The sequence below is a fragment of the Rhodomicrobium sp. R_RK_3 genome (assembly GCF_002198715.1).
In the GTDB taxonomy this organism is placed as follows: Bacteria; Pseudomonadota; Alphaproteobacteria; order Rhizobiales; family Rhodomicrobiaceae; genus R-RK-3.
This window is the reverse complement of record NZ_MWLK01000027.1, coordinates 1-55,581: the sequence shown is the minus strand read 5'-3', so window position 1 is coordinate 55,581 and position 55,581 is coordinate 1. Positions and strand designations below refer to the sequence as shown.

The window sequence follows — 55,581 nt, the reverse complement described above, 5'->3', positions numbered from 1 at the left end:
GGCGTTCGGCCGGGCCGGTGTCGAAACCGTCGCTGATGATGATCGCGAGGGTGTTGGGCGTTGCGAAGCTGGTGGCGTAATGCGTATTGAACTCGGCCAGCGCGGCGCCGATGCGCGTGCCGCCGGACCAGCCCTGGCTGATCAGCGCGAGTTTCTCCATCATCCTTTGCGGGTTGATCTTGCCGAGCGCGCCGGTGATGTGGACGAGGCGCGTGTGGAAGATGAAGGCCTCGGCCTTGGCGAAATTGGCGGTCAGCGCATAGACGAAGCGGGTGAAGAACAAGGAGTAATTGTCCATCGAGCCGGAGACGTCGACGAAAACCAGGATGCGCACGGGCTTCAACTTGCGGCGGCTGCGGAACCATTTGATCGGCAGGCCGCCGGTCGAGACCGAGCGCTGAAAGATCCGCCGCAGCAGCAGCTTCTCGCCCCGGCGCCCAGCGCGCCGCCTGCGCGAGAGGCGGTAGCGGATGCGCTCGGCCCAGTCGCGGGCGAGGTGGTGAAGCTGGCGGATTTCCTCGGGGTCGGTGATCTGGCCGAAATCCGCCTTGGCGAGGCTTTCGCCGCGCGATGCGCCTGCCGCCCGGCCCTCGCCGCCGATGGTCCCGGCGGCGTCGCCTTCGCAGCCCCAGTCGAAATAATCCGCGAGCGTGCCGCGCCCGCCGCTTCCCTGCCTGTCAGCGCCCGAAACGGTGGCCGCCCCGCCCGCCGATGAGCGCACCACCGTCCGCCGGTAGCGGGCCTCGCCGAGCCAGAAGGCGTCGAATAGCTCGTCGAAGCGCCGCCATTCGCGTTCGCGCGAGGTGAACAGCGGGCGCAGCGTCCGGCGGACCTGATCGGCATCCAGCGCATCGACCACGCCGAGCGCGCGAAAGGCATCGGCGACTTCGGTCACGCCGACGGGCAGGTCGTTGTCGCGGAGCAGGCGCGCGAAGCGGACCATCCGTGTCTGCAAAGCCGGGATCGTGCCGATGTCTTCCATCCCGGACACCTTACACCGCCCGTCCCGCCAGCCGGTTGAAGACCTCGATCGGCACCGCCTCGCGATCCTCCCGCGTCTTCAGCAGGCATAAAAGCGTTCGGTGCACGGCCTCCGGATCGTCCTGCAGGCCGGAAATGTTCACCCCCTGCAAAGCCGCCACCCAATCCAGCGTCTCGGCAATGCCGGGCTTCTTGCGCAGATCCTCCGCGCGCAGTTTTTGCACGAAGCGTACGATCTGCCCGGCCAGCAATAAGGGCGTCTCCGGATAGCGCGTCTGCACGATGCGCAACTCGGCGGCCTCATCGGGGTAATCCACATAGGTGTAAAGGCAGCGCCGCCGCAGCGCGTTGGACAGCTCCCGCGTCGCATTCGAGGTCAGGATGACATGCGGAATGCTGCTCGCCCGGATCGTGCCGAGCTCCGGGATGGTGATCTGGTAGTCCGACAGCACTTCCAGCAGGAACGCCTCGAATTCCTCATCCGCGCGGTCGATCTCGTCGATCAGCAGCACCGGCGGCGATCCTTGCGTGATCGCCTCCAGCAGCGGGCGCTTCAGCAAGAACTCTTCAGAAAATATCCGGCTTTCCTTGTCGCGCGTCGTGGCCTGCTCGCACTCCAGCACGCGGATTTCCAAAATTTGGCGCTGGTAATTCCATTCATAGAGCGCGCTCGAGGCGTCCAGCCCCTCATAGCATTGCAGCCGGATCAGCCGCTGGCCCATGGCGGCCGCCAGCGCCTTGGCCAGCTCCGTCTTGCCGACCCCCGCCTCGCCCTCGACCAGCAGCGGGCGGCCGAGCTGGCGCATCATGGCGAGCGCCGTCGCCAGCGACAGGTCGGCGATGTAGCCGGCGCGCTCCAGATCGGCCCGGATCTCGGCGGGCGTGCTCATCAGGCGACGAGACCCAGCCCTTTGGCGTAGCTCCAGATGCGCGGCGGCGTATGCGGCATCTGCGTATGGACGCCGCCGAGCTGGGCGAAGGCATCGTTCACCGCGTTGGAGAAGGCCGGCACGCCGCCGACATTCGGGCTCTCGCCGACGCCTTTCGCGCCGATCGGATGATGCGGGCTCGGCGTCTCGGTGTAGTCGGTCTCCCAGACCGGCGTTTCGACGGCGGTCGGCAAAAAATAGTCCATGAAGGTGACGTTCTGGACGTTGCCGGCCTCGTCATAGTCGATGCTCTGTCCCATGGCGATGGCGAAGGCTTCGGTCAGGCCGCCATGCACCTGCCCCTCGATGATCATCGGGTTGATGCGGGTGCCGCAATCGTCGAGCGCGTAGAAGCGGCGGATCGCGGTCTCGCCCGTATCGACGTCGATATCGGCGACGCAGACATAGGCGCCGAACGGATAGGTGAAGTTCGGCGGGTCGTAATAGTCGACCGCCTCGAGGCCCATCTCCATGCCCGGCGGCACGTTGTTGTACGCCGCCCAAGCCAGCTCCTTCATCGATTTGCGCCGCTCGGGCAGGCCCTTCACCTGAAAACCGTCGACATCCCATTCGAGGTCGTCGTGGTGGACCTCCAGCAAATGGGCCGCGATCATCTGCGCCTTGTGGCGGATTTTTCGCCCGGCCCGCGAACAGGCCGCCCCCGCGACCGGCGTCGAGCGCGAGCCGTAGGTGCCGAGGCCATAAGGCGCGGTGTCGGTGTCGCCCTCCTCGATGGCGATCATGCTGGCGGGGATGCCGGTCTCGGTCGCCAGGATCTGCGCGTAGGTCGTCTCATGCGCCTGCCCCGTGCTCTTGGTGCCGAGCCGGGCGATCGCCGAGCCGGTCGGATGCACCCGGATCTCGCAGCTATCGAACATGCCGATGCCGAGGATGTCGCAATTCTTCGACGGCCCCGCCCCAACGATCTCGGTGAAGAACGCGACGCCGATGCCCATCAGCTCGCGCGTCTTGCCGGCCTTGAAATCGGCGAGGCGCTGAATCTGCTCGGCGCGCAAACCCCGGTAGTTCACCGCCTGCAACGCCTTGTGCATGGCGTTGGGGTAATTGCCGCTGTCATACTCCCAGCCGAGCGCGGAATGATAGGGGAATTGCTGCGGCTGGATGAAATTGCGCAGCCTGACCTCCGCTGGGTCGAGGTTCAGCTTCTGCGCCAGAATATCCACCAGCCGCTCGATCATGTACGCCGCTTCCGTCACCCGGAACGAGCAGCGATAGGCAACGCCCCCCGGCGCCTTGTTGGTATAGACGCCGTCCACTTCGACATGCGCGGCGGGGATGTCGTAGGAGCCGGTGCAAATGTGGAACAGGCCCGCCGGGAACTTCGTCGGGTCCGCGCAGGCATCGAAGGCGCCGTGATCGGCGAGCACATGCGCGCGAAGGCCGATGATCTTGCCGTCGCGGGTGGCGGCCAGTTCGCCGGTCATGTGGTAGTCGCGGGCAAAGGCCGTCGCGGACAGGTTCTCGATGCGGTCCTCGACCCATTTCACGGGCACGCCGAGCACGATCGATCCGACCACGCTCATCACATAGCCCGGATAGACGCCGACCTTATTGCCGAAACCGCCGCCGATGTCGGGCGCGATAACGCGGATCTTGTGCTCGGGAATGCCCGCGATCAGCGAGGCGACGGTGCGCACCACATGCGGCGCCTGGAAGGTGCCGTAGAGCGTCAGCTCGCCCTTGATCTTGTCCATCGAGGCGACCGAAGCGCAGGTCTCCAGCGGCGCCGGATGCACGCGCTGATAGGATAGCAGCTCCTTCACCGTCACTTCGGCGCGGGCGAAGGCCCGGGCGGTCTCGTCCCGGTCGCCGGCTTCCCAGGTGAAGATGTGGTTCGGATGCTTGCGCGGCCCATGCGCGCCGGTCAGCTTTTCGGCGATGTCCTCGCGCAGGACAGGTTCCCCCTCGGCCATCGCCCTGAACGGATCGACCAGCGGCGGCAATTCCTCATACTCGACCTCGACCAGCTCCGTCGCGTCGGAGGCGATATAGCGGTTCTCGGCGATGACGAAGGCGACTTCCTGGTTCTGGAACAGCACCTTTTGATGCGCCAGCACGGCCTGTACATCGCCCGCCAGCGTCGGCATGTAATGCAGGTTGAGCGGGATGAGGGCTTCCGCCGTCAGCACCGCGATGACGCCGGGCAGCGCCAGCGCCTTGTCCTTATTGATGTGCTTGATGCGGGCATGGGCGAAGGGCGAGCGGACGAAATCGCCGAACACCATGCCGGGCATGGCGATGTCGTCGATATAGCTGCCGCGCCCCTGCACGAAGCGGATGTCCTCGACGCGCTTCCGCTTGCAGCCGATGCCTTCGAGCTTGGCCTCGCGATCGACGATGGTCACATGCTCATTCATTCCGCCGCCTCCTTGATCTGCATTTTCTCCGCGGCGTGGCGGACGGCCTTGACGATGTTCTGATAGCCGGTGCAGCGGCAGAGGTTGCCCGATAGCCCCATGCGGATCTGCTCGTCGGTCGGGTCGGGGTTCTCCTGCAGAAGGCGGTAGCCGCGCATGATCATGCCGGGCGTGCAGAAGCCGCATTGCAGACCGTGCTCCTGGCGAAAGCTTTCCTGCAACGGGTGCAGCGTGCCGTCCGCCTGGGCCATGCCCTCAATGGTGCGGATCTGCGCGCCCTCGGCCTGCACGGCGAACATCGTGCAGGATTTCACCGACTTGCCGTTCATATCGACGGTGCAGGCGCCGCAATGGGTGGTGTCGCAGCCGATATGCGCGCCGGTGAGCCGCAGATCCTCGCGCAGGAAATGGATCAGCAGCGTGCGGTCGGCGACCTCGCGCTGTACCGCCTTGCCGTTGACCGTCAGCGAGATCAGCCTTTTAGCCATCCGAAAATGCCTCCCGTCTTGCCATCCTTGGGTGCGTCCTTGCCGTCCGCGGTCTCCGTTGCCCGCCCGGCGGCCTCGATCAGCGCGCGGCGGACCATAACGCCCGCCATCCGCCGTCGATATTCGGCCGAGCCGCGCCCGTCCGAGGCCGGACGGGTGATGGCTTCGGCGGCGGCGACGGCGGCATCGATGTCAGGCGGCAGCAGCGCGGTGCTGGTGATGCGGTCGACGGCGTCGGCGGCGTAGAGCGGGGTATCGCCGACATTGGTCAGCGCAATCGAGGCGCGCCGCACCACGCCGCCCGCCATCTCCAGCGTGACGGCGGCGGCGGCGGTCGCGTAATCGCCAATCTTGCGCTTCAGTTTCTTATAGGCGTAGCCCTGGCCCTTCGGCGGCAGCGCGAAGCGGATTTTGGTGATCATCTCGCCATCCGCGATGGCGGTGACATAAGCGCCCTGGTAATAGGCGCGGGCCTTGACGCTGCGCTGGCCTTTGGCGCTCTCGAGCAGATAGTCGGCGTCGAGGCATTGCATCAGACCGGGCATGTCGTTGCCGGGATCGCCATTGCCGACATTGCCGCCGATGGTGCCGAGATAGCGGATCTGGGGGTCGGCGATTTGCAGCGCGGTCTCGCGGATGATCGGGCAGGCGGCGGCGAGCTGTTCGTTCTCGATCAGCTCATGCTGGGTTGTGGCCGCGCCGATCTCAACCTCGCGGCCGCCGATGGCGACGCCTTTCAATTCGCCGATGCGGGAGATGTCGATGAGTTGCGCCGGCGCCGCCATGCGCAGTTTCATCATCGGGATGAGCGAGTGACCGCCGGCCAGGATGCGCCCGTCCGGTCCGGCGCGGCGCAGCATGTCGAGCGCCTGTGCCTTGCTGTCTGGCCGGTGATAGCTGAAATCACCTGGGATCATGCGTCCTCCCTGTCGGCTTTTGTGGCTCGCGGCATCGAGGCCGCGAATGCACGTCCTGCAAGGAAGTTTGTGCCCGAAACGCTTTGCCGGCGGCTCTGCGCGCACGAATGGCGGCTATTTTGCACGAGGCGCGGCGCCTCGCGGCGGCGCGGGCGCGGATGGGGTCGCTTCACTCAACCTAGGCTGGCTTGCGGAGCGCCTAAGCACTCGCCGCGGGGGAACAGTTGCGCTGTGGCGGGGTTGTCAAAGATCCAAACAGAGGAGACTCATCATGGATAAGGATCGCATCAAAGGCACCGCCCAGCAGGTCAAGGGCTCGGTCAAGGACGGCGTCGGCAAGATGACCGGCGACCCCAAGCTCCAAGCCGAAGGCAAGGCCGACAAGGCAGCCGGCAAGGTGAAGAGCACCGTCGGCGGCGTCAAGGATGCCGTTCGCGGCAAATAGTTTTGCGTTGAACTGATCGGGTCTCCCCGCTACCGGCTGCGCCGGACCGGAGGAGACCCGTCGCGCGCCACACGCAGGACGCGCAGACCCCCCAGCAGGCAACGCCGCGCGCTGCTTGGACGCGGCCCGCTCAAGCCGCAGCGAAGCCCTACGCCCTCGCCCGGCTCGCGATCACCAGCCCCGCCAGCACCAGCGCCGCCCCCGCCGCTTCCACCGGGCCCATCGTCTCGTCGAAGAACACCCAGGCGCTGATGGTGGCCACGACCGGCTGCGTCAGCAGCAGGATCGAGGCGAGGCCGACCGGCGCGCCACGCATGCCATAGGCGACGAGGCCCTGGCCGAAGACATGCGAGACGAGGCCCAGTCCGATCAGCACCAGCCAGCCGTTCGCGCTGGCCGGCAGCAGGCGCTCGCCCATCAAGGCCGCCACGCCGAACATCAGCACGCAGGTGACGATCGACGACCAGACCATGATCGAAAACGTGTCATGGTCGCGGCAGGCCCGCTTCACGGCGACGAGATAGAACGCATAGCCGAGCATGCCGAGCGCGGCGAGGCCGTTGCCCGCCAGTGTGCCGCTGCCATCGGCGCGCATCAGCGTCATGATCGCCGCCCCGCCGAGCGCCGCGACGAGGCCGGTCGCCTTGGCCGGGCCGAACCGTTCGCCGAACATCAGAAAGCCGGCCGCCAGCGCCACCACCGGCGCCAGATTGACGATCAGCGTCGCATGGGCGACGGAGGTCAGTTGCAGCGACCAGTTGTAGAAGGCCATGTCGATGGCGAAGAACAGGCCCGCCAGCGCCAGGATCGGCGTCAGGCGCAGGCGCGAATGCGAGCCGGCGCTTCCCGCCGCCAGCCGGAAGAAGGGCAGGAAGGCGATGATGGCGATCGCCATGCGCCAGCCGCCCGTCGCCAACGGGTCGACCTCGCTCAGCCGCACGAGGATGCCGGAAAATCCCGTCAGCGAGCCGCCAAAGGCGACGATCGCCAAGGGGAGCCCGGCCTGGACACGCGGCGGCGCCGGATAATCGACTGCGATGGTCATGACGGCTCGGCCCTTCATTGCTGCTGTGCGGAGTGGGGAGCGCAATGCCGGCTTCGCCTGGGCGCTGCTCACGCCTGGCAAAATGCTGAATTTCGTGGCATCATGGAAACGAATAATGCTTATTGCCACGATGAGAAATCTTGATGATCGATCTCGATCCCTCCTGCCTCCGCGCCTTCATCTCGGTGATCGACAGTGGCGGCTTCACCCGCGCCGGGGCGAGGCTCAACCGCACCCAGTCCGCGATCAGCATGCAGGTGCGCCGGCTGGAGGAAATGCTGGGCACAAAACTGTTCGAGGACCGCAAGAAGGCGACGCTGACGCCCGCCGGTGAGCGCATTCTCGAACATGCGCGGCGGATGCTGGCGCTGAACGACGAACTGGTCGGCCGGGCCAAGGGCGCCGATATTGCGGGCCGCGTGCGTCTCGGCACGCCGGACGATTACGTCTCCTTTTTCCTGCCGACGATTTTGCGGCGGCTGTCGATCACCCATCCGCAAGTCGAAGTCGAGGTGCGTTGCAACATGACCGCCGACCTGATGCCGGCGGTCGATCGCGGGGTGATCGATCTGGCCCTGATCACGCGGGCGAGCGGCGCCGACGAGGGCACGCCCTTGCGGCGCGAGCCGCTGATCTGGGCCGCCGCCGACGAGACCATCGCCAAGCGCCGCCCGCTGCCGCTGGCGCTGTTCTCGCCCGGCTGCCGCTTCCGCGAGGCGACGCTCGCGCAGCTCGACGCAGCGCATATTCCCTACCGGATCGCCTACGAAAGCCCGAGCGTCGCCAGCATCAGCGCGGCGGTGTGCGAGGGGCTGGCGATTTCGGCCCTGGCGCGGCTGTCGCTGCTGCCTTCGATGAAGGTGCTCGACGCCAGCCACGGCCTGCCGATCCTGCCGGATATCGAGATCGCGCTCTATGGGCCGAGGGGCATCGCCTCGCCCGCCGCGATGGCGGTCCGGGCGTCGCTGCTGGAGACGCTGTCCAGCAATCGGCCGGAGCGGGCGGCGGCTTAGGGCGCAGCGCTCACCCCAAAACACACGAAATCCCCGCGAAGGCGGGGATCCAGTACGCCGCAGCGCAAGTGGTTGGGCAGAAATCCAATTTCGAGTTTGTGAATACTGGATCCCCGCCTTCGCGGGGATTTCGATGGGGCTAAGCCTCCAGCCCGTTCTCCTGCACTTCCAGCACATGGCCGGACAGATACAGCGAGCCGGTGATCAGAATCCGCACCGGCTCCTTCGCTTCGCGGAAGCATAGCTCCAGCGCCTGGCGCAGATTGCCGGCGGGCTCGGCGAAGAAGCCCTTGTAACGCGCCATCGCGCAGAGCTCCTGCGCCGTATACGCATTCGGCTGGCCGGGAATGTCGACCGTGACGATGAAGCTGGCGAGGTTCTCGAAATGGTCAATGAAGCCGGACGCATCCTTGGTCGACATCATGCCGACGATGAGATGCAGCGGACGCGACACGCGCTCTTCGAGATCGGCGAGCGCCCGGGCCAACACCTCGCCCGCCGCGCTGTTGTGGCCGCCATCGAGCCATATCTCCGAGCCGGGCGGCACGAGCTGATGCAGCGGGCCATGCGCCAGCCGCTCCATCCGCGCGGGCCAGACGGCCGAAGACAGGCCCTTGGCGAGATCGTCTTCGGTGATCTGGAAGCCGTCGAGCGCGCGGGCCGCCGCAATCGCCGTCCCGGCATTGCCGATCTGATGCCCGCCCGCGAGGCGCGGCAGCGGCAGGTCGAGCAGCTCCCGCCCGTCCTGGAAGACCAGGCGGCCATGCTGCTCATAGGCGTCCCATTGCTCGCCGGCGATGATGAGCGGCGCGCCGATCTGCCGGGCGCGCATCTTGACGACGCCGAGAGCGAGGTCCGGCTGGCGGGAGACGATGCAGGGCGATCCGGCTTTCAGGATGCCGGCCTTCTCGCCCGCGATGGCCTCGATGGTCTCGCCGAGGAAGGTGGTGTGATCGATCGAGATCGGCGTGATGACGGTCAGCTTGGGGCGCTCGATGACGTTGGTGGCGTCGAGACGGCCGCCGAGGCCGGTTTCCAGCAGCACGATGTCGGCCGGGTGCTCGGCGAAGGCGAGAAAGGCGGCGGCGGTGGTGATCTCGAAGAAGGTGATCGGCTTGCCGGCATTGGCGGCTTCGGCGCGGCTCAGCACATCATGCAGCGCGCGCTCGCTGATCGGCTTGGCGCCGCCTTTCGCGGCCAGCGCGATGCGCTCGTGGAAATGGCGCAGATGCGGCGAGGTGAAGACGTGCACGCCGAGCCCGGCCGCCTCCAATATGGCGCGCAGGAAAGCGACGACCGAGCCCTTGCCGTTGGTGCCCGCGACATGGATCACCGCCGGCAGCGATTTATGCGGATCGCCCAGGGCCGCAAGCAGCCGGTTGATGCGGTCGAGCGAGAGATCGATGGATTTCGGGTGAAGATGCTCGAAGCGCGCAAGCAGTTCGGCGGTCCCGGTGGTGGAGGCGGTCATTGGGGCGCCCTCTCCTTGTGCCTGGGCAGGATGTTACGGTTCAGCGCCGGCGCGGCGCCCAGCGGAAGGATGATCGCATGAAGCGCCCTGAAAAAGAAATAAGCGGCCCCGCGGCAAAGCCACCCGGCCGCTCATCCTAGCTCTTGTGTGTCGCGGGATGACGAGCGGAAAACCGGTTCCCTCTCATCCCGCTCCGGGCATCATGCTTATTCGGCGGCGGCCTTCTCCGGCGACGGCAAGGCGATCGTGCCCGGATCGTTGGCGGCCTGCTGCGGCAGGTCGCGGGCCGGATTGTCGACCACGATGCGCGGCGTCTCGCTGGCGGAAAATGCCTCGGCGGGCACGTCCGGCTCGACCCGGCGTTTCAATTCGCGGCGCTCCATGAACAGGCTGCACAGCCGGCTCAGCGTCTCGCGCAGTTGATGGCGATGCACGACGATGTCGACCATGCCGTGCTCAAGCAGATATTCCGCGCGCTGAAAACCGTCGGGCAGCTTTTCGCGGATGGTCTGCTCGATGACGCGCGGGCCGGCAAAGCCGATCAGCGCGCCCGGCTCGGCGATATGCACGTCGCCCAGCATGGCGTAGGAGGCGGTGACGCCGCCCGTCGTCGGATGGGTCAGCACGACCAGATAGGGCAGGCGCGCTTCGCGCAGCTTCTGCACGGCGACGGTGGTGCGCGGCATCTGCATCAGCGACAGCATGCCCTCCTGCATGCGCGCCCCGCCCGAGGCCGCGAACAGGATATAGGGCGTCTCTTTTTCCACAGCTTTCAGCATGGAGGTGACGATCGCCTCCCCTGCCGCCATGCCGAGCGAGCCGCCCATGAAGGCGAAATCCTGAACCGCGGCGACCACGTCCTGGCCGTCCAGCGTGCCGAGCCCGGCCAGAACGGCGTCCTCCAGGCCGGTCTTGGCCTTGGCATCCTTCAGCCGGTCGACATAACGCTTCTCGTCGCGGAATTTCAGCGGGTCGAGCGGCACTTCGGGCAGTCCGATCTTCTCGAACTTGCCTTCGTCGAACACGGATTTCAGCCGCGCCTCCGCGCCCATGCGCAGATGATAGTTCGACCCCGGAATGACGAGCTGGTTGGCTTCGACATCCTTGTAGAAGACCATCTGCCCGGTTTCGGGGCATTTCACCCACAAATTTTCGGGGACTTCCCGCTTATGCCAGAAGTCACGGATCTTTGGGCGGACGACGTTGTTGATCCAGTTCACTGTTTTAAAACGCCTCTCACGCTGAGACAGTCTGATCAGGATGCTCGGCGGTCATCGGCGCCGGGCGCCGGACCAACCCCTTCGAAAGCAATGATACCAGAGAAATCACGCTTTCAACGGTAGATGGGGTTGCTCCGCCATCTTTGTCCAGACTTGTTGCAACCGCGTTCACAAGGGCCGAGCCGACCACGACTCCGTCGGCATAAGCCCCGATGGCCTCGACCTGTTCGGCCGACTTGACGCCAAACCCCACACAAACCGGCAAGGCCGTCTGGCGCTTGATCCTGTCTACGCTGTCCTTGACGGCGGTGACATCGGGCGCCCGCGTGCCGGTAATGCCCGCAATGGAAACATAATAAACGAAGCCGCTGGTATTGGCGAGCACCGCGGGCAGACGCTTGTCGTCGGTCGTCGGCGTCGCGAGGCGGATGAAATTCAGGCCGCCCTCGATGGCGGGCAGGCAGATTTCGGCATCTTCCTCCGGCGGCACGTCGACGACGATCAGCCCGTCGACCCCGGCGGCGAAGGCGTCGCGCACGAACGCGTCGGGGCCGTAGATGTAGATCGGGTTGTAATAGCCCATCAGCACGATCGGCGTCGTCGTGTCGGTCTCGCGGAAGCTGCGCACCATGGCGAGCGTCTTGCGCACGGTCATGCCCGATTTCAGCGCCCGCAGCGACGACGCCTGAATGGAGGGGCCGTCCGCCATCGGATCGGTGAAGGGCATGCCGAGTTCGATAACGTCGGCGCCGGCGGCCGGGAGGGCCTGCAGCAACCCGTAGGAGGTCTCGTAATCCGGATCGCCGGCGGTGATGAAGGTCACCAGGGCGGGCCGTCCGTCGGCGCCCTTGAGCCTTGCAAATGTCTCGTCGATCCTGGTCCGCGCCACGTCCGTCTCCTCGATGCCGGGTTTGCCAGCTCTACATTTCCATTCCGAGATGATCGGCGACCGCGAAAATATCCTTATCGCCACGGCCGCAGAGGTTCATCACCAGAAGATTGTCCTTGGTTAATGTCGGCGCCAGCTTGGTCACGAAGGCCAGTGCGTGCGCAGGCTCCAGCGCCGGAATAATGCCTTCGAGCTTCGTGCAGAGCTGAAAGGCCGTCAGCGCCTCCTTGTCCGTCGCCGAGACATAGGTCACCCGGCCGCTATCGCGCAGCCAGGCATGTTCGGGGCCGACGCCGGGATAGTCGAGGCCGGCGGAAATCGAATGGCCTTCGAGGATCTGGCCGTCATCATCCTGCAAGAGATAGGTGCGATTGCCGTGCAGAACGCCCGGCCTGCCGCCGTTCATCGAAGCGGCATGACCGTTGTTCACCTCGAGGCCGTGGCCGCCGGCTTCGACGCCGTAAATGGCGACCTGGCGGTCATCGAGGAAATCGTGGAAGAGGCCAATGGCGTTCGAGCCGCCGCCGATGCAGGCGACCAGCGTGTCGGGCAGGCGGCCTTCGCGCTCCATCATCTGCTGGCGGGTTTCGCGGCCGATGATCGACTGGAAATCGCGCACCATGGCCGGGTAGGGATGCGGGCCCGCCGCTGTGCCGATGATGTAGAAGGTGTTCTCGACATTCGCCACCCAGTCGCGCAGCGCGTCGTTCATGGCGTCTTTCAGCGTCCCGGTGCCGGAGGTGACCGGCACGATCTCGGCGCCGAGCAGCTTCATGCGGAAGACGTTCGGCTTCTGCCGCTCGATGTCGGTCGCGCCCATATAGACGACGCAGGGCAGGCCGAAGCGGGCCGCGACGGTGGCGACGGCGACGCCGTGCTGACCAGCGCCGGTCTCGGCGATGATGCGGGTCTTGCCCATGCGGCGGGCGAGCTGGATCTGGCCGAGGCAGTTGTTGATCTTGTGCGAGCCGGTGTGATTGAGCTCGTCGCGCTTGAAATAGATTTTTGCGCCGCCGAAATGCTCGGTCAGCCGCTCGGCGAAATAGAGAGGGCTCGGGCGGCCGGAATAATGCGCGTTGAGCTGGTCGAGTTCGGCCTTGAAGCCAGGGTCGCGCTTGGCGGCCTCATAGGCTTCCTCAAGCTCCAGGATCAGCGGCATGAGCGTTTCTGCGACGAAGCGGCCGCCATAGATGCCGAAATGTCCGGTCTCGTCGGGGCCGGTGCGGTAGCTGTTCGGCAGGGCGTCGGTCGTTTTATCCATGTGCGATCTCTTCCAGCGCGGCGGCGCGTACGGCCTCGGCGAAACGGCGGATCAGGGCGGCATCCTTGATGCCGGGGGCGGTCTCGACACCCGAGGAGACGTCGACGACGGCGGGGCCGGTCAGGGCGATGGCCGCGCCGACATTGCCGGGCGTCAGGCCGCCGGAGAGCATGAAGCGCAGCTTGCCGCGAAGGGGCGAGAGCAGGCGCCAGTCGAAGGCGAAGCCATTGCCGCCGGGATGCAGGGCATCGCGGGGGGCCTTGGCGTCGAAGAGGATGAGGTCGGCGGCCTCGCGATAGGCATCGGCGCGGGCGGTGTCGCCCTCGGCCTCGATGCTGATCGCCTTGATGACGGGCCGGCCGGCCAGCGTGCGGATCTGCGCCGAGCGGGCGGGCGATTCGCTGCCGTGAAGCTGGATCATGTCCGGGTCGGCGGCGGCCACGATGGCGGCGATCTCGGAATCGGTGGCGTCTACCACCAGCGCGACGCTGGTGATGCGGCCCCGGGCGGCTTTGGCCAGGGTGGCGGCGTCATCGAGAGCGATATGGCGCGGGCTGCGCGGAAAGAACACCATGCCGAAATGGCTGGCGCCGGCCGCGAGCGCCGCTTCGAGAGCGTCGTGCGTCCGAATTCCGCAGATTTTTACGCCGGTGCCCACTGACACATACCTTCTCTAGCCGCGCGACGCGAAGCAAAGCCTATATCAAGTGCGCTGCAGCAATTGCAAGCGTGACAACAGCTTGATGGCGGCTCTGTGGCGGTGCGGCGGCGATTCTCACGTCCCCGGCGCGGTGCTGAGCCGGGCCGTGACTTCGATCTCGATGCGCATGCGCGGATCGGAAAGGCCCGCCTCGAGCATGGTCGCGGCCGGACGAATCTCGCCGAATCGGCTCTTCAGCACGGGCCAGCAGGCGGGGAAATCGTCGCGGTCGGGGAGGATGTAGGTGACGCGGACGACATCGCTCAGCGTGGCGCCGGCTTCGGCCAGCGCGGCTTCGATATTCTTCAGCGCCTGATCGCATTGCGCGACGGTGTCGTCGCTGATGCTCATGGTGGCGTAGTCGAAGCCGGTGGTGCCGGAGACGAAGACCCAGCCGTCGATGACCACAGCGCGGGAATAGCCGATTTCGCCTTCGAAGGAGGAGCCGGAGGAAATGAGGCGTCGCATGAGAATTGGTGCTCGCGAATTGCGGGCGCCGATATTCGGCGGCCATTGATCTGCCACACCGTCGCCCCGGCCGTCAGAGCCGGGGCCTGCTCGCCTCGCGGCGGGGCATGGGGGTGCTGATGGGCCATTGGATCCCCGCTCGGCCTGAAGGCCGTCCGGGACGACGATAAGGGAAAACCCTAGTGAATCCGGGGCCGTTCCTGGATGTCCGTCTGCGAGGTGAAGGCGCGGAGCTGCTGCGGCGCGCGTTCCATGACGCGCAGATGCCGGGTCAGCCGCTCATTCTCCTTCTTCAGCTCGAACAGCTCATGGGCGCGGCGGCGGGCGGCGGTGCGCCATCGGGCCTGTCCGAGCCAGGCGGCGGCGGCGCCGATCAGGAAGCCGACGAGCAGCGCGCCGAACAGGAAGACGAAGAGCGGCGCGTCGAAGGCGAAGACACTGTTGGGTCCAGCGATCGGGTCGAAGACGAATCGCACCAGATGGCGGTTGGCCACGGCGAAGGCCAGCGCGACGATGGCGACGAGGAAAAGAATAAGATAACGCAGCGATCGCATTGGCAGCTCCGGCTTTTGCTGGCAGATCAGGCTTTCTTTTTCTTGCTCTTCGCTTTCGGCGCCGACTTTACCTTGGATTTGGTTTCTGAATCATTATTCATCCGGGAGCGCAATTCCTTACCCGTTTTAAAATACGGTACGTATTTTTCCTCGACGAAGACCTGCTCCCCGGTGCGGGGATTGCGGCCGGCGCGCGCCGGCCTGCGCTTGACCGAGAATGCGCCGAACCCGCGCAACTCGACGCGCTCGCCCCTCGAGAGCGAATCGATAATCTCATCGAAAATTACGTTCACAATAAGCTCGACGTCGCGTTGGAAGAGATGCGGATTTTCGCCCGCGATCTTTTCGATAAGCTCCGATTTTATCATTGATGCCCGTTCCGGCTTTGGCGATCTACTTCAATTTATTGTTGATTTTGAGGGTGCCAAACAGAAATGAGGCCGTCAAGATGGTTAAACCGGGTCGCGTCCCCAATTAATTCAGCGGCCTGTTCAAAAACGCCGCCGAACAGCGAAGCCGCCCCCTGCATCATGCTCCGCATAAAGAAAGAACTAGAGGTACTTTCAGGCTTTTTCTCGATCACTTCGAGGTCTTTTGGGACGCCGCGCTTTTCCTGCAGCCATTTCAGCGCGCTCTCTTCATCGCCGATCTCGTCGATCAGGCCGATTTCGAGCGCCTGGCGGCCGGTATAGATGCGGCCGGTGCGGACCTGCTCGAGCGATCCTTCGGCCAGCTTGCGCCGGTCGGTGACGATGTTGACGAACCAGTTGCGCGATTCGTTCACAAGTTCTTCCACCAGGGCGCGGCCGGCCGGGTCCGGCACGGTGAAGGGCGAGGGCACGGCTTTCAGCGGGCCGCTGCGGACTTCCTCGACCTTGATGCCGACATTCTTCAAAAGTTCGGAGAACTCGGCATATTGCAGGATGACGCCGACCGAGCCGGTGATGGTGTTGCCGCGCGCCACGATATGGTCGGCGGAGATGCCGGCGAGATAGGCGGCCGAAGTGGCGGCGGTGCCGAAGACGGCGACGACGGGCTTCTTCTCGGCGAGGCGGCGCAGGGAGTTGTAGAGCGCTTCGGCGCCCGCCGTGGTGCCGCCGGGGCTGTCGACATAGAGGATGACGCCGCGCACCTGATCGCTGTCGCCGACGGCCTTGATGAGCTTGCGCTGCTCTCGATTGTCGGAGATGAAGCCCTCGACGGTGACGCGCGCTACATGCGGCGAGAAGCTGAGATCGGCGAGCATATCTTTGTCGCGGCTGATGATGAAGCCGACCACGGCCGCGACGGCGAGCACTATGGCGCCGATCCGCCAAAAGCTGAGGCGTCGTTTGAGACGGCGGCGTTCGGCGAGGCTGTCGGCATCAAGCGTCATGACTGGACCAATTCCTTCAACGGAAACATGGACCTTAATCATTTTCCATTAAGCGATCGCGGTCCAGCGTGTTTCGTCTACGCAGCAAATTTTGGGAAAAACTTCGAGAAGCCCGTCTCCGTTCCGGCCGAACGGCGGGCCTTACGCAATACGCAGTCGGCGGAAATCGGGAAGGCTCCGATGGAGCCCGGAGCCTTCCCGGACGCGTTACTTTACTCTTTGTCGCCCTTGTCGGCTTCGCCCTTTTCCTGGGCGCGCGACAGGGCCGCACCGAGAATGTCGCCGAGCGAGGCGCCGCTGTCGGTCGAGCCGAACTGCGCCACGGCTTCCTTCTCCTCGGCGATTTCCAGCGCCTTGATGGAGACGGCGATCTTGCGGCTGTTCTTGTCGATCGACTGGATCACCGCATCGACCATGTCGCCGGGCGAGAAACGCTCGGGGCGCTGCTCGGACCGGTCGCGCGAGAGGTCGGCGCGGCGGATGAAAGCGGTCATATCGGTGCCGGAAATTTTCACTTCCAGCCCGCCTTCCTTGACTTCGATGACTTCGCAGGTGACCACGGAGCCCTTCTTCAGCGCGCCGGCCGACTGGAACGGATCGGTGCCGAGCTGCTTGATGCCCAGGCTGATACGCTCCTTGTCCGGGTCGGTGTCGAGCACCACGGCGCGGACTTCGTCGCCTTTGTTATATTCCTTGAGCGCTTCCTCGCCTGGCTTGTTCCAGTCGAGGTCGGACAGGTGCACCATGCCGTCGATGCCGCCGTCGAGGCCGATGAACAGGCCGAACTCGGTGACGTTGCGGACCTGCCCCGAGAGCTCGGTGCCCTTGGGATATTTTTCCGCGAAAGCCGACCACGGATTTTCCTGGGTCTGCTTCAGGCCGAGCGAGATGCGGCGCTTGTTCGGGTCGACTTCCAGCACCTGGACTTCGACTTCCTGGCTGGTCGAGACGATCTTGCCGGGGTGAATGTTCTTTTTCACCCAGCTCATTTCGGAGACGTGGATCAGGCCCTCGACACCCGGCTCCAATTCGACGAAAGCGCCGTAATCGGTGATGTTGGTGACCTTGCCGGTGAACTTGGCGCCGAGCGGATATTTCGCCTCGATGCCTTCCCACGGGTCGGATTCGAGCTGCTTCATGCCGAGGCTGATGCGGTGCGTATCGGGATTGATGCGGACGATCTGCACCTTCACCGTGTCGCCGACATTCAGGATCTCGCTCGGATGGTTGACGCGGCGCCATGCCATGTCGGTGACATGGAGGAGACCGTCAATGCCGCCCAGATCGATGAACGCGCCGTAATCGGTGATGTTCTTGACGACGCCGTCGACGCTCTGGCCCTCTTCGAGCTTGGCGACGATTTCCGAGCGCTGTTCGGCGCGCGTCTCTTCGAGGACGGAGCGACGCGAGACCACGATATTGCCGCGGCGGCGGTCCATCTTCAGGATCTGGAAAGGCTGCGGCACGTTCATCAGCGGGCCGATGTCGCGCACCGGGCGGATGTCGACCTGGGAGCCCGGAAGGAAGGCCACGGCGCCGTCGAGATCGACAGTGAAGCCGCCCTTGACCTTATTGAAGATGACGCCCTCGACCTTTTCATTGGCCGTGAATTTCTCTTCGAGGCGGTTCCAGCTCTCCTCGCGGCGCGCCTTTTCGCGCGACAGGACAGCCTCGCCCATGGCATTTTCGACGCGCTCGAGATAGACCTCGACCTCGTCGCCCACGGCGACGGTCGATGCGCGGCCATTGATGCCGAATTCTTTCAGCGCCACCCGGCCTTCGGTCTTCAGGCCCACGTCGATGACGGCGAGATCATTTTCGATCGCGACGATGCGGCCTTTGACAACGGCGCCTTCGTCGATGTCGGATTTTTGGAAGGATTCCTCGAGGAGAGCGGCAAAATCCTCCTGAGACGGATTATACTCCCTGGCTCCCTGTTCGGTTGCTTGCGGTAAGCTCATTAAAGTCCCTGCCGGTCGTTGGTGCGGCGCCAATTGCGCCAAATGGAATAGGCGGCCAGCCTCTCCTTACCGGCGAGGAGGGGACCGATCCGTCAATTCATGTGCTCTTTGTTGCCGGAAAGACAGGGCAGCACCCGCTGACAACTCTGGATAGTGTCGCACTCAGAGGACAAAAATCCGTCTAGAGCGGCGAAGAGCGGCCAATCGCGGCGTCGATCAATCTCACGGCGGCGAAGAATGCTGCTTCTATATCCAATTTCGTCGTATCGAGCAAGTACGCGTCCTCCGCCATGCGCAGCGGAGAGGCGGTCCGATATTGGTCGCGGTGGTCGCGTTTCTCAAGATCGGCAAAGACATCCTGCTCGGATATGCTCTCCCCCAGCGTGGTCAGCTCAAGATGGCGACGGCGGGCGCGTTCGGCAAGATCGGCGGTGATGAAGAGCTTGACGTCGGCATTGGGGAAAATCACCGTGCCGATATCGCGCCCCTCGACCACCGCGCCGGATCGTCGTTCGGCGAACGCCTTCTGCGCTTCGAGCAGGGCAGCGCGCACGGCCGGGAATTGCGCGATGACGGAGGCCGCTTCGCCCATATGGCGGGCGCGCAGCTCGGCATCTTCGAGCGTCGTCGGATCGAGCGAACGAGCGGCGTGCTCGGCCGCCGTCTGGTCTTCGAGCGGGATGCCGGCCGCCAGCATATCCCGCGCGACGCCGCGATAGAGCATGCCGGTGTCGAGATGGGCGAGGCCGTAATGCTGGGCGATGCGCTTGGCCAGCGTGCCCTTGCCGGATGCGGCCGGTCCGTCGATGGCGATGATCATACGCCGGCGTCTCCGTGCGGCTCCAGGCGGGCGCCGAGGCTGGTCATCAGGGCGACGAAATTGGGAAAGCTGGTCTCGATCATCGTAATATCATCGACCGCGACGGGCGATTGCGCGCCGAGTCCGAGCGTCAGAAAGGCCATGGCGATGCGGTGATCCATGTCGGTGACGACGGTCGCGCCGCCGGGAACGCCCTTGCCGCCGCGCACCGCCATCCAGTCCGGGCCGGTGGTGACATCGACGCCGCAAGCCTTCAGCCCGGCCTCGGTGGCGGACAGCCGGTCGCTCTCCTTCACCCGCAGCTCGGCGAGGCCCAGCATCCGCGTCTCGCCCTCGGCATAGGCGGCGAGCGCCGCCAGCACCGGATATTCGTCGATCATCGATGGCGCGCGCTCGGGCGGCACGGTGACGCCTTTCAGCTTGCTATGGCGAACGCGGATGTCGGCGACCGGTTCGCCGCCCTGCTCGCGGCGGTTCTCGAAGCTGACATCGGCGCCCATTTCGAGCAGCGTCTCGTAGAAGCCTATGCGCGTCGGGTTAATGAGAACGTTCTCGATGACGATATCGGAGCCGGGGCAGATCAGCGCGGCGGCGGCCGGGAAGGCCGAGGAGCTGGGATCGGCCGGCACCTCGATCGGGCGGCCCTTCAGCACCGGCTGGCCGGTCAGCGTGATGATGCGGCCGTCATCGGTATCCTCGATGCGGATTCGCGCGCCGAGATAGGTGAGCATCTTTTCGGTGTGGTCGCGCGTCGCCTCGGCCTCGATGACCGTGGTCTCGCCCGGCGCGCTGAGCCCCGCGATCAGCACCGCCGATTTCACCTGCGCCGACGGCACCGGCAGCTTGTACGTAATCGGGATGACGTCGCCGGTGCCGCGCAGGGTGAGCGGCAGCGTGTCCCGGTCGCCCTCGGCGATGGAGAGGCCCATCTGGCGCAGCGGCTTCAGTACGCGGCCCATCGGACGGCGGCAAAGCGAGGCGTCGCCGGTAAACACGGCTTCGATGGGATGGCCGGTGACGACGCCCGCCATCAGCCGCGCGCCGGTGCCGGAATTGCCGAAATCGAGCGCTTCCTCCGGCGAGACCAGCCCGCCGATGCCCCGTCCGGTGACGGTCCAGACGCCGTCCGCGCCGGTCACGCCCGCGCCGAGCTGTCCGACGATCCGGGCCGTGGCGAGCACATCGCCCGCCTCCAGAAGCCCGGTGATCCGGGTTTCCCCGATGGCGAGAGCGCCGAACATCAGCGCCCGATGCGATATGGATTTGTCCCCAGGCACCTTGGCGCGGCCGGAGAGCGGCCCCGATTGAGCGGCGGCGAGCATTGGCATGACGAAAGGCCCGTGCGTTGAGCAAAGAATGGGCGTTCTGCAAGAAGCCTCAGTGGCGCCATAGAGCCGTCAGACGGGCGGTCTGTCAATTCTCAATCGCTGCGGCGCACAGGCGCGATCATTTGCCTTTGACAGGATGCGCCGTCCATGCCTATGCAATTGGTTCATTCCCCCCAAAAAGTCCGAGCGACGTTTTACGAGGCGATTTGATGTCCATAAAAGCTGCCCGAGGGACGAAGCGGGTCTGCCAAAACTGCGGAAGCAAATTCTATGACCTCAATCGGGACCCGATAACCTGCCCGATCTGCCAGGCAATCTTCCAGCAGCAGGAGGGCAAGCATAAGGCTGCTCCCGCCGGCAATACGGTCGATGATGACGATGATGATGTGATCGGCAAGGCCGCGCCGGTCGATATCGTCTCTCTCGACGAGGTCGCGGCCGAGGAAGAAGTGCCCGATCTTGAGGATAGCGAGCTGGTCGTGCTCGAAGACGACGACACCGACCTCAAGGATGACGAAGCCTTCATCGAAGTCGAGGAAGACGACGACGGCGGCGACGTGACCGGGATCGTCGGCGGCCCGCGCGAAGATGACGAAGAGGTCTAAGCGGCCTTCCGTGGCGATGACGGCCCGCCGGGCGGCGCGATGATCTACGATCTTTGCGTCATCGGCGGCGGCATCGTCGGGCTGGCCAGCGCCCTCAAATTCGGCGAGGTGCATCCCGGCGCCAGCATCCTCCTCCTCGAAAAGGAGGAGGGCGTCGGGCGCCACCAGACCGGCCATAATAGCGGCGTCATCCATTCCGGCATCTATTACGCGCCCGGCAGTTTCCGGGCCGAGCTGTCGCGCCAGGGCGTCGTCGAGACCATCGCCTTTTGCGAGGCGCATGGCCTGCCCTACATCCAGTGCGGCAAGCTGATCGTCGCGACCAACGAGGCCGAGCGCGTCCGCATGGATGCGCTGTTCGAGCGCTCTAAGCAGAATAAGGTTCCGGCGGAAAAGCTCGACGCGGCCGAACTGCGCCGGCGCGAGCCCAATATCGACGGCGTCGGCGCGATCTGGGTGCCGAGCACCGGCATCGTCGGCTACAAGCAGATGTGCGCCGCCATGGCCGACGACATCCGCAAGGGTGGCGGCGAGGTGGTGTTCGGCGCCGAAGTGACGGCGATTGCCGAGGGCATCGAATATGTCACGGTCTCGGCGGGCGAGCGGCAATGGCGGGCGCGCCAGCTCATCGTCTGCGGCGGGCTGCAATCGGACAGGCTGGCGCGGATGGCCGGCGTCGCCGCCGATTTTCGGGTCGTCCCCTTCCGCGGCGAATATTACCAACTGCCGCCCGAAAAGAACGACATCGTCCATTCGCTGATCTACCCGGTGCCTGATCCGGCGCTGCCGTTCCTGGGCATCCACCTGACGCGCATGATCGACGGCAGCGTCACGGTCGGGCCGAACGCCGTGCTCGGCTGGGCGCGCGAGGGCTATAGGAAATTCTCCTTTTCCCCGCGCGATTCGTCCGACTTCATGCGCTTTCCCGGCTTCTGGCGCTTTACCCGCAAGCATCTCGGCGCGGGGCTGGCCGAAATGCGCAACTCGCTCTCGCCGAGCCGCTATCTGGCCGAGTGCCAGAAATATTGCCCCAGCTTGACGCTGTCCGATCTGCTCCCCTACGAGGCCGGCATCCGCGCCCAGGTCATCCTGCGCGACGGCACGCTGCTGCATGATTTCCTGTTCGAGGAAACGCCCCGGATGCTGCATGTCTGCAACGCGCCCTCCCCGGCGGCGACCTCCTCCCTCCCCATCGGCCGCCTGATCGTCGAGCGCGTCGCCAAGAAGATGACGGCGCGGCTGAACGCGGCGGCCCGGGCGTAGGGCGGCGGGACCTCCGCGACGCGGCTTCCGGACTTAGAGCGGGATCGGCTGTGACGGAATAAATCGGCGCTATCGGTTGTCTGTCATTCCCGCGAAGGCGGGAATCCAGCATCCTTGAGCAGCCTGCCCGTGGACGCGGCTGCCATTCCCGCCTTCGCGGGAAAGACAAAAGGCGGATGCGTCGCGCCTGACGTTCCATATGACATGGCTCCCGCTCAAGATCAGCGCCACATTCCCCGCATGCGCGCCCCGACGTCGATCCTGGCGCTCTGCCGCGCCGCCGCGCGCGCGGCCTCGGACCCCGCGACCGGCCATCCGGTGCGCTCGAACAGCGCCAGCAGATTGTGCGGAATGAAGCGGCTGCGCGAGGCATAGACATGCCGGTCGCCGAGCGCGTTCTGGTTATGCTTGAAAAACCGCTGCGGCACGATCAGGTGCAGATCATCCTTCGCCCGCGTCATCGCCACATAGAGCAGCCGCCGTTCCTCCTCGATCTCGGCCGAGCTGCCGACCCCGAGGTCGGACGGAATGCAGCCATCGACCACATTCATCACGAAGACCGAGCGCCATTCCTGGCCCTTGGCGGAGTGGATCGTTGATAGGATCAGATAATCCTCGTCCTTCAGCGGCACGCCGGCCTGGTCGCTGGTGGCGTCGGGCGGGTCGAGCGTCAGCTCGGTGAGGAAGCGGGTGCGCGAGGCATAGCCGCTGGCGATCTGCTCCAATTGCAGGAGGTCCGCGCGGCGCATTTCGGCGTCCTCGTGCAGCCGCTCCAGATGCGGCTCGTACCAGAGCCGGGCGCGCTCCAGCTCCGCAGGCCAGCCGGGCCTCCCGGAGCGCAGCAGCGTCACCGTTTCGGCGAAGAGCCGCCAGCTCTCATCGGCGCGGGGCGGCGTGGGCAAGGCGGCGAGCGCGCCGATCGGATCGGCGGCGCGGGCGATCTCGTCCAGCACCCGCTGCGCCGAGACCGGGCCGATGCCCGGCATCAACTGCATCAGCCGGAATCCCGCCACCTGATCGCGCGGGTTCTCGACGAAGCGCATCAGCGCCAGCATGTCCTTCACATGCGAGGCGTCCAGGAATTTCAGGCCGCCGAATTTCACGAACGGGATCTTGCTGCGCGTCAGCTCGACCTCGAGCGGCCCGCTATGCGAGGAGGTGCGGAAGAGCACCGCCTGCTGCTTCAAGGTCGCGCCGGTCTCGCGGTTCTCCAGCACCCGCTCGGCGATATAGCGCGCCTGATCGGCCTCGTCGCGGACGCTGACGAGCTGGGGCCGCGTGTCGGCGGCGCGCTCGCTCCACAGGTTCTTGGTGAAGCGCTCCTTGGCCAGATCGATGACGGCATTGGCGGCGGCCAGGATCGGCTGGGTGGAGCGGTAATTGCGCTCCAGCGTGACGATCTCGGCAGGCGGGCTGAACTGCGCCGGAAAATCCAGGATGTTGCGCACAGTGGCGGCGCGGAAGGAGTAGATCGACTGCGCATCGTCGCCGACGACCGTGAGGCCGATGCCATCCGGCTTCAGCCCGAGCAAGATCGAGGATTGCAGCCGGTTGGTGTCCTGATATTCATCGACAAGGATATGATCGAACCGCCCGCCAATATCCTCCGCGATCGAGGCATCGCCGACCATCTGCGCCCAATAGAGCAAGAGGTCGTCGTAATCGAGCACGCGCTGGCGCTGCTTGGCCTCGACATAGCCGGCAAACAGCTCCCTCAGCTCCTCGGCCCAGTCCGCGCACCAGGGGAAGGTGCTGCGCAGCACATCGCCGATCGCCATTTCGGCATTGATGCATTTGGAATAGATGGCAAGGCATGTGCCCTTGGTCGGGAAACGGGTCTCGGTCTTGGAGAAGCCGAGGCCATGCCGGACGAGGTTCATCAGATCGGCGCTGTCCTCGCGGTCATGCACGGTAAAGGCGGGGTCGAGGCTGATTTCTTCCGCATATTCGCGCAACAGCCGCGCGCCGATGCCGTGGAAGGTGCCCGCCCAGCTCAGGGCCTCGATCGTCACGCCAGCATTCTGGCGCATGACCTCGTTGAGGATGCGCCCGGCGCGCAGGGTCATTTCGGCGGCGGCGCGGCGGGAGAAGCTCAGCAGCAGGATGCGGCGCGGATCGGTGCCGCCGGCGATCAGATGCGCGACGCGGGTGGCGAGCGTGTTGGTCTTGCCCGATCCCGCCCCGGCTATGACCAGCAGCGGCCTCGCGCGCGCAATGCCATCGGCCGAAACGCCATGTTCGACGGCGCGCCGTTGCTCCGGATTGAGCTTGTCGAGATAGGCGGCGGCAAGCAGCGGACGGTCCCCCCGTGAAAACACGTAAGGATTGCTGATTCTTGTTTTGTTCGCAAGCCGGGCCTAATCAGGCGAGGAGGCCGAGCGCCGCCGCCGCCATCTCGGGCGGAACGCCGTGGCCGCCGACGAATTCGCGGTAGTCGACGCCGTAGCCCTCGCGGCGCAGGGCCGGGGCGATCTCACGGCTGCAGAGGCGGATCGGCAGGATCGCATCCTGCGTGCCGTGGGAGATGAAGATCGAGGGCCGGCCCCGGCGCAGGCCCGGGATGACGAAGCCGGGCGAGAAAGCGAGGATGAAGCGGAAGAAGTCGCCATTGGCGAGCCCGAGCGAAAGCGCATAGGTGGCACCATCGGAAAATCCTGCCAGCGCGATGCGCGCGGGATCGATGGGGAAGTGGTCGAAGAGATAGGCCAGGGCACGGTTGAGCGCGACGACATCGGGGCCGAAGGCGCCGCCGATGGCGTCCCATGTCGTGGCGTGCGATTTCGGCGCCAGGATGAGGGTTTTTTGCCGCTCGGCTTCGTCCTGAATGCGCGACAGCACGCGCTGCGGGGTGGAGGTCGCGCCGTGCAGAAGCACGGCCAGCGGCAGCGGTCCGGCGGGCAGATCGGCGGGGACGAAGAGCGCGGGTCCCTTGCCGCCGCTGCCGAATGGCCATTGCAGCCCGGACGGCAGGGGCCGCGCGGTGGGCTGGGCGGGCGCCACGCTCAGAGCGCTGCGCGATGAAGCGCGCTCGCGCAACGGGGACGTCGGGTTCCGGTCCATGATGTCCGAGCCTTGTTTCGCTGGTCCGGACAAAAGGTGGCGCGGGGGCGAATGGTTCCCATTACGATTGCGCCCCGTCGCGCCGAGCCCCGCGCGTCAGCGGCCCTAGATCACGATGCTTTTGGATTGGACTCAACCCAAAATCCTGAACCTGATCTCGTTCTTGCATGTAGAGCGGGATGACGAGCGGCAAACCGGTCCCCGCTTTACCTCATCCCGCTCTAGGAGCGCGCCAGCATCGGGGGCCGCGAGCGGGCGAGCGAGCGCGCCAGCACGCCGGCAAGTTCCGCCGAGGCCAGCGGCTGGCGGACGAGGTCGAACACCCCGGCTTCGATCAGCGCCTCGACATCATATTCGTCGCTCGAGACGCTCGCCATGACGATCGGCAATTGCGGCGCGGTCTCGTGCAGCAGGCCGGCGAGCGTAATGGCGCAGGCCGAGGTGATCTGGCCGACCAGCGCGGCGTCGAACCGCTTCGGGCTCGCCTTCCAGGCGGCGAGCGCGTCGGAGGGGCTGACGAAGCCGACGGGTTCGTATCCGAGCGCGGCGAGCATTTCCTCGTTGCGCAGCAGCCTTTCGCGCTCATCCGCCACCACCAGCACCGCCTCGCCATGACCGAGCGCGACATTGACCGGCTGCGTCGTTGCCGGCGCCTGGATCAATTCCGCCCCGGCGCAGGGCAGCCAGACCTCGAAGGAGCTGCCGGCCCCAGGCGCGCTCTTCACATCGATGGCGCCGCGGTGGTCCATGACGATATCGCGCACCGTGGCGAGGCCGAGGCCGGTACCGCCCATGCGGGTGGTGTAGAAGGGCTCGAAGATGCGCTTTGCCGTGGACTCGTCCATGCCGCCGCCCTGGTCGACGACGGAGACGACCCAATATCGGCCCGGCGGCAGCGAGCCGTGGCTGAGACGGGGCACCATGCCGCGAAAAAGCCGGGTCTCGATTCGGATCATGCCGTTGTCGTTCATGGCCTGGGCGGCGTTGCGGCACAGATTGAGGATAACCTGCTGCAATTGCCCGGCCTCGCCGGAAATGATCGCCGGGACAGGCACATCCTCGATCATCAGCTCGACCTGCGGCGGCAAGGAGGCGGTGAGCAGCGAGCGCGATTCGTTCAGCACGTCGCTCAATTGCAGCCGTGTGAAGCTCGGGTCGCGGCGGCGGCCGAAGGTCAGGATCTGGTCGACGAGGTCGCGCGCGCGCTCGCCGGCGCGGCGGATTTCCTCGATGCTGTGGGCAAGGCGGCCGCCCGTCGCCCGCGCCTGACCCTGGGCCATCTCGGTATAGCCCAGGATGGCGCCGACGATATTATTGAAATTATGCGCGATGCCGCTCGCCAGCGCGCCGACCGTTTCCATCCGCCTCGCGCGCTGCAAATGCGCCGCCACCCGGTCACGTTCGGCCTCGAGGGCCTCGCGGTCGAAGGCGTGGGCGATGGCGTCGAAGGCCATGCGCAGCAGTGTCACCTCGCCGGAGGTGGCGATGGCATGGGGCCAGACGGCGTCGAAGCCCAGCATGGCGCCGCCGCATTTGCCGCCCTGCGCCGTGGCGCTGATCCAGCCCGCGATGCCCGCCGCGCTCAGCGCGGTCCTGGCCGGGCCGCGCGGCATGGCGTCGACATCGGGGATCTGGAGGATGCCGTCATCGCATTTCGACAGGCTGGCGAGGACGGATGGCGCGTTCTGCGGCCAGCCTTCGGGGAAACTGACCCCTTCGCGGGACCAGGTGTAGAAGCGGCCCTCGATGCCGGCGCTGGAGAAATAGGCACGGTCGGCGCCGATGCGCTCGGCGAGTTCTCCGAGCGCCGCCTCGATATGATTGCCCAGCTCATGCGAGCGGGAATTGATGAAACGGGTCGAGATGCCGGCGATGGTATGTTCGAGCGCGGCGCGGCGGCTCAAAATCTGTGCCCGCGAGCGCAGTCGCAAGGCGAAGAAGATGAGGAAACTGAGCAGCAGCAGCGACAGGCCGTACAGCATCACGCGGTAATGCTGGGCCTTGTCCTCGGATGCCCGCTGGAATTCGAGCACCGCCGAGCGCAGGCTGCCGATATCGGCCTCGATCGGCAACTGGAACAGCGATTTCAGGATGCGGTCGGTCTCCGGCAGCAGGCGCTGCAGCATCCGCCCATGCGCCAGCAGCGCGTCGACGCCGCGGATATCGTGTACCGGCAGGGCCTGGCCGCTGAGCTGGTCGAGCAGGACCTCCACCTCGCGGGCGGCGGCCTCGGAGGTGTCGAGCGTCAGGTGCAGCATGGCGACGGCGAGGCTGCTGACCGCCGGGATCGGCGGGGCGGACGCGCCGTCGACGATGTTGAGGCGCGTCGAGAAGAAACCGAAATAGGCCAGCGAATTCTGCAAAAGGGAATTGGCGGATTTGAACTTTTCGACAAGCTGCTCCTGCTGATCGACCGCCCCCGACAGCGTGTCGATGGCGCTGGCGAATTCGGGCCGCTGGCCGCCGATATTGCGCACGCATTCGAGCGCCGCGCGCGTCGCCTCGTTCTCCTTCACCAGCGGATCGTAATTGCGCAGCAGGCCGGAGCGCGCCCGCAGCACGTCGCGGTGCAGCGCGCTTTGCGCCACCGCCAGCCGGTCGAGCGCCTGCATCGCCCGCACGGTCGATTGCGCATCCAGGTTGAGGCCGCGCACCAGGAGCCAGCTCAGCAGCAACAGCAGGAAGGAGGCCGCGGCGGCGGTCGACGACAGTCTCATGGCGTTCCTCCGACCCGGCGGCCGCGATAGGTGCCGGTCAGGCTGTCGAGGAAGGCGACGATGGCGTCGACTTCGGTATCCGACAGAGCGTAGTTGAGCTGGGCGGCGCCCATGCGGCGCACGGCATCGCCGAGCGTGGCGGCGCTGCCGTCGTGGAAATAAGGGGCCGTCGTGGCGATATTGCGCAGGCCGGGAACGCGCAAAATCTCCGGCTTGGGCGAGGCCAGCGGGCGGAATATGCCGTGCCGCTGAAACAGGTTGCCGCCGAGATTGACGCCCTGATGGCAGGAGATGCAGCCGAGCATCTTGAAGGTCCGGTAGCCGAGCTGTTCCTGCTCGGATAGCGCCGTCTGATCGCCGGCGAGCCACCGGTCGAAGCGGCTGCCCGGCGTCACCAGCGAGCGCTCATAGACGGCGAGCGCGTCGATCAGGCTGACACGGTCGGGGCCGCGCCCATAGGCTTCGCGGAAGGCGTTTCTCATGCCGGGATCGGCGGCCAGCTTCTCGACGGCGCTGTCGACGCCGGCGCCCATCATGTGCGGGCTGTCCAGCGAGGCTTCGGCCTGGGCTTCCAGCGAGCGGAATTTGCCTTCCCAGTTCAGGCGGAAGCTCAGCGAGGCGTTGAAGACGGTCGAGACATCCATCGCGCCAGGCTTGTCGTCGGTGATGGCGGCGTTCTCGGGACGTTTCGCGCCATTGCCATTGATGTCGTGGCAGGTGGCGCAGCTTCTCTTTCCTCCCGCCGACAGCCTGACATCGTGGAACAGGCGCTCGCCCAGCGCGACGACGCGCGGGTCGGCGGCGGGCGGCTCGGGAATGGGCGTGATCGGCTCGACGGGGCCGGCGCTTTGCATTTCGTCGAGGGCGGTCGGATGGAAGGGATCGGCCGAATCCGCGGGACGCACGGGTCCGGCGCATAACACGCCGAGGGCCAGAGCCGGCATGATCCACCACCAGCTACGGCCAGGTCGCGCACGCATCGGGCTTATTTCACTCCCAGTTGAGGGCGGGTTGTAGCGCAGCCGCGTTACATGCGGATTTCATCGGTAGGCGACTATGTTACATCTGTAATGTTCCGCGGTTTCAGGTAACAAAGTCTAGATACGGCGATGGCGCCGCAAATCCGAAGTTTCCCTTGTCTTTCGGCTAGACCGGCTGTCATCGAACGCCAATTTCGGGAGGGATGATGAATCACGGTGTCTATTTTTTCGCGGTGATTATGGCCATGCTGCCAATGGCCGCCGCCTCTGCATCAGAGAACTATATCGTCTCCGATCCCGCATCCGCTTATGCACGGCCAAGCAAGCAAAGCGCGAGCGATCATTCATTCGCCGCCGGTCAGGTGGTTTCCGTCACGTTCTGCCGCAAGAGCTGGTGCCAGACCGAAAATGAAATGAGCTGGCTGGAGGCGGCGGCGGTCAAGCGGGTGAAGGGGATGCCCGGCGCGGTGAACGTGCCCGGCTTCGGCTCCATTCCGCAAGCGATGTTCGAGCAGGCGAGGAGAAATTGCGAACCGGACAGCCCGCCCGACCCCGCCGGCTGCCTCTGCCAGGACGGCGCCGTGATCGGCGCCTGCGGGGATTGAGCGGCGCACTACCCGTCCTCATCCAGCACCGACCGGATCTTCAGCGCCAGCTCGTCGAATGAGAACGGCTTGCCGAGAAAATGCACGCCGGGATCGAGGCGGCCATGATGGACGATGGCGTTGCGCGTATAGCCCGTCGTGAACAGCACCTTCAGCGCCGGATGCAGTTTCACCGCCTCATCCGCCAATTCGCGGCCATTCAGGCCGCCCGGCATGACGATGTCGGTGAAGAGCAGGTCGATGTCGCCGCGCTCCGCAAGCACCTTCAGCCCGATCCGCCCATCGGCGGCTTCCAGCACGCCATAGCCAAGTTCGGTCAGGATTTGCACGGTATAGCCGCGCAGCGACGCATCGTCCTCGACGACCAGGATCAGCTCGCTTCCCCCCGCGCGCGCCGTCAGCTCCGGCGGCACGAACGGCGCGGCCTCCTCGGCGCCGGCATAGCGCGGCAGGTAGATCTTCACCGTGGAGCCTTCGCCGAGCTCGCTATAGATGCGGATATGGCCTGAGGATTGCCGCACGAAGCCATAGACCTGGCTCAGCCCCAGCCCGGTGCCCTGGCCGACCGCCTTGGTGGTGAAGAACGGCTCGAACGCCTTCTCCTGGGTGGATTTGTCCATGCCGAGCCCGCTGTCCGTCACGGCGACCATGACATATTGCCCCGGCTCGACCGGCTCGGCGATGCCGGCCACATAGGCCCCGTCCAGATGGCAATTGGCGGTCTCGATGGTCATGCGGCCGCCGGTCGGCATGGCGTCGCGGGCGTTCAGGGCGAGGTTGATGAGCGAGTTCTCGAGCTGGTTGGCGTCGGCATGGACGCGCCAGAGCCCGGCCGCCAGCACCGTCTCCAGCGCAATCTGCTCGCCGAGCGTCCGGTGCAGCAGCTCGCCGGTCGAGGCGATCAGCTTGTTGGCGTCGAGCGGTCTGGGATCGAGCGGCTGGCGGCGCGAAAAGGCGAGCAGCCGGCTGGTTAAGGTCGCCGAGCGCCTCGCGCCCTCGACGGCCATGTCGCGGGCTTTGGCGATGCGTTCCGCCTCCGGGGAGGGGCCGAGCGCGGGCAATTGCCGGCCGATAATGTCGAGGCCGCCCAGCACGATGGTCAGCAGATTGTTGAAATCATGGGCGACTCCGCCGGTGAGCTGGCCGACCACCTCCATCTTCTGCGCCTGGCGCAAGAGTTCCTCGGCCTTGCGCCGCGCTTCGTTCTCGGCGACCAGTTCGCGCGTGCGCTCGCGCACGGCCTCCTCCATCGTCTCGGTGAAGGCGCGGAGCTGCAGGATGGCCCGCTTGCGCTCGGTGATGTCGGCATTGACCCCCACCATCCGGATCGCCCGGCCGTCCGCGTCGTAAAAGATGATGCTGCGCGCCTCGATCCAGACGAGGCCGCCATCGCCCGGCCGGAGGATGCGGAACTCCATCAGCATTTCCCGGTCCCGGCGCCTGAACGCGTTCTCGGTCTGATCGACGATGCGGGCGACGTCCTCGCGGAAGACACAGGCAAGCCAGCTCTCGTGGCGGCCGTCGAAGCAGTCGAGCCCGTAGATGACGAGGAATTGCTGCGAGACCAGCAGGGTGCCGGCCGGCACATGCCATTCGAAGATCCCGACCCGGCCAGCTTCTTGAGCGAGTGCGAGCACTTCATCGCTGAAGGTCACCAGATACGGCGCGGGCTCTCCTTTATCCTTGGTCACGCTTATCCCTGAGAGGCTACCCGCCCAATAAATGCTTCGCCGCCACCATGGCTTGCAGCTTGCCCATCGCCGTCCGGCGCGGCAGGTGATTGAAGCCGCAGGACGAGGTGATGATGACCTGCTCCGGCGCCGCCCAGCCTTGCGCCAGCACGCGCGTCGCGATGGTCTCGCCGGTCTCGATCTTGGGATCCTGCACGTCGGCCGCGCCGATGCCGATCTGCTTGTTGCCAATCAGGCCCTGATAGTGATGCGCCATGTCATATTCTACGAGCAAGGAGGCGCATTGGATCTTCGTGATGACGTCGGCCTTGTAGCGGCCGTGATCGAAATAGCGATGGCCGATCTGGCCGTCATATTCCTTGCCGACCGCGTAATTGCCCTGGCAGATATGCACCGAAACATGGGCGCGCGAGGTCAGCCCCTCGATGGCGGCGTTGATCGCGTCGACGGCGGCGAGCGCCTCGCTTTCATCGACGATGGTGAACAGCGGCTCGTCGATCTGGATATGCTGGCAGCCGGCGTCGAGCAGCAGCTTGAAATTATGCCGGAGCAGCTTGGCGAGGTCGTTCATCATCGCCGGCAGGTCATTATAGTGCTCGTCATAGGCGACCTTGGCCAGCATCAGGGGGCTGGTCATGGTGATCTTGACGGGCAGGGCGGTCAGCGCGGAGACGGCGCGGAACTCCTCGACGAGGCCGAGGTCGATCGTGTCGGGGATGCGGCTTTTGCAGGTGGCCGCCGGGTGAAACACGTCCGGATCGTGCCTGGTGATCGATTTCGGCCGCGTTCCGCCCTGGAAGGCGGGGATCATCTGCCAGAAATGATTCAGCATGGCATTGGGCGGCGAATGGCGGTTATGCGTGCGCCGCTGCATCTCGCCGCCGGTGACGACGTCGATGCCGGCGACCTCCTGGTCGAGGATAGCGCCCTGGCAGCAGCGGAACTGCGCGTCCGCCATGGCGCTAAGCGAAAGCTGTCCCACTGCGACGAGCCTGTCCAAGGCTTCGAACCAGTCCGGCACGCTATAGGCGCCGATGACGGTGGTCGCGTATTTCGGATAGCGCTGCATCAATGCGGCCTGCTTGAATAAGCTTTAATACGTAGCACGTTTCTTGGAGCGCCGTCGTTAATGCATCCGGGTGAGCCTGACGAGATCACGATGACTTTCGTTTGGATCAGTCCAAACCATGAACCGTGATCCAGATCTTCGATTTAGAGCGGATGACGACCGGTAAACCGTCCCACCTTACCCATCCGCTAACGCCCGGCCTCCACCTGCCGTTTGATGCCGTCGCAAAACGCCGTGAAGATTTCGTTAAGGTCGGGAAGCGATGCGGTGACCATTTTGAGCATCGGCCCGCTGAGCACCTCGGTGACGTCGAGCCTGCTGCCGCTGCCGCGTTTTGCGATGCGGTGGGTGCGGACGGAGGTGAACATGCCGAGCGGCAGGCCGCCGGTCCAGGCGAACTCGGCCGGCGGGTCGAAACGGCTGATCCGCACCGGAATGGCGCGGCCGGGCGCCAGCGGCGTGTACACGGTCAGCGTTTCGCCGAGCGCAACATGGCCCTCGATCCGCTCGCAATGGGGATCGAATTCCGGCCAGCGCTTGACGTCGACGAGCACCGCCCAGACGGCGCCGGGCGGCGCGTCAATGTCGATCCCGGCGGCAAATTCTTCCATGGGCACCTCCTGCCTGCTTCGCGTTGCCGCGTTAACGATTGTGGCGAAATCACCCAAACGGGCTATGACGCCTGCTAGCCCGACCGTTTACCATGACCGGGCTTGGGGCCAAGCAGACAAGGCGCGGTGAGGAGAAGCGGCTGTGGGGAAAATCGGCACGGTTCTGGTTGCCGCCTGCGTCTGTGCGCTGGTTCTCGCGCAATCGCGGCAAGACGCCGCCGCGTTCGCGGTCAGCATGCGCCCGGACGCCAGCGCTTCGATCTCGCCGAGCGCCGTCGGACCGCCGCCGATCGAATTGCACGATTGCAGCGGCTGCCGGACGGTCGACGGCGATTGCCCCAAACCCTGCCTCAGCGACAGGGAGCGGCATGAGCGGGCCATCGCCATTCAGAACAGGCGGGCGCGCTGCGGCGAGGTCTGCTTGCCCTGCTACGAATCGCCCGAGCTGAAATCCTGCCATGGCAGTTTCAGCCGCTGCCTGCGAGCCTGCACGGGAGAGTGACGCGGGAGGCCCCGTCGCCATTGCGCAAAAAGCCTTGGCGGCGCTGGCCCGGTGCTGCTATCTCACCCCGACAAGAACGGCGCGCGGCACCCGGCAAGACGCTCGGACTGGCGCGACATCTCTCCTCCAACCCTCATAACCCAACCGTGAGCTTCGCTCGCGGGCCACGCGAAACTGAATGGGCCGGCGCCCGCGCCCTGCGTTTGCGCCCCGCGCCGCCAAATTGCTTGAGGACCATGTCATGAGCGTCGGTATCGATTTCGGCACGACCAACAGCGTGCTCGCGGTGGCGCCCGGCAGGGGCGGCATCCAGGTCGCGCGGCATGGCGCCGACCGGTCGAGCAGCAATTTCCGCTCCATCCTGTGCTTCGTGCGGGGCGGCGGGGCGGCGCGCGCTCAGCCGATCGTGCTGGCTGGGCCTGCCGCGATGGAGGCCTATCTTGAGCATGGCAGCGATTGCCGGCTGATCCAGTCGGTCAAGTCGATGGTCGCCAATCCGAATTTCTCGCAGACCCATATTTTCGGCCGCAAGTTCACCATCGAGGAGCTGGTCGCGGAAATCCTGAATGCGTTGCGCGCCAGCGCCGAGGCGGAATTGCCCCCGCTCGGCGACAGCGTCACGGCCGGGCGTCCGGTGCGTTTCGCCGGCCAGCTCGCCAATGAAGAGCTGGCCCTGAAGCGGCTTGCCGACGCCTTCGGCCTCGCCGGGTTCCGCCATGTCGATTTCGCCGCCGAACCGCTGGCGGCGGCCTATAAATTCGCCAGCGGCATTCGCGAAACCAAGCTTTGCGTGGTGGCGGATTTCGGCGGCGGCACCAGCGACTTTTCGCTGGTCCGCCTCGCGCCGGGCGCCGAGCTTGAAACGCTGGGCGCCTCCGGCGTCGGCATCGCCGGCGACCGGCTCGATTACCGCATCATCGAAAAGATCGTCTGCCCGCTGCTCGGCCTGGATTCGCATTATCTCAGCATGGGCAAGCGCCTGCCGATGCCGGTGCATTATTATTCCCGCTTCCAGCGCTGGAGCGATCTCTCCTTCCTGCGCGCACCCGACACGCTGCGCGAGCTGCGCGGCCTGATGCGCATGTCCGAAGTGCCCGAGGCGCTGGAGCGGCTGATCTACATCATCGAGGAGGAGCTGGGCTTCGACCTCTACCGCGCCGTCTCCGCCGCGAAAACCGCGCTCTCCTCGCAGGAGACGGCGACGCTGGAATTCCGGCACGGCCCGGTGCAGATCAGCGAGCAGATCCGCCGCGACGATTTCAACCGGTGGATCGCCGAGGATCTGGATGCGATCGATGCCCAGCTCAGCAAGCTGTTCGAGGGCACCGGCGCCGGCCCCGCCGATGTCGACCAGGTCTTCATGACCGGCGGCACATCCTTCGTCCCCGCCATCCGTGCGCTGGTCGCCGCCCGCTTTCACGCCGCCGACTTCGCCGACGGGGACGAGTTCATCTCGGTGGGTGCCGGGCTGGCGCTGTACGGCCGCGAGCGATCGAATGGCGGATTGAGCGTTTAGGTTACGCCTGTCCGGCAAAGCCGTCCCGCTTCAGCCGGACGATGGCGAGGTCGAGGGCGGAGAGGAAATTGGAGCGGTCGCGCGGCTGGAAGGGTTTTGGGCCGCCGGTGATCTGGCCGGCCGAGCGCAGACCGTCCATCAGATTGCGCGTCGCGAGCGCCATGCCGATGGAATCCTGCGTCCAGGCGCGGCCGGTCGGCGAAATCACGTCCGCCCCGGCCTTGATGGCGCGGCTGGCGAGCGGCACGTCCGCCGTAATCACAATGGCGCCGCGCGCGGCCCGCTCGGCGATCCAGTCATCGGCGGCATCGGGACCGCTGCCGACGATCACCCGCTCGATCAGCGGATCGCGGGGCACGGCGATGAAGCTGTTGCTGACGACGTACACCTTCAGCCCATGCCGCTCCGCGACGCGGTAGATCTCCGCCTTCACCGGACAGGCATCGGCGTCGACATAGATGGCGATGGTCTTGGGAGGCTCGGTCAAACTGGCGGTCCGCATGGTTGCGCCAGATTAATAACACGGTGCCGGCATCCCCGCACCGCTTGACAGCGATAACGTGAGCATCTATCACATTTGTGTAATGTGACAAATGCTCATGTTTTGCGGCGGAGGCGGGAATGACGAGGTGCCACGGCAGGCAGCCTGTCCACGGAGGCCGTCATGATTGAGCGCGCGGCGGTGTTTCTCATCTTCGCCGGAGCGATCGGCAGCGGGCTGGTCGCAGGCATTTTCTTCGCCTTCTCCTCCTTCGTCATGGCGGCGCTGGCGCGGCTGCCCGCGGAGCAGGGCGTCGCGGCGATGCAATCGATCAACATCACTGTCATCAACCCCGGCTTCTTCCTGGCCTTTTTCGGCACCGCCCTCATTTGCCTCGCGCTGATCGCGGGCTGGATTTGCGGCTGGGGCGACATCGACGGCAAGCTGGTCCTGCCGGCCGCTTGCCTGTATCTCGCCGGATGCATCGGCGTGACCATGGCCTGCAACGTTCCCCTCAACGAGGCGCTCGCCGCGCTCCCGCCGGCCACGCCGGAAGCCGCCAAACTGTGGCTACGCTATCTCGTCGACTGGGCCTTCTGGAACCACGTCCGGACCGTGGCGCCGCTCCTCTCCGCGATCCTTTTCACGCTCGCCCTGATGTAGCGCCACCCGCTTCGGTCGATGGAGGATGCGCCGCCGTGGCGGGCCGCTGGGGTCGTGTTACGGCCGCAATCGATTTGCCGCGCAATGAAATCAAAGCGTAGCCGGTGGAAGAGCATTTTATTGGACGTCGTCGTCGAGCGCGCCGGATTTTCTGAGCGGCCTTAGTATCGGTCTCAACCGGACGCTCGACCGCCGCACAAAATCAAAGGTAAGCGATGCGCAAATCGGTCTATGCTCTGGCATTTATTGCGATGATGTCGCCAATCACGGCGGCGTTCGCGGAAAATAGTTCCGCAGCCCAGGTTGCGCGGGGAAAATATCTGGTCGAATTGGGCGGTTGCAATGATTGCCATACGCCGGGCTACCTGCTCGGCAAGCCGGACATGTCGCGCTATCTCGGCGGCTCCGATGTCGGATTCGAAAATCCGGCGGGCGGCTTTGTCGCGCCGAACCTGACGCCGGACCGCGAGACCGGGATCGGCGCCTGGAGCAAGCAGGAGATCGTGACCGCGATCCAGACCGGCGTCCGGCCGGATGGGCGCATTCTCTCCCCGGTCATGCCGTGGCAGGCTTTCGCCAAGCTCACCCAGGCCGATGCCGACGCCATCGCCGATTATCTGAAGACCCTCAAGCCGGTGAGCCACAAGGTGCCCGGCCCATTCGCGCCCGGCGAGAAAGCAACGTCTTTCATGATGGTGGTCAAGCCGCCGGCGGCAGCTTCGGCAAAAGCTGAGACGTCCCGCTGACCTCCCGCGCGGGCCGATATTTAATGCATTTTGATTCAGCCCCGAAGGGCACCAGATCATGAAGAAGATCGACGCCATCATAAAGCCGTTCAAGCTGCATGAGGTGAAGCAGGCGCTGCAGGATATCGGCGTGCAGGGCATGACCGTGAGCGAGGCGCGCGGTTTCGGCCGCCAGATCGGCCAGCCCGAGATCTATCGCGGCGTCGAATATGCCGTTCACTTCCTGCCCAAGGTGAAGATCGAAATCGTGCTGCCGGACGCGATGGTGGAAAGCGTGATCGGGACCATCCAGAGCGCGGCCCTGACCGGACGGATCGGCGACGGCAGGATTTTTGTCTCCGCCGTCGCGGAGGCCATCCGCATCCGCACCGGCGAAACCGGCGCCGACGCGATCTAAGTCTTGTGCCTAAAGCCTCGCCGGCCGCTGGGACTGCTCCCGCCCACTTCGGCGGTCACGGTGGCCCGGTGACGCTCCAGCCGTTCCACGCACTGTCCTCGAAGCGGGCGGGCGGGCTGGAGCACGCGGGAGGCGGGCGGCCCGACACCGTGCCGCCTCCCGCCGATTCCCCCGGACTCGATCCCATAGCCCACCCTGGCTGCGGCGGATCGTCCTGTTTTCAGTACGCTAAATCCCTTAAAAACAGGCATAAATCGTCGCAGGTATACCAGATGCGACAGCTTGCATTCTCAGCCGTCTGTCCAAAAATTCTATGATGCAGAATAACTTAAGCGCCTATGCGACAGATATATGACGCTTTTTCGCCATCGTCAGCCGGCGGCATGACACGATTGTATACTTGTCTGTCAATCCGTACCGCTCCATATAAATGCTGCTGATTTGCCATAGTTGGACTCTAGTGATTGGAGCCGCTATGTGCAGGCAGGCGAAGTCAACGGAAAGGCAGTTCAGTCCGTGACCACAAAGCATATGGAAGCTGACGAATGGCTTGGTCAGTCATCTGACGTACCGCACCGGGCCTTATTTGAGGGCGCGGCGCTCGGCCATGACGGGCCCGGCGCAATTGCCCTGAGACGCCCGGATGTGGGCGACGGGCTCGACAAGCATATCCGCATTTTGGTGGTCGATGACGATCCCGCAATGCGGCATATGCTCATCGACTATTTCGAGGAGCATGATCTGTCCGCGACCTGGTCGGCCTCGCGCCAGGATCTGGTCAGGGTTTTCGCCGGGGGCGAGCCCAGCCTGATCGTGCTGGATATCCGGCTCGGCCATGAGGACGGGTTCGACCTGTTGCGCGAGATCCGGTCCCGCTCGGATGTTCCGGTCATCATTACGACCGGCCACCGGCGCGACGAGGTCGACCGGATCATCGGGCTGGAGCTCGGCGCGGACGACTACATCACCAAGCCGTTCAGCCTCAGGGAGCTGCTGGCGCGGGTCAGGGCGGTGTTGCGCCGCCATGAGATCGGCCGGACCTCGCAGAAGCGGGAGCCGGAGCGCGGCGGCTACAGGTTCGACGGCTGGCAGCTCGAGCGCCGCAGCCGCCGGCTGGTCGCGCCGAACGGCAATCAGGTTCCGCTTACCAAGGGCGAGTATGGGCTATTGCTGGCCTTTCTCGACGCGCCGCAGCGTCCGCTCAGCCGTGAGCAATTGCTGCATGCCACACGCATGCACGAAGATGTGTTCGATCGCAGTATCGACGTCCAGGTTTTGCGATTGAGACGCAAACTCGAATACGATCCTAGCGCGCCGCGTTTCATCCAGACCGAACGCGGCGTCGGTTATGTGTTCGCCGTCAACGTCGAGACCTATTAGGACCGTGGGCGGGCTGTAATATGCTGGCATCGGCGCCCGCATATTACAGCCGCAACCTTCGATCCATGCATTGACACGGCCTCGCAACGCGGACGCTTTACGCTTTTCTCCAAACGCGTCCGCAATGGTGCGATGGCGCGGGGAGATTACAGCACATGCATCGCAGAGCCTTGCTGAAGACGGCGGCGGCAAGCTTGGCGGCCGGCGCGCTGGCGGCGCCCGCCATCGCGCAGACCAGCCCGGAGATCCGCTGGCGGCTGACATCGAGCTTTCCCAAATCGCTCGACGTCACCTATGGCGGGGCCGAAGTCTTTTCCAAGATGGTGGCGGAGCTCACCGACAATCGGTTCAACATCCGCGTCTTTGCCGCCGGCGAACTGGTGCCGGGCCTGCAGGCGCTCGACGCCGTCTCCAACGGCACCGTCGAGATGGCGCACAGCGTTTCCTATTATTATGTCGGCAAGGACCCGACCTTCGCCATCGCCTCGTCGGTGCCGTTCGGGCTGAATGCGCGCCAGCAGAATGCCTGGCTGTTCCAGGGCGGCGGTAATGAGGCGTTCAACGAGTTCTATGCGAAATACCACGTCTACGGCTTGCCGATGGGCAATACCGGCGCGCAGATGGGCGGCTGGTATCGCAAGGAAATCAAGTCGGTCGCCGACCTGTCGGGGCTGAAGCTGCGCGTCGGCGGCATCGCGGGACAGGTGATGGCCAAGCTCGGCATCGTGCCGCAGCAGCTTGCCGGGCCGGACGTCTATCCGGCGCTCGAGCGCGGCACCATCGACGGCGTCGAATGGGTCGGCCCGTATGACGACGAGAAGCTCGGCTTCGTCAAGGTCGCGCCCTATTACTATTATCCCGGCTGGTGGGAAGGCGGGTCGAGCCTGCACGGCTTCATCAATCTGGAGAAGTGGAGCGGGTTGCCCAAGAGCTACCAAAGCGCCGTGGTCGCGGCGGCGACCTATGCCAATACCTGGATGCAGGCCCGCTACGACGCCAAGAGCCCGCCCGCGCTAAAACGCCTGATTTCGGAAGGCGCCAAGCTCAGGCCCTTCCCGGCCGACGTGATGGACGCCGCCTATAAGGCGTCCCAGGAGCTTTACACCGAGATCTCGGCCACCAATGCCGATTTCAAGGCCATGATCGAGCGCATGACCGCCTTCCGCGACGAGCAATATGCGTGGTGGCAGGTCGCGGAATACGGCTATGACAGCGACATGATCCAGCGGCTCGGCCGGGCGGCGAAATAGGCGCGGGGCGGCCGCGCCCTTGCGTTGCAGGGCGGCCGCCGTCGTGCATTTTGCCTCTTCGCGGCCGTTGGCTCGGTCTGTTCCGGCGCCACAACGGCACCGGTCAGGCGCCGCCCCGCCCCTTCTTCAGCAGGGCGCGGCGGGCCTCTCCCGCCAGCCAGATCTCCGCCTTGTCGAACGACCAGCCATTTTCCAGCACCAGCGTCGACAGGCCGGCATAGCCGAAATAAAACCAGAGGATGTCGATGGCGTCCTGCCTCGTGATTCCCTCCCTGAGCGCGTTGAGATCGGCGAGACGGTGCGCCGGGGTGGCGAGCGCCGCGCGATAGCGCTGCGTCGCGGCGGCCCAGGTTTCGCCGGCGCTGTCCTCATGCGGCGCCGTCTCGACGATCAGCCGCAGCGTATCGCCGAACTCCTCGCGCACGATGCGCACGCCCTTGGCGAGCAGATCGATGATCTCATCCGGATCGGCGCTGCGCGAAATCGCCTCCATCGTCGTCGCGACCGCCGAGGCGGTCGTGCCGATCTCCATCAAGGTCCGCAGCAAACCTTGCTTGCCACCGGCCACGGCGTAAACCGTCGCCGGCGAAACGCGCGCGAGCTTGGCGATGTGCTCGACCTTGGTGGCAAAATAGCCATTCTGACAGAAAAGCTGCCGGGCAGCGTCCACGATCGCCTGCCTGGTCGCCTCCGCGTATTCCTCCCGCCGCGTGGACGGACGATCAGTGCTGTCTGACATTTGGGGGGTTACCTTCTCGCGTTTGCCCACCATTTTGACTGGGGATCGACTCCGGTCAATAGGACAAAGCGCAGAGTCGGCCGGCGAGGACCGCTCAGGGCGCGTTCCGGTCGCGGCCTCCGCCCGCATCCCAGCCAGGTCCGGCGCGGGAGACGGGTCCGGCATGCCAGACTTTTTTCTCTGTACCAATATGGCCATGGTGGTGAAACGCCGTGTTGGCCTCGAGGTTGCCCCGCCCTGTCTGACGCGCTGGGGCGGGAGCGCGGCACCTATCGGGCCGGCAGGCCGAACGCAGCGTTTTCCTCAGGACTGGCAAGCCAGTAACCATATTTCAATGCCAGTTTGAAGAAGCGCTGCAATTCGGCGTCGGTCGGCGGTCCGGACGGCAGGGACCGCGCAGGGCGTCCGGCTTCGTACAGGAATCGGCCCATGCGCACCGTCGTGACGATGAGCATGGAGACCGGCACGCCGGACATATTGAGGAAAGCGTGCATAACGCCGCCCGGCACGTCGAAAACGTTGCCCGAGCGCAATGTCGTCCAGCCGTCGTCCTTCAGGCCCTGCAATTCGCCGGAAAGCACGTAGAAGGTCTCGCGGTCGTCATGGCCATGCGCGAGCACCATCCCGGCCGGGGGGAGGGTGGCCTCGATGACGCAATAATCCCCATCGCCCTGGTTGAGCGGCGTCACATGATGGATCCGCAAACCCAGGACGTCGAGCACCTCATGGGCGCCTGCCGATGGGACGAATTCCGGTCGGCTCGGCCGGGCCGTCTCGGCAAGGAGACCGGCCCCCGCGGCGGACCCGTTCTTGGCGGTCATAAGCAATTTCTCCGTTGCAGAGCGCTGGACCCTCGCATCCCCGCGCTACCCGAAGGTTTCAGAGGTGTAAGACTCGGCTACGGACGTAACGCAGCTTTGGCAGCCCGCCACTTGTGATTGCAGATGTAACCGCCGGCCAACTCTCCGTCATCGTTGCGTAGCCTGGACGTCCTTCCTTGAGGCTCAACCGCGGATTGGCCGAATTGCCATCCGCCGAGGGACCATTCAGGAGACCGGATCGATGCAACCTCAGCCGAGGGCACGCGCCCGATTCAGCGGCGCATCGCGCGCGCTTGCCGCACTCGCTCTTCCCCGGCACAAAATCGGGAGGGCATAGCCATGATGGTGCCCACCCTTGCCGCCGACCTTCCGTCGTTTTTCGGCCTGTTCGGCATGCTTTGCCTCGCCGTTTGGCCGCTGTTCCGCTCGCGCGTCGCCATGCTGTCGGTCCAGCTTGCCGCGGTGAGCGGACTGAGCCTGCATTATGCCCTGCTCGGCGTGACGACCGCCGCCACCGTAGACGGACTTGGCGCGTTGCAGATCGCGCTCGTGCTGGTGCTCGGGACGCGGTCGGAGCTGCGCTGGATCGGCTATTTGCTGGCCATCGCCATGGTCGCGTCGAGCGTCGTGACCTGGCAGGGCACGGTGTCGCTGCTGGCCGCGACCGGCATGGCGCTGATCGCCATCGGCCGGCTGCAGGAGCGGGCCGGGCCGATGCGCGCGCTGGTCCTGGCCGGCGGCCCGTTCTGGCTGGCGCATGACCTGATGGTCGGCTCGCCCGTCGCGGTGGCCGACGCGGCGAGCCTTGCCTTCGGCCTGGGGCGTCTCGCCTGGGAGCGGATCAAGCGGCGCCGCCCGCGCCGCCCCCGCGTGCCGCTCGCTTTCCCGATGCATGGCGTCGGCTGACCGCCGGATGGCCGCCCGCGCCCGGACGCGGCGGCTATTCCGCCCGAGCCGGAAAGAACCGGTTCTCCGGGCGCGGCAGGCCGAGATTCTCGCGCAATGTCGCGCCCTCATACTCCCGCCGGAACAGGCCGCGCCGCTGCAATTCCGGCACGACGCGGTCGACGAAATCGTCGAGGCCTTTGGGCAGGTAGGGAAACATGATGTTGAAGCCGTCGCTGCCCTCCTCGACCAGCCACTGCTCCATCTGATCGGCAATCGTCTGGGGCGTGCCGACAAGGGCGAGCCCGCCATAGCCGCCGAGGCGCTGGGCGAGCTGGCGCACGGTCAGGTTTTCGCGCCGCGCGAGCGTCGTCACCCGTTCCTGCCCGCTGCGGCTGGCATTGGTCGGCGGCAGATCGGGGAGCGGCCCGTCCGGATCGAAGCCCGAGGCGTCATGGCCGAGCATGACGGAGAGCGAGGCGAGGGCGCTGTCATAATGCACCAGGCTGTCGAGCAGGGCCCGCTTTTCACGCGCCTCCTCGACGCTGTCGCCGACCACGACGAAGGCGCCCGGCAGGATCTTCAAATGGTCGCGATGGCGGCCGAGCTTTTCCATCCGGCCCTTCACGTCGGCGTAGAATTCCTTGTCCCTGGCGAGCGTCGAGCCGGCCGAGAACACCACCTCCGCCGTCTCGGCGGCAAGCTGGCGTCCGGCATCGGACGCCCCGGCCTGGAAAATCACCGGCCAGCCCTGCACCGGGCGGGCGATGTTGAGCGGCCCGCGCACCGAGAGATATTGGCCCTTATGGCCGAGCACATGCATTTTCTCGGGATCGAAATAGAGGCCGCTCTCAGCGTCGCGGATGAAGGCGTCGTCGGCGAAACTGTCCCAGAGGCCGGTGACCACATCGTAGAATTCGCGGGCGCGCACATAGCGCTCATCGTGCTCCATATGGTCGTCGAGCCCGAAATTCAGCGCCGCGTCGGGGTTCGAGGTGGTGACGATGTTCCAGCCCGCGCGGCCGCCGCTAATATGGTCGAGCGAGGCAAAGCGCCGGGCGACGTGGTAGGGCGCATCGAAGGTGGTCGAGCCGGTGGCGACGAGGCCGAGCCGCTCGGTCACCGCCGCGAGCGCCGAGAGCAGGGTGAACGGCTCGAAAGAGGTCACGGTATGGCTGCGCTTCAGCGCCTCGACCGGCATGTTGAGCACGGCGAGATGATCGGCCATGAAGAAGGCATCGAACTTCCCGCGCTCGAGCGTCTGGGCGAGTTTCTTCAGCACCGGGAAGTTGAAATTGGCGTCCGGCACCGCGCCCGGATAGCGCCAGGCGCCGGTGTGAATGCTGACGGGGCGCATGAAGGCGCCCAGACGCAATTGCCGTTTCGCTGCCATGACCATCATCTCCTCGCCGCGCCGGGACATGCGGTCCGCGCGGCCTGTCGCGTTTGATATGTTCGCGCCGCGAGCGCCGCGCAAGGCGCCCCTGGCTAGCGGCCGTCCTTGCGGGGGTTGATTCTGAAATCGGGGATAAGCGAGCCGCCGAGCAGCACGGGCGTCCATACCGGCATGCAATAGGAGGCGACCGGCGCCATGAAGGGAATCATCGCGGTGCCGGACGGCGTCTTGCAGGTGGCGCGGGTGCCGGGGACGGGATCTGCGCCGGGGCCGAGTTTGCGGCGGCGGTAACGCGCCAGGTCAATCACATCCGCGATGCGTTTTGCCACGCCGTGCTCCCAACATTTACCGGGCAGCTTATGAAACCAGAGGCGTCATCAGAGCGGAACCAAGTATTTCTGCAAAGCTTCGCAGAAGATGAACCGGGACCGCTCAAAGCCGGTCGTAATTGCCCCGCCAATAGACCAGTCCGTCGCCGTTTTCGGCGAGCTGAACGCCTGCCACCCGGCCGATCACGATGACGTGCGAATGGCGCTCGATCAGCTCCTCGAGCTCGCAATCGACCGAAGCCAGCGCGTCGGACAGGATCGGCGCGCCGGTCGCCAGCGTCTGCCAATTGGCGCCGTCGAAGCGGTCCTCGCCCTGCGCGCCCATGCGTCCGGCGAAGCGGTCGGCGAGCATCTGGTGCTGGGCGCCGAGAATGTTGACGGCGAAGCGCCGGCTGCGCGCGATCAGCGGCAGCGATGTCGAGGTGCGGATCATGCAGAACAGCAGGCGCGGCGGCTCGACGGAGAGCGATGTCACGGACGTCGCGGTAAAGCCGTTGCGCACGCCGCCATCGGCGCAGGTCACGATGCTGACGCCGCTCGCGAGCTGGCGCATCGCCCGCTGCAGGTTCGGCGTGTTGGCTGACGGGGCGGGCGGCGGCGAAATGATCATGTCCGGGCGTCGTCCCCCGCTGGCTGGGCCGGCACAAGGACGGCGTGCGATGTCATACGGAGCTTCATGCTGTCCAAATCATAAGCCAATCACGCGGCAGGGCCAAAGAAGGAAAACTGCTGACCTTATGCGAAGTTCAGACCCGCCCCATGCGCCCGGCGCGGGCCTGTCGCATGCGGGCGCCCCGCCATGCCCAACCTCAACCGATCGGATAGGGTTGCCGATCCGCCTCGCTACGCCGGAAGAATGAGGGTCATGCCGCGCTTCGAAGTCCGAGCCTCACTTGCACCGGGCGCCATGCGATTCGCAAGCGTTTGCTACGGCTGAGTTTTTCCATAAGTGACGCCGAATTTCCGGGCCGTGCGGGCGGTTACGCCAAGCTCGTTCGGAGAACAGGCCATGGTTATCCTCCTATCTTGCGTAGGAAGTAAAAATCTGCTTATTGGATTTTCGCAGTAACGCGAGTTGTTAAAAATTTATTCAAGAAGAGGTTCATTAAAATGGTTCGTATACCACACGGTGGAACCGTCGAACGCGATCGCGAAGGTGGGCTCTCTATTGAAGCAATCGTGGGTGATACTCACAAGTTCGGCTTCATGTTCCCGAACTTGCAAGCGAACAGCGCCAACCGGCTGCCCGAGAGCGATGCGACAGTCGAGGCGTTGAAAGTGCTCGGCGAGGCGATGGTGGACGCCAATGAGCCGCCCCCGAGCGGCACTGTAAACGACGCGGGCGACGGTCCGATACCTGCCGCCTATACGTATCTGGGGCAGTTCATCGACCACGACATCACCTTCGACAAGACCGGCGCCCCGGTCAACGATCTCGCCGTTCCCAATCTGCGGCCGCGCCCCGATCTGGAAGGACTGATCAACACGCGCTCGCCGACGCTGGAGCTCGACAGCGTCTACAGCGATCCCGCGCCGCGCGACCCGGCCAACCCGGCGCTGATGAAGATCGGCAAGGTCCAGCGGATCAACGGCTCTCCCCCGCGCACGCAGCCCGTTCCGGGAAAAACCGACTTCAACGATGTCCCCCGAAAGCCCCGCAACGCCAACGAGCTGATCGACCGCGAAGCCCTGATCGGCGACCCGCGCAATGACGAGAACCTCATCGTCGCCCAGCTCCACCTGGCGTTTCTGAAGGCGCACAACAAACTGGCGACGACGAAAAATCTCGATTTCGCCGGCGCGCGGCGCGCGCTCCGGCAGCGCTATCAATGGATGGTGCTGTATGATTTCCTGCCGCGCATCTGCAACCGGCACATCCTGAATTCGCTCTGGGAGACCGGCTCGAACTGGAAGGTCGCCGACGAGGAACAGCTCTTCATGCCGGTCGAATTCGCCGTCGCGGGCTACCGCTTCGGCCATTCGATGATCCGCACGGTCTATGATTACAACCTCAACTTCCCGGACGCGAGACTGTCGCTGCTCTTCACTTTCACGGCGCTGAGTGGCCAGCTCGGCGATTTCGACACGCTGCCGGACAATTGGATCATCCAGTGGGAGCGCTTCGTCGCGCTGAACGGTTCGGCGCCGCAAAAGGCCCGCGCCATCGACGCCCAGCTTACGGATTTTACCTTCAAGCTGCAGGACACGTTTGGCAAGGTCGAGGGTTCCGATCCTGAAGTCCCCGGCGAGGTCAAGCGGATCGCGCCGAAACTGGCGGTCCGCAACCTGCTGCGCGGTTACTTCCTGCGCCTGCCGACCGGACAGGCCGTCGCCAAGGCGATGGGCATGCCGGTGCTCGAGGGTGCGGCCCTGCTCGCCGCGCTGCCCACCCAAAAGCTGAAGGACGCCGCGGAGCCGTTCAAATCCGCGACGCCGCTCTGGTTCTACATCCTGGCGGAAGCGGGTGATCCGAAGGGCGCCAACGGTCAGCATCTCGGCCCGGTCGGCAGCCGCATCGTGGCCGACACTTTCTATACGCTGATCAAATATTCCGAGGATTCGATCCTGAAGCCGGGGACATATCTTGATTTCAAGAGCTTCACGCTCGCCGACCTGATCGCCCTGGCTTCCGACGACACCGTCTGACATCGCCTTACGCATTGGGCAAAGCAGCCCGCCGGCGCCGCCTTCCCCGGAAAGCGGCGCCGGCGGGACGTCCGCGCGACTCCGCCAGCAGCCATTTCATCAAGGACATTTGGGATGCAACGGTTCAATCAGGTCGGCCCCTGGACCCACTTCACCGTCGAGGGCGTGTCGCGGCCGTTCTACATCATCCGCTTCGATGCCTCCGGCCAGTGCATCTCGCCGCAAACGCGCGAGCACATGCTGCGCGACCTCGCCGCCGGGGATTATACCGACGTGCTGCTGTTCAGCCATGGCTGGAACAATGATTGGGAGGACGCGACCGGCGCCTATCAGCGCTTCGTCACCGGCTTCCACGCCTTTACCGGCGCGCAAGGGCGCGGTCTGCCGGCGAGCTACAAGCCGCTTTTCGTCGGCGTGTTCTGGCCGAGCGTCAGCCTCGTGCTGCCCTGGGAGCAGGCGCCGAACATCGCCTCGGCTCCCGGGCTCGAGGACGCCGCCGCCGACCCGGAGCTTGCCGCCATCGCCGAATTGCTGGGCGAGCCGGAACGCGCCCGCTTCCTGGCGCTCGCCGGCCAGACCGCGCGGCTCGACACGGCGCAGGCGCGCGAACTCGCCGGCCTCTTCGTGCAAATCCTCAATCCGCTCGACGACATCTCGTTGCAGCCGCAGCCGAAGCTGACGGCGGACGAGTTGCTGACGGTCTGGCGCGCCGCGCCGCCGCTGTCGAGCCCGGCCGCAGCGGGGACCGGCAAGGCCGATCCGGCCCCGGACGGCGCCGGCATGGTCGGCACGCACCCGCCCGCCGCCGGACCGGGCGCACAGGCGGCGAGCTTCCTCGACTCTCTCGATCCGCGCTGGCTGGTGCGGCTCGCAACCGTGCGCATCATGAAGGACCGCGCCGGAGTGGTGGGCGCGAACGGAGTGGCCTCGCTCTTGCAGGATCTGGTGGCGGCCAAGCCTGCCCGCGTGCGCGGCATCGCGCATTCCTACGGCGCCAAGCTGCTGCTCACCGCCTTGGTGCGCGCCGAGCTGACCCGGCGTCTGCAATCGGTGCTGCTGCTGCAGCCGGCGGTGTCCTATCTCAGCTTCGCCCCCGACGCCGGCCAGGGACGCAGCGGCGGCTTCCGCCCGGTGCTGGCCAAGATCGACCAGCCGATCCTCTCGACATTTTCGCGTGCGGACACGCCGCTGTATCGCATCTATCACCACGCCGTGCGCCGGGCCGCCGATATCGGCGAGATGCAGATCGCCAGCGACGGCGTGCCCAGCCGCTATGCCGCGCTCGGCGGCTATGGCCCGGCGCCGCTCCGGGGCGGCGAAAGCCTGTTGCAGCCTCTGCCGGATCCCGGTGCGGCCTATCCCGCGCCCGGTCCCGCCCTGCGCATCGTCGGTCTCGACGGCTCGGCGGGCATTCACGGCCATGGCGACGTCGCAAACGGCCACACATTCTGGGCGCTGCTCAATCAATTGCGCGCATCGGATCCGGGCGGCGCGCCGGCCTCGAACTGACTTTGCCCGTAGCGCGGGGGCTTGCCCGGCGTGGGCAAAATGTCGGACAAAGGCTGCTGGCGCGGCCGCCCCCCGGCCGCCTGGCGAAAAGGAGATCGTCATGCCCGACGCCCGCGCAAGCTCTACGTTTCGGGACCTGCATCATCGCCGCGGCGCCTTCATCATTCCCAATCCGTGGGATGTGGGATCGGCGAAAATCCTCGCCTCGATGGGGTTCGAGGCGCTGGCAACGACCAGCGCGGGCTACGCCTTTTCGCTCGGCCGCAAGGATGGCGGCGTCGGCGCGGCCGAGATGCTGGACCATTGCCGGGCGATCGTCGCGGCGACGCCCCTGCCCGTCTCCGCCGATCTGGAAAAGGGTTTTGGCGACACGCCGCACGCCGCCGCCGACACCATCCGGCAGGCCGCGGCCACCGGCCTTGCCGGCGCATCGCTGGAGGATTTCTCCGGTGACCGCGGCCAGCCGATCTTCGATTTCGCTTTGGCCGTCGAGCGCATCGCGGCGGCGAGCGAGACCGCCCGCAACCTCGGCCGCGATTTCGTGCTGACCGCGCGGGCGGAGAATTTTCTGCACGGCCGCCCCGACCTCGACGACACCATCAAGCGCCTGCAAGCCTTCGAAGCCGCCGGCGCCGACGTGCTCTACGCCCCCGGCCTGCGCAGCCTCGAGCAGATCCGCACGGTCTGCGCCTCCGTCGCCAAGCCCGTCAACGTGCTGATGCCCGGTGCCGCGATCGGTCTGGCCGAACTGGAGGCGGCGGGAGCGAAGCGTGTGAGCGTCGGCTCTGGCCTTGCGCGTCTCGCCTATGGCGCCCTGATCGCGGCGGCGCGGCAGATGCGCGAGGAAGGCAGCTTCGCCTTCGCCGGCACCGCCGCCAGCTTCGCCGAGATCGAGGGGCATTTCTGAGCGCCTGGAGACGTCCGGTCCGGGCTGGGAGCTCGTCCCGTCAAGGGGGGCGACGGGCGCCGCCGCCTTTTACTGCGTCCGGATGCTCACCGGATTGCGGTCGGGGACGCCGAGGCCGTCGGAGAGGGTGGCGGGGTCGACGGCCTGTTCGGCCACCGGCGTGCATTCGGCGCCTTGCAGCACCTTCACCGTGTCGGCCGCAAAGCTCGGGCCCCGGATCGGCGCGCGCAGCACGACGAGACCGTCGAGGCCCGGCGTGATGACGATGATCTGCTCGTCGCCCTCCTCCGAGCGCTCGGTGCTGACCTCGTCGGCAAGCCGCGAGCGCGGCACCAGCAGCAGGCGCAATTCGCGGCGCTTTGCCTCGGCGCCGCTGATGAAGTAGAAATTCTCGCCATGCCGGCCGGACACCGCGATGCTCCAGGTCGGATCGCCGAGCGCCGTTTTCACCAGCACATTGTTCTTGCTGAGATCGTAGCGGCAGAAGGCATAGGCGATGTCGGGCGCCATGAAGGGCAGGGGCGTGTTGCTGGCCGCGACCGGCAGCACCTGGATGTGGTTCTCCGACGAGATCCGCGACAGCCGCGCCCAGGCGTCGCGCGAGGCGACGTAAGGCACGCCGAACACCGCCAGGATGTGGATGATGCCCGCGCAGAACAGCGAGGCCACGAGCCAGGGCCAGAGTGTGCGCATCAGCAGCTCACCCTTTTGATGATCGGCATGGCATTGGCATTGGCGGCGCCGACATCCTCGCCCTGGCCGACCGCGAGCGGCCGGATGATGCGCAGCACGAGGGTCAGGTTGTGGCCTTCGCCGGAGGGCAGCCAGTGGCCGGGACGGGCGCCGGGCGCGAGGGCGATGCGCTGGGTGCCGTCGGGCAGGATGGTGAGGTTCTGGCTGCTGAAGGCGTGGCGCGAGGCCTCGTTCGGGATCAGCTTGCCGTCCTCGTCATAGACCGCGATGGTCCACCACAGCGCGGCGAGCGGCCGGGCGACGATCTCGTAATCGCAGTAGGAGGACAGCGCGCGGCCGTCGCTGTCGCGGGAGGCGAAGAAGGTCAGGCCGTTGGCGGAGTTGATCGGCAATTGGCCGGAACGGGCGATATGGGCGCGCGTATAGGGATCGGCGGTGAGGCCGCCGGCATTGATCCAGGTCGTCCACGGGCCGGCGCGGCTGACCACCATGCCGAAGCCGTCCTCGATCATGTAGCCGGCCGAGCCCAGGCCCAGCACGAGCGAGACGCCGGCGAAAATGAGGAAGGAGAAGAAGTTGTTCACGGACGGCCATTCCCAGCGATTTGGTCGCGCAACCGGCGCCGCTTGCCCTGGCGGCGGCGGGCGCCCCACGAAACGGTCCCGGCGCCGCCGCGATCACCCAGCGGCCTCTGCTTCCAAGCCTTAGCGCCGAAATCGTGCATGCAGCTTGCCGCTATTGGGCGGCGCCGGACGCCACGCGCGGACCCGGCCCATTGCCGTCCAGCGACGCGCCCCGGACCCCGTTCAGATCGAGCGGTTTGGCTTCTTTAAACATCTTGGTCAGAGCGAGCAACATCTGCCGCGTCTTCGGCGGCATCCGGCGCGCCCCGGCGCCTTGCGCGACGGTGCCGAGCGTCGGATCGTCCTTCTTGATTTCGGCGATGCGCGCCATCTCCTCGACCTGCTTCGGATGCAGCGGCACGCCCGGGATTTGGGGGATGTTGTAGCTCGTGGTCGCGGCGACCATGTAGTCGTGCCAGGTGCGCGCCGGCAGCGCGCCGCCCGTCACCTTGTTCATCGAGGTGAAGCTGTCATTGCCGTACCAGACGCCGGTCACATATTGGCCGGTGAAGCCGATGAACCAGGCGTCGCGATAGTCCGAGCTGGTGCCGGTCTTGCCGGCGACGCTGGTGAAATCGAGGGCGGCGGCGCGCCCGGTGCCTTCGGTGATGACGTGGGTGAGCATCTCGTTCATGGTCTCGACCGCCTTGCGGTCGAAGATCTGCTTGGCCGGCGGCTCGTCATTGGCGCGCGAATAGACGAGCTGATCCTGCGAATTGCGGATCTCGGTGATGGCGTAGCCCTTGACCTGCTTGCCGCCCGAGGCGAGCGTCGCATAGCCCGACGTATGCTGCAGCGGCGTCACGCCCTGGTCGCCGAGCGCCATCGAGCAGCTCTTCTTGATCTGGGTGAGCCCGACGCGCTGCAGCGTATCCAGCACCTTCTCGCGCCCGTAATCGAAGGACAGTTTCACCGCGACGGTGTTGATCGACAGAGCGAGCGCCGTGGTCAGCGTCATGCGGCCGCGGAAGCCGCCGGAATAGTTGCTGGGGGACCAGTTGCCGCAGGAGACCGGGCTGTCGCTGGTGACCTGATTCGGCTTGGCGCCGTTCTCCAGCGCCGTCAGATAGACATAGGTCTTGAAGGACGAGCCGGGCTGGCGGTAGGCCTTGGTGGCGCGGTTGAACTGGCTCTCGCCATAGTCGCGCCCGCCGACCATCGCCCGCACAGCGCCGTCGGTTTCCATCGACACCAGAGCGGCCTGCCCGACATGCAGCGACTTGCTGTTCTGGTCGAGCGTCGTCTCGACGGCCTGTTCGGCGGCCTTTTGCAGTGCGATGTCGACCGTGGTGCGGGCGACCAGATTATATTCGCCCTTCTTCTGCATCAGGCGCTGGGTCTCGTCATAGGCCCAGTCGAGGAAATAGTTCGGCGTGTAGGAATCGGCGTTATCGATGACCTTGGCCGGGTTGAGTCTGGCGCCGTGCACCTGACCCTCGGTCATGAAGCCGGCATCGACCATGTTGGTCAGCACCTGATTGGCGCGCGCCCGCGATTCCGCCGCATTGGCGTGCGGGGCAAATTTCGTCGGCGCCTTGAACAGGCCGGCCAGCAGCGCCGATTCGGCCAGATTGATCTCGCGCACCGACTTGCCGAAATAGAATTGCGAGGCCGCTTCGACCCCGAACGTGCCGCCGCCCATATAGGAGCGGTCGAGATACAGCTTCAGGATTTCCTTCTTGCTCAGCCGCGCTTCCAGCCACAGGGCGATGAAGGCTTCCTTGACCTTGCGCTCGAAGGAGCGCTCGGAGGACAAAAACAGGTTTTTCGCCAATTGCTGCGTCAGCGAGGAGCCGCCCTGCACCACGTCATTGGCCTGGACGTTGGCGACCATGGCGCGGGCGGTGCCGAGCACGTCGACGCCGAAATGCTCGAAGAAGCGGCGGTCCTCGGTGGCGAGCGTCGCCTTGATCAGATTGTCCGGAATTTCCTCGAGCGGCACCGAATCCGAATAGAGGATGCCGCGCTTGCCGATCTCGGCGCCGTTGCGGTCGAGGAAAGTGACGCTATATTGTGCGGCGGTGCGCCAGGCCGGATCGTTGGTCGACTCGAGCGAGGGCAGGGCGAGCGTCAGCACGCCGATCAGTCCGAGCGTGCCGAGCGTTGCGGCTTCCGAGCAGAATTCGGCGACGATGCGGCGGAAGCCTGAGACCCGGAACTGGCTGACGAAATTGGAGTAGCCGGACCACAGATCCTGATATTTGGCCCAAACGGCGTAGAGGCTGGAATCGATCCAGGAATCGAGCGCCCACCAATCGACCAAGCGATTGCGGCGGTTCGGTTTGAAAATCCAGTCGCGCAACGGTCCCGGCCCTCTACTCGCGTCAAAATCGGTCCATGCATAGTCTAAAGAGCGCTTGCGGGGAATACAAAACCCGGTGACATCCACGCCCTACCGGCGGTCCGCCTGTGCCACTATAGCCCCGCGCCGGTGTCAAAGGCGATAACACGCTAGCGAGTTCCGTTCGATGCAAGACGAATTGCCCTTCTGGAAGACCAAAAGCCTCGCCGAGATGAGCCGCGAGGAATGGGAATCGCTTTGCGACGGCTGCGGGCGCTGCTGCCTGATCAAGCTGGAAGACGAGGACACGGCGGAGATCGTCTATACGCGGGTGGCCTGCAAGCTGCTGAATATTGGCTCGTGCCGGTGTCGGGATTATGTCAACCGGCGGGCGAAGGTGCCCGATTGCGTCGAGCTGACGCCGGAGGCGGCTGGGAGCCTGGAATGGCTGCCTTCGACCTGCGCCTACCGGCTGATCGCGAATGGGCAGGAGCTGGAATGGTGGCATCCGCTGGTGTCGGGCGATCCGGAGACGGTGCATGAGGCCGGGGTGTCGGTGCGGCGGTTCGCGGTGGGGGAGCGCAAGGTCAGGGATGGCGGGTATGAGCGGTTTTTGATGCGGCGCTGGTGAGCCGCGACGGGCAGGATTTACGCAATAGGTAAGCTTCCGGATTTCCACCGCAACGCTTCCCGTGTATAGTCTCAGCATGATCCGATAACTGGGCCGGCGGGCAGACGATGCTTCTGCCGCTGCCGCTACGGCAGCCGCCCGATGGCCCGCCTTTCGCTTGCGCCTCGCGCATTCTCAAGAGAGTCCCCGTTTGCCGCCAGATATGATGCCCGGCCACTCACCGGCCGACTGGGCCGCGATCGCCCGCGACTATGCGGCGGGAACGCTCCGCGTGGACGATCTCTGCATTTTGCATGGCGTCGCCTGGAGCGTGCTTTACCGCCGCATCAAGAGCGAAGGCTGGCCGCTGCGGAATGAGTCCGGCCGCCGCGCCCGCCGCCACCTGCGTCCCGATTTGACCAAGCGCCTGCTCGTCGCGCTGGAGCTGAAGATGACCCAATTCGAAAAACGCATGATCGAAGCCGGCGCGCCGGTGACATCGGCGGATAGCGAGCGCGACGCCCGGACTCTGAACACGCTGGTGCGGCTGTTCGAGAAGCTCAAAGGCTTCGGCGAAAAGGCCGCCGCGTCCACCCGCTCCCGCGCCGCGACGCAGGCCGCCGGCGATCCCGCCGCTTCCGCCGGAAAGGACGCCCATGACGCGGACCGCCTCCGCCAGGAGCTTGCGCAGCGCCTTGAAAAGCTGCGCGCCGGGCTCGGCGGTTGAGGCCTTCGCGCGGAGCCTGAGCCCGGAGGAGATCGCCTTCCTGGCCCAGGACTGGCAGCTCTGGGCGCGCGACGACCAGCTTCCGCCGGAGACGGCGCAGGGCGGCGCGGCCTGGACGACATGGCTCATCCTCGGCGGCCGCGGCGCCGGCAAGACCCGCGCCGGGGCCGAATGGGTGCGCGGCCTGGCGCTCGGCCGGCCGCCTTTCGCCGGGCGCGCCATCGGCCGGATCGCGCTGATCGGCGAGACGCTGGGCGACGCGCGCGCCGTCATGGTGGACGGCCCCTCCGGCCTGCTCGCCATCCATCCGGCGGCGGAGCGGCCCGTCTATAATGGCTCGCGCCGCGAACTGACCTGGCCGAACGGCGCGGTGGCGCAGATTTTTTCCGCCGACGACCCGGAATCGCTGCGCGGTCCGCAATTCGGCGCCGCCTGGGCGGACGAGCTGGCCAAATGGCGCTATGCCGACACCGCCTGGGACATGCTGCAATTCTGCCTGCGGCTCGGCGAGCGCCCGCGTCAGACGGTGACCACCACGCCGCGCCCGATCCCGCTGCTCAAGCGCCTGATCGCCGATCCGTCGACCGCCATCAGCCGCGCCGCGACCAGCGCCAATGCCGCCAATCTGGCACCCGGCTTTCTCGGTGCCATCGTCGGCCGCTACCAGGGCACCCGCCTTGGCCGGCAGGAGCTCGAGGGCGAGCTCATCGAGGACCGTCCGGACGCGCTCTGGCGCCGCGCCGCGCTCGACGCCGCGCGCGTCGCCGGCGCACCGCCGCTGGCGCGCATCGTGGTCGCGGTCGACCCGCCGGTGTCGAGCGGCCCACGCGCCGACGCTTGCGGCATCGTCGCCTGCGGCCGCGCCGAGGATGGCCGCGCCTATGTGCTCGCCGACGCCACGACGCAAGGCCGCGCCCCGCTCGACTGGGCCCGCGCCGCCGTGCGTCTCCATGACAGCCTCGATGCCGACTGCATCGTTGCCGAGGTCAATCAGGGAGGCGAGCTGGTCGCTCAATTGCTACGTCAAGTTGCGCCCAATATAGCGGTGCGCATGGTGCGGGCAACTCGGGGCAAATACTTACGGGCCGAGCCGGTCGCGGCGCTCTATGAGCAGGGCCGCGTGGCGCATGTCGGCGTCTGGCCCGAGCTGGAAGACCAGATGTGCGATTTCGGGTGGGACGGCCTGTCGGGTCGCAGGAGCCCGGACCGCGTCGACGCGCTGGTCTGGGGGCTGACGGAGCTGGTGCTGGAGGTGCGGGGGGTGCCTCGGGTGCGGGGGCTGTAGGATCCGAATCAAGCGAGCAAATTACGCAGCGCTTTCCTTCACTTTGCGCGGACGCGTGGCAGCTTCCTGCATGTCAATTGGCGCGGGCTTACCGCCTTTCAACCAATCGAGGATCGCGGAACGAAGTAGTGCGGCTAGTGCCAACACTACGTCCGCAGTCTTGAGTGGTTGCCAATCAATCGTCATGGAATCACCCGATTGTTATTTCTCCCGCGATTGCTGTTGTCCGACGTTTTTACGCAAGCAACCATTGGTTGCGATCAACAAGTTGCCGCGAAAGTTCTCAGTAAAGGGTTGTCAATGCCCCTCCGCGCCCTAGCCGCCACCCTCCTCCGCTACGCCTCCCCTCCC

The 55,581-nt window shown here is 65.7% G+C and carries 53 protein-coding genes (1 of these 53 only partly in view); 19 read left to right on the top strand and 34 right to left on the bottom strand.

All coding sequences use genetic code 11. From position 1 onward, the window contains the following. The 5 genes in view from BLEFHOIH_RS15450 to BLEFHOIH_RS15430 are tightly spaced (at most 10 nt apart) and all read right to left on the bottom strand, a layout consistent with a single transcriptional unit that may run on beyond the window. A protein-coding gene (locus BLEFHOIH_RS15450; protein ID WP_125461727.1) for a VWA domain-containing protein crosses the window boundary here: on the bottom strand, positions 1-982 show its 5' portion. Its footprint begins 191 nt before the window's first position; 982 of the gene's 1,173 nt are visible here — the first part of the coding sequence; its start codon is at positions 980-982; its stop codon lies beyond the left edge, outside the window. 10 nt (positions 983-992) lie between these two features. After that, positions 993-1,871, bottom strand: coding sequence for a MoxR family ATPase (locus tag BLEFHOIH_RS15445; RefSeq protein ID WP_088346921.1), 879 nt, complete (start codon positions 1,869-1,871; stop codon positions 993-995). After that, positions 1,871-4,288, bottom strand: coding sequence for an aerobic carbon-monoxide dehydrogenase large subunit (locus BLEFHOIH_RS15440; protein WP_088346920.1), 2,418 nt, complete (start codon positions 4,286-4,288; stop codon positions 1,871-1,873). Before BLEFHOIH_RS15440 ends, BLEFHOIH_RS15445 begins: the two co-directional genes overlap by 1 nt. Then, positions 4,285-4,776: a (2Fe-2S)-binding protein gene (locus tag BLEFHOIH_RS15435; protein ID WP_088346919.1), complete on the bottom strand. Its 492-nt coding sequence runs from the start codon at positions 4,774-4,776 to the stop codon at positions 4,285-4,287. Before BLEFHOIH_RS15435 ends, BLEFHOIH_RS15440 begins: the two co-directional genes overlap by 4 nt. Then, positions 4,761-5,693, bottom strand: a complete 933-nt coding sequence (locus BLEFHOIH_RS15430; RefSeq protein ID WP_088346918.1) for a xanthine dehydrogenase family protein subunit M — start codon at positions 5,691-5,693, stop codon at positions 4,761-4,763. The genes BLEFHOIH_RS15435 and BLEFHOIH_RS15430 overlap by 16 nt, the downstream gene beginning before the upstream one ends. Before the next feature lie 271 nt (positions 5,694-5,964). Between BLEFHOIH_RS15430 and BLEFHOIH_RS15425 the strand changes: the two genes are divergently transcribed. Beyond that, positions 5,965-6,138, top strand: coding sequence for a CsbD family protein (locus BLEFHOIH_RS15425; protein WP_088346917.1), 174 nt, complete (start codon positions 5,965-5,967; stop codon positions 6,136-6,138). Between the two features lie 148 nt (positions 6,139-6,286). Here the strand turns inward: BLEFHOIH_RS15425 and BLEFHOIH_RS15420 are convergent, their stop codons facing one another. Further along, a complete protein-coding gene (locus tag BLEFHOIH_RS15420) occupies positions 6,287-7,183 on the bottom strand; it encodes an EamA family transporter (protein ID WP_170937181.1) in 897 nt (298 codons plus the stop codon). A 143-nt stretch (positions 7,184-7,326) separates the two neighbouring features. On the opposite strand from BLEFHOIH_RS15420, the gene BLEFHOIH_RS15415 reads away from it, so the two are divergent. Further along, complete coding sequence (locus tag BLEFHOIH_RS15415) at positions 7,327-8,196, top strand: LysR substrate-binding domain-containing protein (protein WP_088346915.1); 870 nt, start codon at positions 7,327-7,329, stop codon at positions 8,194-8,196. A 139-nt stretch (positions 8,197-8,335) separates the two neighbouring features. Here BLEFHOIH_RS15415 and BLEFHOIH_RS15410 read toward each other — a convergent pair whose 3' ends face one another. The 12 genes from BLEFHOIH_RS15410 to aroA all read right to left on the bottom strand — a co-directional run bounded on the left by BLEFHOIH_RS15410 (position 8,336) and on the right by aroA (position 20,243). After that, positions 8,336-9,667: a folylpolyglutamate synthase/dihydrofolate synthase family protein gene (locus tag BLEFHOIH_RS15410; RefSeq protein ID WP_088346914.1), complete on the bottom strand. Its 1,332-nt coding sequence runs from the start codon at positions 9,665-9,667 to the stop codon at positions 8,336-8,338. A 206-nt stretch (positions 9,668-9,873) separates the two neighbouring features. After that, a complete protein-coding gene (gene accD, locus BLEFHOIH_RS15405; RefSeq protein WP_088346913.1) occupies positions 9,874-10,887 on the bottom strand; it encodes an acetyl-CoA carboxylase, carboxyltransferase subunit beta in 1,014 nt (337 codons plus the stop codon). A 16-nt stretch (positions 10,888-10,903) separates the two neighbouring features. Beyond that, the gene (trpA, locus tag BLEFHOIH_RS15400) at positions 10,904-11,776 is read right to left on the bottom strand and encodes a tryptophan synthase subunit alpha (protein ID WP_088346912.1); all 873 of its coding nucleotides are present in this window, start codon (positions 11,774-11,776) and stop codon (positions 10,904-10,906) included. 31 nt (positions 11,777-11,807) lie between these two features. Then, a complete protein-coding gene (gene trpB, locus BLEFHOIH_RS15395; protein WP_088346911.1) occupies positions 11,808-13,037 on the bottom strand; it encodes a tryptophan synthase subunit beta in 1,230 nt (409 codons plus the stop codon). Continuing rightward, on the bottom strand, positions 13,030-13,701 hold the full coding sequence (locus tag BLEFHOIH_RS15390; RefSeq protein WP_348626054.1) for a phosphoribosylanthranilate isomerase: 672 nt from the start codon (positions 13,699-13,701) through the stop codon (positions 13,030-13,032). The genes trpB and BLEFHOIH_RS15390 overlap by 8 nt, the downstream gene beginning before the upstream one ends. A gap of 111 nt (positions 13,702-13,812) precedes the next feature. Then, the gene (locus BLEFHOIH_RS15385) at positions 13,813-14,205 is read right to left on the bottom strand and encodes a RidA family protein (protein WP_088346909.1); all 393 of its coding nucleotides are present in this window, start codon (positions 14,203-14,205) and stop codon (positions 13,813-13,815) included. 179 nt (positions 14,206-14,384) lie between these two features. Next, the gene (locus BLEFHOIH_RS15380; protein ID WP_088346908.1) at positions 14,385-14,759 is read right to left on the bottom strand and encodes a lipopolysaccharide assembly protein LapA domain-containing protein; all 375 of its coding nucleotides are present in this window, start codon (positions 14,757-14,759) and stop codon (positions 14,385-14,387) included. Positions 14,760-14,785: 26 nt separating this feature from the next. Then, complete coding sequence (gene ihfB, locus BLEFHOIH_RS15375) at positions 14,786-15,127, bottom strand: integration host factor subunit beta (RefSeq protein ID WP_088346907.1); 342 nt, start codon at positions 15,125-15,127, stop codon at positions 14,786-14,788. A 35-nt stretch (positions 15,128-15,162) separates the two neighbouring features. Next, complete coding sequence (gene sppA, locus BLEFHOIH_RS15370; protein ID WP_170937180.1) at positions 15,163-16,134, bottom strand: signal peptide peptidase SppA; 972 nt, start codon at positions 16,132-16,134, stop codon at positions 15,163-15,165. Positions 16,135-16,346: 212 nt separating this feature from the next. Then, the gene (rpsA, locus tag BLEFHOIH_RS15365) at positions 16,347-18,095 is read right to left on the bottom strand and encodes a 30S ribosomal protein S1 (protein ID WP_088346905.1); all 1,749 of its coding nucleotides are present in this window, start codon (positions 18,093-18,095) and stop codon (positions 16,347-16,349) included. Between the two features lie 181 nt (positions 18,096-18,276). Further along, positions 18,277-18,915: a (d)CMP kinase gene (gene cmk / locus BLEFHOIH_RS15360; RefSeq protein WP_088346904.1), complete on the bottom strand. Its 639-nt coding sequence runs from the start codon at positions 18,913-18,915 to the stop codon at positions 18,277-18,279. Continuing rightward, entirely contained in the window at positions 18,912-20,243 is a 1,332-nt protein-coding gene (aroA, locus tag BLEFHOIH_RS15355; RefSeq protein WP_088346903.1) for a 3-phosphoshikimate 1-carboxyvinyltransferase, read from the bottom strand. Before aroA ends, cmk begins: the two co-directional genes overlap by 4 nt. Positions 20,244-20,452: 209 nt before the next feature. Between aroA and BLEFHOIH_RS15350 the strand changes: the two genes are divergently transcribed. Together BLEFHOIH_RS15350 and lhgO are read left to right on the top strand one after the other, a co-directional pair. Then, complete coding sequence (locus tag BLEFHOIH_RS15350; protein ID WP_088346902.1) at positions 20,453-20,848, top strand: TIGR02300 family protein; 396 nt, start codon at positions 20,453-20,455, stop codon at positions 20,846-20,848. Between the two features lie 39 nt (positions 20,849-20,887). Next, the gene (lhgO, locus tag BLEFHOIH_RS15345) at positions 20,888-22,111 is read left to right on the top strand and encodes an L-2-hydroxyglutarate oxidase (RefSeq protein WP_088346901.1); all 1,224 of its coding nucleotides are present in this window, start codon (positions 20,888-20,890) and stop codon (positions 22,109-22,111) included. Positions 22,112-22,332: 221 nt separating this feature from the next. On the opposite strand, the gene BLEFHOIH_RS15340 is transcribed toward lhgO, so the two are convergent. The 4 genes from BLEFHOIH_RS15340 to BLEFHOIH_RS15325 all read right to left on the bottom strand — a co-directional run bounded on the left by BLEFHOIH_RS15340 (position 22,333) and on the right by BLEFHOIH_RS15325 (position 28,832). After that, a complete protein-coding gene (locus BLEFHOIH_RS15340; RefSeq protein WP_245297030.1) occupies positions 22,333-24,429 on the bottom strand; it encodes an ATP-dependent helicase in 2,097 nt (698 codons plus the stop codon). Positions 24,430-24,472: 43 nt separating this feature from the next. Further along, positions 24,473-25,171, bottom strand: coding sequence for a phospholipase (locus BLEFHOIH_RS15335; protein ID WP_125461726.1), 699 nt, complete (start codon positions 25,169-25,171; stop codon positions 24,473-24,475). A gap of 221 nt (positions 25,172-25,392) precedes the next feature. Next, a complete protein-coding gene (locus BLEFHOIH_RS15330) occupies positions 25,393-27,888 on the bottom strand; it encodes a two-component system VirA-like sensor kinase (protein WP_088346900.1) in 2,496 nt (831 codons plus the stop codon). Beyond that, a complete protein-coding gene (locus BLEFHOIH_RS15325) occupies positions 27,885-28,832 on the bottom strand; it encodes a cytochrome c peroxidase (protein WP_245297029.1) in 948 nt (315 codons plus the stop codon). Before BLEFHOIH_RS15325 ends, BLEFHOIH_RS15330 begins: the two co-directional genes overlap by 4 nt. A gap of 242 nt (positions 28,833-29,074) precedes the next feature. Between BLEFHOIH_RS15325 and BLEFHOIH_RS15320 the strand changes: the two genes are divergently transcribed. Continuing rightward, entirely contained in the window at positions 29,075-29,473 is a 399-nt protein-coding gene (locus tag BLEFHOIH_RS15320) for a hypothetical protein (RefSeq protein WP_170937179.1), read from the top strand. A gap of 8 nt (positions 29,474-29,481) precedes the next feature. On the opposite strand, the gene BLEFHOIH_RS15315 is transcribed toward BLEFHOIH_RS15320, so the two are convergent. The 3 genes from BLEFHOIH_RS15315 to BLEFHOIH_RS15305 all read right to left on the bottom strand — a co-directional run bounded on the left by BLEFHOIH_RS15315 (position 29,482) and on the right by BLEFHOIH_RS15305 (position 32,844). Further along, positions 29,482-31,164, bottom strand: a complete 1,683-nt coding sequence (locus BLEFHOIH_RS15315; RefSeq protein ID WP_088346897.1) for an ATP-binding protein — start codon at positions 31,162-31,164, stop codon at positions 29,482-29,484. Between the two features lie 16 nt (positions 31,165-31,180). Beyond that, a complete protein-coding gene (locus tag BLEFHOIH_RS15310; protein ID WP_088346896.1) occupies positions 31,181-32,233 on the bottom strand; it encodes a hypothetical protein in 1,053 nt (350 codons plus the stop codon). A gap of 188 nt (positions 32,234-32,421) precedes the next feature. Next, positions 32,422-32,844, bottom strand: a complete 423-nt coding sequence (locus BLEFHOIH_RS15305; protein ID WP_088346895.1) for an SRPBCC domain-containing protein — start codon at positions 32,842-32,844, stop codon at positions 32,422-32,424. Between the two features lie 142 nt (positions 32,845-32,986). Between BLEFHOIH_RS15305 and BLEFHOIH_RS15300 the strand changes: the two genes are divergently transcribed. Both BLEFHOIH_RS15300 and BLEFHOIH_RS15295 read left to right on the top strand, forming a co-directional pair. After that, positions 32,987-33,346 carry a hypothetical protein gene (locus BLEFHOIH_RS15300; RefSeq protein ID WP_088346894.1) on the top strand — a complete coding sequence of 120 codons (360 nt, stop codon included), beginning with the start codon at positions 32,987-32,989 and terminating at the stop codon, positions 33,344-33,346. Between the two features lie 241 nt (positions 33,347-33,587). Then, positions 33,588-34,862 (top strand): Hsp70 family protein, encoded by a 1,275-nt coding sequence (locus tag BLEFHOIH_RS15295; protein ID WP_170937178.1) that lies wholly within the window; start codon positions 33,588-33,590, stop codon positions 34,860-34,862. 1 nt (position 34,863) lies between these two features. Here BLEFHOIH_RS15295 and BLEFHOIH_RS15290 read toward each other — a convergent pair whose 3' ends face one another. Then, on the bottom strand, positions 34,864-35,364 hold the full coding sequence (locus tag BLEFHOIH_RS15290) for a YaiI/YqxD family protein (RefSeq protein ID WP_088346892.1): 501 nt from the start codon (positions 35,362-35,364) through the stop codon (positions 34,864-34,866). A gap of 162 nt (positions 35,365-35,526) precedes the next feature. Here BLEFHOIH_RS15290 and BLEFHOIH_RS15285 point away from each other — a divergent pair, with 162 nt between their 5' ends. The 5 genes from BLEFHOIH_RS15285 (at position 35,527) to BLEFHOIH_RS15265 (ending at position 39,779) form a co-directional block, all read left to right on the top strand. Then, complete coding sequence (locus BLEFHOIH_RS15285) at positions 35,527-36,006, top strand: anthrone oxygenase family protein (protein ID WP_088346891.1); 480 nt, start codon at positions 35,527-35,529, stop codon at positions 36,004-36,006. A 251-nt stretch (positions 36,007-36,257) separates the two neighbouring features. Further along, entirely contained in the window at positions 36,258-36,752 is a 495-nt protein-coding gene (locus BLEFHOIH_RS15280; RefSeq protein WP_245297028.1) for a cytochrome c, read from the top strand. A 58-nt stretch (positions 36,753-36,810) separates the two neighbouring features. After that, complete coding sequence (locus BLEFHOIH_RS15275; RefSeq protein WP_088346889.1) at positions 36,811-37,149, top strand: P-II family nitrogen regulator; 339 nt, start codon at positions 36,811-36,813, stop codon at positions 37,147-37,149. 516 nt (positions 37,150-37,665) lie between these two features. Beyond that, positions 37,666-38,529 (top strand): response regulator, encoded by an 864-nt coding sequence (locus BLEFHOIH_RS15270; RefSeq protein ID WP_280950370.1) that lies wholly within the window; start codon positions 37,666-37,668, stop codon positions 38,527-38,529. 155 nt (positions 38,530-38,684) lie between these two features. Further along, entirely contained in the window at positions 38,685-39,779 is a 1,095-nt protein-coding gene (locus BLEFHOIH_RS15265) for a TRAP transporter substrate-binding protein (protein ID WP_088346887.1), read from the top strand. A 103-nt stretch (positions 39,780-39,882) separates the two neighbouring features. On the opposite strand, the gene BLEFHOIH_RS15260 is transcribed toward BLEFHOIH_RS15265, so the two are convergent. Both BLEFHOIH_RS15260 and BLEFHOIH_RS15255 read right to left on the bottom strand, forming a co-directional pair. After that, positions 39,883-40,518: a TetR/AcrR family transcriptional regulator gene (locus BLEFHOIH_RS15260; protein WP_088346886.1), complete on the bottom strand. Its 636-nt coding sequence runs from the start codon at positions 40,516-40,518 to the stop codon at positions 39,883-39,885. Between the two features lie 269 nt (positions 40,519-40,787). Further along, positions 40,788-41,339: a cupin domain-containing protein gene (locus tag BLEFHOIH_RS15255; protein WP_088346885.1), complete on the bottom strand. Its 552-nt coding sequence runs from the start codon at positions 41,337-41,339 to the stop codon at positions 40,788-40,790. A gap of 339 nt (positions 41,340-41,678) precedes the next feature. Here BLEFHOIH_RS15255 and BLEFHOIH_RS15250 point away from each other — a divergent pair, with 339 nt between their 5' ends. Continuing rightward, positions 41,679-42,245: a YgjV family protein gene (locus tag BLEFHOIH_RS15250; protein WP_088346884.1), complete on the top strand. Its 567-nt coding sequence runs from the start codon at positions 41,679-41,681 to the stop codon at positions 42,243-42,245. A 34-nt stretch (positions 42,246-42,279) separates the two neighbouring features. Here BLEFHOIH_RS15250 and BLEFHOIH_RS15245 read toward each other — a convergent pair whose 3' ends face one another. The 3 genes from BLEFHOIH_RS15245 to BLEFHOIH_RS15235 form a co-directional block, all read right to left on the bottom strand. Next, positions 42,280-43,617: an LLM class flavin-dependent oxidoreductase gene (locus BLEFHOIH_RS15245; RefSeq protein WP_088346945.1), complete on the bottom strand. Its 1,338-nt coding sequence runs from the start codon at positions 43,615-43,617 to the stop codon at positions 42,280-42,282. Positions 43,618-43,712: 95 nt separating this feature from the next. Beyond that, the gene (locus tag BLEFHOIH_RS15240; protein WP_088346883.1) at positions 43,713-43,949 is read right to left on the bottom strand and encodes a hypothetical protein; all 237 of its coding nucleotides are present in this window, start codon (positions 43,947-43,949) and stop codon (positions 43,713-43,715) included. A 103-nt stretch (positions 43,950-44,052) separates the two neighbouring features. Then, the gene (locus BLEFHOIH_RS15235; protein ID WP_088346882.1) at positions 44,053-44,559 is read right to left on the bottom strand and encodes a flavin reductase family protein; all 507 of its coding nucleotides are present in this window, start codon (positions 44,557-44,559) and stop codon (positions 44,053-44,055) included. Positions 44,560-45,128: 569 nt separating this feature from the next. Here BLEFHOIH_RS15235 and BLEFHOIH_RS15230 point away from each other — a divergent pair. From BLEFHOIH_RS15230 to BLEFHOIH_RS15220, 3 genes are all read left to right on the top strand, one after another. Next, entirely contained in the window at positions 45,129-46,595 is a 1,467-nt protein-coding gene (locus BLEFHOIH_RS15230) for a heme peroxidase family protein (RefSeq protein ID WP_170937177.1), read from the top strand. Between the two features lie 114 nt (positions 46,596-46,709). Next, on the top strand, positions 46,710-48,104 hold the full coding sequence (locus BLEFHOIH_RS15225) for a hypothetical protein (RefSeq protein ID WP_088346880.1): 1,395 nt from the start codon (positions 46,710-46,712) through the stop codon (positions 48,102-48,104). 100 nt (positions 48,105-48,204) lie between these two features. Then, positions 48,205-49,011, top strand: a complete 807-nt coding sequence (locus BLEFHOIH_RS15220; protein WP_088346879.1) for an isocitrate lyase/phosphoenolpyruvate mutase family protein — start codon at positions 48,205-48,207, stop codon at positions 49,009-49,011. A 69-nt stretch (positions 49,012-49,080) separates the two neighbouring features. On the opposite strand, the gene BLEFHOIH_RS15215 is transcribed toward BLEFHOIH_RS15220, so the two are convergent. The 3 genes from BLEFHOIH_RS15215 to BLEFHOIH_RS15205 form a co-directional block, all read right to left on the bottom strand. Continuing rightward, positions 49,081-49,704: a hypothetical protein gene (locus tag BLEFHOIH_RS15215; RefSeq protein WP_088346878.1), complete on the bottom strand. Its 624-nt coding sequence runs from the start codon at positions 49,702-49,704 to the stop codon at positions 49,081-49,083. Beyond that, on the bottom strand, positions 49,704-50,288 hold the full coding sequence (locus BLEFHOIH_RS15210; protein WP_088346877.1) for a DUF1214 domain-containing protein: 585 nt from the start codon (positions 50,286-50,288) through the stop codon (positions 49,704-49,706). The genes BLEFHOIH_RS15215 and BLEFHOIH_RS15210 overlap by 1 nt, the downstream gene beginning before the upstream one ends. 151 nt (positions 50,289-50,439) lie before the next feature. Then, positions 50,440-52,590, bottom strand: coding sequence for a PBP1A family penicillin-binding protein (locus BLEFHOIH_RS15205; RefSeq protein WP_245297027.1), 2,151 nt, complete (start codon positions 52,588-52,590; stop codon positions 50,440-50,442). Positions 52,591-52,795: 205 nt separating this feature from the next. Between BLEFHOIH_RS15205 and BLEFHOIH_RS15200 the strand changes: the two genes are divergently transcribed. The 3 genes from BLEFHOIH_RS15200 to BLEFHOIH_RS15190 all read left to right on the top strand — a co-directional run bounded on the left by BLEFHOIH_RS15200 (position 52,796) and on the right by BLEFHOIH_RS15190 (position 55,230). Continuing rightward, positions 52,796-53,239: a YcgN family cysteine cluster protein gene (locus BLEFHOIH_RS15200; RefSeq protein ID WP_088346875.1), complete on the top strand. Its 444-nt coding sequence runs from the start codon at positions 52,796-52,798 to the stop codon at positions 53,237-53,239. A gap of 190 nt (positions 53,240-53,429) precedes the next feature. After that, positions 53,430-53,945: a hypothetical protein gene (locus tag BLEFHOIH_RS15195; protein WP_125461724.1), complete on the top strand. Its 516-nt coding sequence runs from the start codon at positions 53,430-53,432 to the stop codon at positions 53,943-53,945. Next, positions 53,875-55,230 carry a terminase family protein gene (locus tag BLEFHOIH_RS15190; protein WP_088346873.1) on the top strand — a complete coding sequence of 452 codons (1,356 nt, stop codon included), beginning with the start codon at positions 53,875-53,877 and terminating at the stop codon, positions 55,228-55,230. Before BLEFHOIH_RS15195 ends, BLEFHOIH_RS15190 begins: the two co-directional genes overlap by 71 nt. Positions 55,231-55,581 lie beyond the last annotated feature (351 nt).

What these genes read in the sequence shown, in the direction of transcription:
- trpB (WP_088346911.1), bottom strand. Translation starts at nt 13,037, where the DNA reads ATGGATAAAACGACCGACGCCCTGCCGAACAGCTACCGCACCGGCCCC.
- BLEFHOIH_RS15275 (WP_088346889.1), top strand. Translation starts at nt 36,811, where the DNA reads ATGAAGAAGATCGACGCCATCATAAAGCCGTTCAAGCTGCATGAGGTG.
- BLEFHOIH_RS15430 (WP_088346918.1), bottom strand. Translation starts at nt 5,693, where the DNA reads ATGATCCCAGGTGATTTCAGCTATCACCGGCCAGACAGCAAGGCACAG.
- rpsA (WP_088346905.1), bottom strand. Translation starts at nt 18,095, where the DNA reads ATGAGCTTACCGCAAGCAACCGAACAGGGAGCCAGGGAGTATAATCCG.
- BLEFHOIH_RS15335 (WP_125461726.1), bottom strand. Translation starts at nt 25,171, where the DNA reads ATGGACCGGAACCCGACGTCCCCGTTGCGCGAGCGCGCTTCATCGCGC.
- BLEFHOIH_RS15305 (WP_088346895.1), bottom strand. Translation starts at nt 32,844, where the DNA reads ATGGAAGAATTTGCCGCCGGGATCGACATTGACGCGCCGCCCGGCGCC.
- BLEFHOIH_RS15245 (WP_088346945.1), bottom strand. Translation starts at nt 43,617, where the DNA reads ATGGCAGCGAAACGGCAATTGCGTCTGGGCGCCTTCATGCGCCCCGTC.
- BLEFHOIH_RS15350 (WP_088346902.1), top strand. Translation starts at nt 20,453, where the DNA reads ATGTCCATAAAAGCTGCCCGAGGGACGAAGCGGGTCTGCCAAAACTGC.
- BLEFHOIH_RS15415 (WP_088346915.1), top strand. Translation starts at nt 7,327, where the DNA reads ATGATCGATCTCGATCCCTCCTGCCTCCGCGCCTTCATCTCGGTGATC.
- BLEFHOIH_RS15285 (WP_088346891.1), top strand. Translation starts at nt 35,527, where the DNA reads ATGATTGAGCGCGCGGCGGTGTTTCTCATCTTCGCCGGAGCGATCGGC.
- lhgO (WP_088346901.1), top strand. Translation starts at nt 20,888, where the DNA reads ATGATCTACGATCTTTGCGTCATCGGCGGCGGCATCGTCGGGCTGGCC.
- ihfB (WP_088346907.1), bottom strand. Translation starts at nt 15,127, where the DNA reads ATGATAAAATCGGAGCTTATCGAAAAGATCGCGGGCGAAAATCCGCAT.
- BLEFHOIH_RS15325 (WP_245297029.1), bottom strand. Translation starts at nt 28,832, where the DNA reads ATGCCGGCTCTGGCCCTCGGCGTGTTATGCGCCGGACCCGTGCGTCCC.
- BLEFHOIH_RS15190 (WP_088346873.1), top strand. Translation starts at nt 53,875, where the DNA reads ATGACGCGGACCGCCTCCGCCAGGAGCTTGCGCAGCGCCTTGAAAAGC.
- BLEFHOIH_RS15310 (WP_088346896.1), bottom strand. Translation starts at nt 32,233, where the DNA reads ATGCAGCGCTATCCGAAATACGCGACCACCGTCATCGGCGCCTATAGC.
- BLEFHOIH_RS15420 (WP_170937181.1), bottom strand. Translation starts at nt 7,183, where the DNA reads ATGACCATCGCAGTCGATTATCCGGCGCCGCCGCGTGTCCAGGCCGGG.
- BLEFHOIH_RS15380 (WP_088346908.1), bottom strand. Translation starts at nt 14,759, where the DNA reads ATGCGATCGCTGCGTTATCTTATTCTTTTCCTCGTCGCCATCGTCGCG.
- cmk (WP_088346904.1), bottom strand. Translation starts at nt 18,915, where the DNA reads ATGATCATCGCCATCGACGGACCGGCCGCATCCGGCAAGGGCACGCTG.
- BLEFHOIH_RS15200 (WP_088346875.1), top strand. Translation starts at nt 52,796, where the DNA reads ATGCAAGACGAATTGCCCTTCTGGAAGACCAAAAGCCTCGCCGAGATG.
- BLEFHOIH_RS15440 (WP_088346920.1), bottom strand. Translation starts at nt 4,288, where the DNA reads ATGAATGAGCATGTGACCATCGTCGATCGCGAGGCCAAGCTCGAAGGC.
- BLEFHOIH_RS15280 (WP_245297028.1), top strand. Translation starts at nt 36,258, where the DNA reads ATGATGTCGCCAATCACGGCGGCGTTCGCGGAAAATAGTTCCGCAGCC.
- BLEFHOIH_RS15445 (WP_088346921.1), bottom strand. Translation starts at nt 1,871, where the DNA reads ATGAGCACGCCCGCCGAGATCCGGGCCGATCTGGAGCGCGCCGGCTAC.
- BLEFHOIH_RS15320 (WP_170937179.1), top strand. Translation starts at nt 29,075, where the DNA reads ATGAATCACGGTGTCTATTTTTTCGCGGTGATTATGGCCATGCTGCCA.
- BLEFHOIH_RS15385 (WP_088346909.1), bottom strand. Translation starts at nt 14,205, where the DNA reads ATGCGACGCCTCATTTCCTCCGGCTCCTCCTTCGAAGGCGAAATCGGC.
- aroA (WP_088346903.1), bottom strand. Translation starts at nt 20,243, where the DNA reads ATGCCAATGCTCGCCGCCGCTCAATCGGGGCCGCTCTCCGGCCGCGCC.
- BLEFHOIH_RS15295 (WP_170937178.1), top strand. Translation starts at nt 33,588, where the DNA reads ATGAGCGTCGGTATCGATTTCGGCACGACCAACAGCGTGCTCGCGGTG.
- BLEFHOIH_RS15255 (WP_088346885.1), bottom strand. Translation starts at nt 41,339, where the DNA reads ATGACCGCCAAGAACGGGTCCGCCGCGGGGGCCGGTCTCCTTGCCGAG.
- BLEFHOIH_RS15425 (WP_088346917.1), top strand. Translation starts at nt 5,965, where the DNA reads ATGGATAAGGATCGCATCAAAGGCACCGCCCAGCAGGTCAAGGGCTCG.
- BLEFHOIH_RS15235 (WP_088346882.1), bottom strand. Translation starts at nt 44,559, where the DNA reads ATGATCATTTCGCCGCCGCCCGCCCCGTCAGCCAACACGCCGAACCTG.
- sppA (WP_170937180.1), bottom strand. Translation starts at nt 16,134, where the DNA reads ATGACGCTTGATGCCGACAGCCTCGCCGAACGCCGCCGTCTCAAACGA.
- BLEFHOIH_RS15260 (WP_088346886.1), bottom strand. Translation starts at nt 40,518, where the DNA reads ATGTCAGACAGCACTGATCGTCCGTCCACGCGGCGGGAGGAATACGCG.
- BLEFHOIH_RS15225 (WP_088346880.1), top strand. Translation starts at nt 46,710, where the DNA reads ATGCAACGGTTCAATCAGGTCGGCCCCTGGACCCACTTCACCGTCGAG.
- BLEFHOIH_RS15220 (WP_088346879.1), top strand. Translation starts at nt 48,205, where the DNA reads ATGCCCGACGCCCGCGCAAGCTCTACGTTTCGGGACCTGCATCATCGC.
- BLEFHOIH_RS15250 (WP_088346884.1), top strand. Translation starts at nt 41,679, where the DNA reads ATGATGGTGCCCACCCTTGCCGCCGACCTTCCGTCGTTTTTCGGCCTG.
- BLEFHOIH_RS15435 (WP_088346919.1), bottom strand. Translation starts at nt 4,776, where the DNA reads ATGGCTAAAAGGCTGATCTCGCTGACGGTCAACGGCAAGGCGGTACAG.
- BLEFHOIH_RS15330 (WP_088346900.1), bottom strand. Translation starts at nt 27,888, where the DNA reads ATGAGACTGTCGTCGACCGCCGCCGCGGCCTCCTTCCTGCTGTTGCTG.
- BLEFHOIH_RS15215 (WP_088346878.1), bottom strand. Translation starts at nt 49,704, where the DNA reads ATGCGCACACTCTGGCCCTGGCTCGTGGCCTCGCTGTTCTGCGCGGGC.
- BLEFHOIH_RS15410 (WP_088346914.1), bottom strand. Translation starts at nt 9,667, where the DNA reads ATGACCGCCTCCACCACCGGGACCGCCGAACTGCTTGCGCGCTTCGAG.
- BLEFHOIH_RS15290 (WP_088346892.1), bottom strand. Translation starts at nt 35,364, where the DNA reads ATGCGGACCGCCAGTTTGACCGAGCCTCCCAAGACCATCGCCATCTAT.
- BLEFHOIH_RS15265 (WP_088346887.1), top strand. Translation starts at nt 38,685, where the DNA reads ATGCATCGCAGAGCCTTGCTGAAGACGGCGGCGGCAAGCTTGGCGGCC.